The sequence below is a fragment of the Prevotella jejuni genome, assembly GCF_900187995.1.
Lineage (GTDB): Bacteria > Bacteroidota > Bacteroidia > Bacteroidales > Bacteroidaceae > Prevotella > Prevotella jejuni.
Genome location: NZ_FZNZ01000026.1, coordinates 1 through 55,418 on the forward strand (window position 1 = coordinate 1; position 55,418 = coordinate 55,418).

Sequence of the window (55,418 nt, forward strand, 5' to 3'; positions counted from 1 at the left end):
ATGAGCCTAATAGCGTAAAGCTGATAAGGCTAATTGGTCTAATAGTTTATGGCTGATATGGTTAATGGGCCTAATAGTGTAGGGCTGATAGGGCTAATGGGCCTAATAGTGTAGGGCTGATAGGGCTAATGGGCCTAATAGTGATAGGCTGATAAGGCTAATTAGCCTAATAGTGTATGGCTGATAAGGCTTATGGGCCTGGCCTAATGCGTAAGGCTAATAAGACTGATGGGCCTAATAGAACAGGGGCTGATGGGGCTGATGGGGCTAATAGTGTAAGGCTGATAAGGCTAATGGGCCTAATAGTGTAGGGCTTATTGGCCTAATAGCGTTGGGCTGATAAGGCTAATGGGCCTAATAGTTTAGGGCTGATAAGGCTGATGGGGCTAATAGTGTAAGGCTGATAAGACTAATGGGACTAATGTTGTAGGGCTGACAAGACTAATGGGACTAATGTTGTTGGGCTGATATAGCTAATGGGCCTAATAGCGTAAGGCTAATAAGGCTGATGGGTCTAATAGTGTAGGACTAATGAGACTAATGGCGTAAGACTATAAGGCTAATGAACCTTATACTGTAGGGCTGATAAAGCTAATGAGACTAATGGCGTTGGGCTGATTGGGCTAATAGGCCTAATAGAATAGGGCTGATATGGCTAATGGGCCTAATAGCGTAAGGCTAATAAGGCTAATGGGTCTAATAGTGTAGAGCCTAATAGCGTAAGGCTGATTTGGCTGATGGACCTTATACTGTAGGGATAATAGGGCTGATGGGCCTATAGTGTTATATACTAACAGAGTATAGTTTTCATGCATAATTATAAAATAATTTGCTTTATATTATATTTTTTAATAACTTTGTAATGGTAATTAATCTATTACAACTCACTTTAAATACTTGGCTTAATCCAGCAAATTATCTCTTTATGTTATATCCTTTAAACTAACTTAATATGATTAATTTATATCGTTTTTTTACTTTAATGGTAGTTTTGATAAGTAGTAGTTTAGCTACTTTTGCACAATCCAATAACGTTCTGCCAACTGATTTAGGTCAGTCTATTCCTGTATTAGTGCTGCGAGGTACGTTTAGTAGTGAATACCAAAATGGGACAGTGGACTTTTATAGCTCACAAGGTGTAACTCCTGTCAGTTACGAGGCTAAGATAAAGTGGCGAGGAGGAAGTACTAACACTGAAGGTAAACATAAACGTAATTATAAGATAAAGTTTAAGGAGAAACAGCAGTTCTTCGGTTTGAAAGCTGACAAGAATTGGATATTAGATGCTGGTCAACAAGACTTGTTTAGACTGCGTAACCGTATAGCTACTGAGTTATGGACTGACTTTGCGTGTAAGCCTTACTACACTGCAGACGGAGCCGAGGTCGTTACCGGTGTTAGAGGCCGAGTGGTAGAGGTCTTCCTAAATGACGAGTATGTCGGAATTTATAGCTTGACAGAAACGATGGACAATAAGACGTTAGGTCTAAAACAGTCGAAGAAAGGCATTATCCACGGTCAGTTATGGAAGACGAGTGGGCGTGGATTATCGATGATGTATAATACTCCTTCAGCATTTGATAACACTTCTTCAACTTGGGATAGCTTTGAGACAAAGTATCCAGATATTAAGGATGTTAATCCTACAGACTATTCACCCTTATGGAAGGCTATTAACTTTGTAGTGAATAGTAGTGATGAGGAGTTCAAAGATTCAGTTGCTTACTATTTTGATTTACCTGTTGTTGAGGACTATTATATCTATACTCAAACTTTATGTGCAGTTGATAATATTGGAAAGAATATGTACTGGGCAATATATGACAGTAAGGAATCACCAAAGATTACTTTTGCTGTTTGGGATTTAGACTTGACAGTTGGTAACTCCTATCTTAAAGTTTATGATGAGAAATATACGTTACCTAACCATATCATAAAAGGGTATTTCAATTTGATAAAGCGTTTGATAGCCACGAATGCAGGTAATTTCAATTCACAGGTGAGGGAGCGATACTGGTCAGCAAGAAAGGATGTTTTGTCGACAGACAGTCTGATTGCACGTTATAAAAGCTATTACCAGTTATTAAAGAAATGTGGAGCAGCTGAAAGAGAAACACAGCGATGGAGTGGGGACACGGATATATTAGAGCAAAAGATTGATTATGACAAAGAGATGGAGCATATTGCCAATTGGATTACTCGTCACATGAAAGTGCTTGATAGGCAATTGTTTAATGATCCTAATGCTATAAAGCCTTCCCGAGTAGCAGCAAAAGAGTCGGATGATGTCTATACGCTTCAAGGAATAAAGGTCGATCCCAATCATTTGGGTAGTGGAGTTTACATCAAAGGTCGTAAGAAAATATTTATAAAATAGTAGCTTTACAAAACCAATATATGCTTTTTTTGATTTAAGAAGACGCCCTTCTTGCTTCAAGAACATGCCCTTCTTGCCTATAGAAGACGCCCTTCTTGAACCATGAAAGGCGTCTTCTTCGGTGTTGCTTGTAACCTTCTGAATATGTGATGGTTGCGAGTAACAATTAGTATGTATGTCTTGTACTTTCTCCCCAACCTCCTATACGAATTTACGTAACGATTTTTCGTAATGTAACAGACGCTGATAGGCGTTCTACACTATAATTATTGATAGTGTAGATAAGCTTATTTGATATTCCAAATGAGAGTCATTTGGTCGTGTGATTTAGATTCTACGTTACGCTCAATATCGTCAGGAAGATTACAGAAGAAGTCGATACCAGTTTTCTCCTCGAGTTCTTTGATGCTAACAACATAAGGTTTAAGTGATGTTCCGCTATTGTTTTCGTGCTTAAACCAGAAACCGATAGCTTTGTATTGCCACTCTCCTTGTCCTTTCACTTTATATTTCATCAGAGCAGCAGAGAAGAAATAAGTAGGGACAATAAACTTATTTCTGATATAGGTAAATTGTCCTTGATTGTCAATCGTACCGCCGCGGCAAATGAACAGTGTATCCTTAGATCCACCAGTGGCAGTGATGTAGGTTCTCATCTTCCTCTCCATCACTTCCCAGATACCAGCATTAAAGCCATGAACCTGCGGTTGCATATTACTAAGGAAGAAAGTTTGGTCATTAGACTCTCGGCTGTTCACCCTGTCTTGAGAGGGACAAAGGTGTCCATGGTCATAGCCAGATCCATAATAGGGGTCGTCTGAGAAGAAAGCATTAGCGGTCCATAGAGGGTCCATAGGGTAGAGGTTAGGACTTTTTGGTGACTTTCTTTCTGTATTCTGTTGTGCATTACTTGCATAAATCTGATAGCACGTCCATCGATTCGACATCTTCTCTATGTCCCATTCAACGCTATAATTCACCTCTCCAGTCCTCAGTTTATGAGTGAGGACAGTACTGTGACCATCCTTTAATTTAGGGAACTCCAAGTGATGTGTCTCACTACGTAAGTCTTTAAGATTAGAGTTTATGTTATTGGTAATATCCACCGTTCCCCCTGTATTAGTAGAACTATCATCATCCTTACTACATGCAGTAAACAAGGCGAGCGAAAGGAGTGTAACTACCCATACGTTTCTTTTTCGTGTTATCTTATACATTCTTTTGTTTTTGGGTGGTTGATGTAAAAGTTTTAATGTTGTTAGCGCAGTCAGAACAGGGGGCAACGCAATGCATCCCACTATTCACTTTACTCCATTAAATAGTAGACAAAAAAAGTGTTTGTGCTTTGTTGAAAGCAAAAGTGCGAGCAAACGTATATGCAACTACGTTTGTTCGCACTTTGTATGTAATAATGTCGAAGGGTATTATCGATTACTTCTTCAACTTACCGTAACGGCTCATGAAGCGGTCAACACGACCTGCTGTATCGACAAGCTTGCTCTTACCGGTATAGAATGGGTGAGAGGTGCTTGAGATTTCGACTTTTACCACTGGGTAAGTTTCGCCTTCAAATTCTACTGTCTCTGAAGTCTTGCATGTAGACTTTGTAAGGAACATATCACCGTTGGACATATCCTTGAATACGACGGGGCGATAGTTTTCTGGATGAATACCTTGTTTCATTTTGTTTTTATCTAATTGTTAATAATGTGCTTACTATTGTCTCTCCATTAACTAAAACGGAGTTAGACACTTTATAGGGTGCAAAATTACGAATAATTCTGCACCCTGCCAAATATTTTAAGCTGTTTTTTATTTAACTTCTACGTTCTTGATCTCCCATGTGCCAGCTGCTGATATTCCATCACAAGTGTAGAGGAAACCTATGCGGACATTGCTTTGGCCAGCATACGCAGAAAGATTACAAGTTGGAGTAACGAACTTCCAGTCTTTAGCAGGATACGTAGAAACAGGGACATCATGCCAAGTTGTTCCGTCAGTTGATACTTGAACTTTGAAGTTGTCAGCTGCTGTTGTGAAGAAGTTTGCTGCAACTTGGAAGGTTAAGGTTGCTGATGTCTTTCCAACAAGACTAAACGCTGGTGACTCTAAGCGACTTTGTGCTGCATAATTGGTATTATTCTTATATGATGATGCCTTCATCTGTTTTCTACTGGCATCATGTTTCCAAACGAAAGAAAGGCCTGCTGGGAGCGTAATATTATTGATAGTAAAGTTATCCATACCAGTCTCAAACTTAGCAGTAAGACCAGTAGCAGCAGGCTGAGGAGTTGAAGCACCGCTGATAGAGATAATCTTATTGTTCTTATCAACCTCCATGATGACCTTGCCCTGCTTATTGGTGAAAGCCTTTAAGTTACCCTTAACAACTACCGTCTGACCAGCCTGAAGGTCGGTCTTAGCAGCGAAGTCAGCACCATTAAGACCCTTACCAGAGAATACCTGGAGCGTCTTGTCCGTACCATTATCAGAGATATAGTAAGTGATACTCTTATAGTTCTCGTTATAAGAAACCACCTCAGAGATGATACCCTTAACGTAAGCCTCACCCGTAGTAGTCTGGTTAGCTTGAATCTTCTGTACAGCTTCAGCAACAGACCATGCCGTAGCCTCAGTGTTCAAGTCGGCTGTTGGTGTTGGCTGAGTAGCCTTATTGCCATTAAGCGAGTAGATATAGTTACCCTGTGTGAACTCCTTCGTACCCTTGAAGTTTACAAGTTTACCATAGACAACAACCTTATCACCAGCGTTAAGTTTGTCATTTGCAGTAAACTTCTTATTACCGAGCGCATAACCACGATAGACAGTTAGCTGTCCGTTAGTCGTTCCGTCGTCAGAGATGAGGTAGGTAGCGTTACCATAGTTGGCAGCGTCAATCTCCTTAACGCTAACGATAGTACCAGAAACATATACCTCTTTATCAAGGTCCTGACCCGCCTCAATATACTTTAAGGCAGCAGCAACGTTGAATGGGTCAGCCTCAGTACCTGTTCCAACAGTAGGAGTGGTAGGCGTGTTAGTATTGTTATTGGTATCCTCATCAAAGGTAACACTGTATGGAGCAGGGACGTTCTCACAACTTGTAAAGGCCGTAGCAGTCATCGCCAGCGCCATGATTGAATAAATAAACTTTTTCATATTCTGTATTGTTATTTGTCTTGTTAATTAATTGAGATAATCTTACTGTTGCGTCCAACCTGTGGGTTTGAGGTTGGTTCGTAGTAATCTAAGGTGCCAAGGATGACCACCTTCTTTCCTACAGCAATCTGTGATGCGCTTGTGAACTTATCGCCATTCAAGAACAAGCCACGGAACACCTGCAACTGGTCAGTTGGTGTACCATCGTTAGACAGGTAGTAGCGAGCATTACCATACTGAGTTGACACCTCATCTATCTGTGAGATGATACCCTTGATATAGTAAGTGTTAGCATCCTTCTTATTCAACTTAGCGTATGCCAAGGCACGTGTGATGTCCAATGGGTTAGTCTGTGTACCATCACCCTTGCCAGGGAGTCCCTTAAATGGGTCGACCTTCTCAGCAGCCTTGATGTCATCAAGAGAGCGGATGATAATTTCCCACTGGTTATTAAAGCGTTTGAAGATACCAACGATATCAACCTTACCCGTTGGAACCTTGCTATTAGCGAATTTAGCAAAGTTACTGTTGTAAACGATAACCTTTCTGCCATCCTGCTCGTTTAGGGTCCAGCTAACGCTACCCGCACCACCGTTAGCATCAGCGAAAGTATCAGTAACCTTACTGCTGTTGCTACTCTTAAAGCTAACGTTACGGATGATACCCAACTTACCACCATCAGTATCGAGGTCCCAAGTGGTAGTGTTGGTACCAGAAGCAAACTCAGTAGGTTCGACCTTATTGCCAGAAGAGAGAATCTTATAGTGCTGGTCCCAAACAGCACGGCTTATACGACCAATGGTTGTAGCGCCAGCAGCATTCATAGAAGGAACGCCAATCTGTGCCTGCTTACCATAGTTACCAACGTAAAGGTCCTTTAGACTAACCAAGATCTCCGTACCGATAGGTAGTGCACCATGCAATCCCCCCTGTGCAACACTAACAATAATAGCACCAGTTGCGTCCTGCAAAGCCAATTCCTGATAGATGTTACCAGCAACGTCAGTACTTGTAACCACCGCCTTAATCTTTATGTCGTCCGTAACCTTAGCATAGCTGATGCCATTACGATAGTCAGTAGCTATATAGTTAGCAAACTTACTCTTCAGTTGAGCAATAGAGATGACATTCGTCTCAGCCAGTTCGTTGTTGCCGTAAGGAGCTGAACCAGTATCAGCAGGTTCAGCGTAGCTATCGCCCATACATGCTGCAAAGAGCACGCAGACAGCTGCCATCATTAAATATTTCAGTTTCTTCATAATCGTTTCCTGTCGTTAGTTTTAGAATTTATAAGCTACATTCAACATACCATTGATACCATTTACATAATATTTCTTAGGATTGCGGTAGAAGTCGTATGCACGAGTTGTAGCCGCACCAGTTGTCTTGTTGACGGTATAGTTACTACGGCTCTGTTCATAACCACCACTAACAATCTTCTGATTGTTCAGTAAGTTGGTAATCATCAAGTTGATTGACAGACTTCCATGACGGAGATAAAGACTCTTACCGATAGACGCATCGAGCATAAAGCCCCCATGTCCCTCACTCTGTGCGTAAGGAGTATAATTGCCATCAGCATCCATACCGCCAAGGGAGGTACCCATTGTGCGGAGAGTATTGCCGTAACTAAGGCTTGGAGCGTAGGAGAGGTAGATACGATCATAGTAGTTACCGCTCAAGTCAATGAACCATCCACCTTTGTGATAGCTAAGGATAGCGCTGTAGACACTTAGTGGTGTACTTGCTTCGCGCATCCCCTTATTGTAAACAACATCCTTGTTGTAGGTGCTCTTAGTAGAATTCAAGTAGATAACATCCGCATTGTTAGCATTCTTAGCCTCGCTCCAAGTACCGAGAGTCTTGAAGTTAAGGAAGCTTGTGAGCTTGAAGTCAAGTCCCAACTCAATACCATAATAATTCTTCTTCATGTTAGTCATGCTAACGTATGTGAAGGAGTTAGCATCATCGAAATAGAAGTTCTGCCACTCGGTCACGTGTGTCATGTGGTTGTAGTAGCCACTGAGGTTAGCACGGAGCCAACTACCAGAGTACTGATAGCTAAGTTCGCTTGAGAAAACACGCTCATTGTGGAGGTTAAGAACAAAGTCATTATTCATCTCAGGAGCAGCAAAAGCGGTGTTAGCATTGGGTGCACGGTGCTCATAACCCAGTCCGAGAGAGATAACATTGCCGCCACCAAGGGTAATATTAGCGTTAGACTTGAAACCACCTGTTAGGAAATCAGCATGCTTACTCTTGCCGTCAGAATTGTCAGCAAACATACCATTGCGCATGTGACCTACACGATACATGTTGTCATAGCCAACTTTAGCAGCGATCATATAGTGGAGCTTGCCAATCGTCTGTGCGTAGTTTGACCAGAGCTGACCACGACGTACGTTGATGTTATAGTCGTAACCGAATGTATCGCCCTCATATACAAGCTTTCCTAAGCCCAAAGTACTCATTGTGTTAAGGTCGTATTGTACACGTGGGTCGGATGTTGCGTAGGTTCCGACAGCGTAAGTATTGATGTTATGGAAACTCTTTGCGCCCAAGAGGTCTTCCATTGTCTGATAGTGACGAGCTAAGGTTTGACCGAGAGAGAGACCAACGTTAAGTACTTTATTCTTACCGATACGGTTTGTAAGGGTAGAAGAAAGCCGTGTTGTCATCGCATCAGTGTGCTTAGCCTGCAAGTAGTAAAGAGCGTCCTCGCCGTTAGCTGCCGCCTGTCGGTTAGCATAGTAAAGGCGATCCCACTGAATTTGTCGATTCTCCTTATTGCCCCACCAGTTGACAGCTGTCTGCCAATCAGAGAAAGCCTGTGCTGTACGGTAGCGTGTATCATTCTGATCCCATACATCATAGTAGCTACTTGGAAGGTTCTTCCAGTAGTCAGGCTGTGGGTTCTCGCTATTGTTATAGTTCAGTTTCGTACTCTTATACATAGAATACTGAGCAAAGAGACTTGTCGTCAACTTCATCTTCTTGTTGATATCCCAATCCCAAGTGAGGATAGCAGAAGGTGCGAAATCGTTTACAACACGGCTATTGCGCTTGTGACCATTCTGATAACCCCAGTATGGATTGTACTGATAATCATTGGCAAGCCAGTAAGCCTCGTCAGTACTTGCGCCCTGTGTAGAACGCTCAGTTGGGTTACCCCATGTAGACAAAGCTAAAGAATGACCATTGTTCCACTTCTTCTGAACACCGAAGTAGTAAGACAATGAGTTATAGAAAGTACCCTCAACGTAACCACGGTTAGCCCAACGATAAGCAACGCTGGCAGCAATAGCCCAGCCCTTAGCGTTGAATCCACTTGCATAGTTGTACATACCACGAAGGGTATAGTTACGGTTTGCAGCAGAAAGAGTGATACGATGACCACCTGCCATTGAACCAGCACGGAAATCATAGTTGTTAGTTCCAGCCAAGGCAGTCATTGAGAAGTTGTTATTCTCAAATGGAAGTGCATAGTCAACGTTACGTGTCTGTTGGTTAATACCACCAACCATAGAATAGCGGAACTGGCCACTTTCCATATCGTTCATAGGTGCTCCATTGATATAAACATCGTTATATTTCTGGTTCAGAGCACGGTAACGGAACCGCATGGGCGAATACAAGAAACCCACTTGTGAAGCATAGACGTTACTGTTTGAGTTGAGAATCGTTACATTTTCGTTCATGTCATTGTTCTCACCTAACTGCGCTTCAGTGAAGGTGAACGCCGATTCATCCATAGCGTTGGCCGTCTGCTCCTGCTGGCTCGTCTTTGTATCGGTATTCTGTGCGACCATCATAGACGAACTACATAGTGCTAAAACGGCAAGTTTCAGCTTTTTCTGCATAGTTGATTACATTAATAGGTGTTATACTATAGACTGCAAAGTAACGAAATAAATTTGGAAATAGAAAGTCTTTTTGATGAATTTTTCGAGAATTATGCGTAAATGTCGGATTAATTGCCGATATTTGCAAACCAAACGAGACTGTGTTCTGGGATTTGGTTACGAGCGTCATGTTGTCTATAGTTTGTAGGCAAGGTTAGACCCAATTATGCTCTTGTATCCGTTTTATTATTGAAATCCAGGTTGAAGGTAGTCTTCGTTCAGACACGCTGATAAAAACAACAACATAAAAGATAATGAGAAAGTTACTATTAGTTCTTTTCTGTACCGTGTTATTTGGTACATCGGCTTCTGCTCAGAAGAAGTTTTCTGTTTATGCTATAGGCTTTTATAATGTAGAAAACTTGTTTGATACAACACATGATGAGGGTAAAAATGACCACGATTTCACACCGACAGGAAGTTACCAGTGGAACGAGATGAAGTATAATCATAAGTTGCATAACATGGCATCAGTATTGGCAGAGATGGGTACAGATGTTCTTCCGAATGTTGGTTGTGCGGTTATAGGATTAGCAGAGGTTGAGAACGACCATGTAATGAGCGACCTCACATCCCAACCAGAGTTATCGGCACGTGGCTATAAGTATGTACATATCGAGGGACCCGACCATCGTGGCATCGATTGTGCACTGATTTATAATCCGAAGCTCTTCACTGTAAGAGACACAAAGTTAGTGCCTTACGTATATGATCTACCAAAGGATAGTACTCGTGCGACGCGTGGCTTCCTCACTGTAAGCGGTACATTGGCAGGCGAACACGTAACGATTGTAGTGTGCCATTTGCCAAGTCGTGGTGCAGGTTCTTACTATCGTGAGTTAGGAGGCAAGCAGGTAAAGGCATTGAAGGACTCCCTTCTTCGTGAAGACCCAAAGGTTAAGGTACTTGTGATGGGCGATATGAATGACGACCCAACGAACAAGAGTATACATGAGTGTCTATCTGCAAAGGGCGAAATCAGCGAGGTTGGTGCAGGTGACATGTACAACCCATGGTATAACATCCTTGTTAAGGAGGGTACAGGAACCTTGCAGTATCAGGGTAAGTGGAACCTTTTTGACCAGATAATCATGACTCCTAACTTATTAAATAAGGATGGTAAGAAAGACTTTTCAGAGTTGAAATACTGGAAGAACCAAATCTTCCGTCGTGATTATCTATTCCAAGAATCTGGTAAATACAAGGGTAATACCAAGCGAACCACGGCTGGTGGTGTGTGGCTTGACGGTTATTCAGACCACTTACCAGTTGTAACTTACTTTGTAAAGCAGCAGTAGAGGTTATTAGGCTTATTATGGCTAATTGCCCCAATAAGCCTTATTGATAATAGTAAGACAATGGAAATAGAGACACATCCCTTTGAGCCTTGGCTCCCATCGAACGCTAAGTTATTGCTTTTAGGAACTTTTCCACCAGCACCAAAACGGTGGTGTATGGAGTGGTATTACCCTAATTACACGAATGACATGTGGCGTATCTTTGGTCATATCTTCTTTGGTGATAAGCAGTACTTTGTGGACGAAGAGAATAAAACATATAAGCTCGACTTACTCAAGCCGTTCTTGAAAGAAAAGGGAATAGCCATCTTCGACACAGCCTTGCGTATCTATCGAACGACAGGTACGGCATCAGATAAAGACTTAGAAATAGTTGAGCGTGCTGACCTTGATGGCATGCTTCGTTCACTACCTGAGTGTAAGGCTGTGTTAGCTGCTGGTCAGTTGGCGACAACGGTTTTTACAGAACATTATGGTATTGATGCGCGAAAGATGAAGATGGGAGATCGCAGGGAGTTTAGCTTTGAGAATCGGACATTATACCTTTACCGTGAGCCAAGTAGTAGCCGTGCTTATCCGATGAAGGTGGAGAAGAAGGCTGAGTATTACGAAAGGATGTTTAGGGATTTGGGGATATTAGGCTAATAAGGGCAATGGGGCTTATATGTCTAATGGGCCTAATAGGGCTAATAACCCAATGGGGCTTATGGGGCTAATGGGCCTAATAGGGCTAATAACCCAATGGGGCTTATGGGGCTAATGGGCCTAATAGGGCTAATAACCCAATGGGGCTTGTATGGCTAATGGGCCTAATAGGGCTAATGACCCAATGGGCCTAATAAGGCTGATAGGGCCAATAAGGCTAATAATCCTAATAATTAAGAATAATAAAAATCAATCAAGATGAAGGATAAAATAACTATCATTGGCATAGCCGGTGGAACAGGTTCAGGAAAGACCACCGTAGTAAAGAAAATTGTAGAGAGTCTTCCTCCTCATTATGTGGCTGTTGTACCATTAGATTCATATTACAATGACACGACAGAACTTACCGATGAAGAGCGTAAGGCAATCAACTTCGACCACCCAGATGCCTTCGACTGGAAATTACTGATTAAGCAGGTCAATGAGCTTCGAGAGGGAAGAGCAGTCGAGCAGCCAACCTACAGTTATATTCTCAGCAACCGTTTACCAGAGACTATCCATGTAGAACCAAAGCCAGTGATTATCGTTGAGGGTATTATGGCCTTGAGTAACAGACGTCTACGAGAGATGATGGACCTCAAGATATTCGTTGACTGCGACCCAGACGAGCGTCTTATCCGTAATATTCAGCGTGACACAATCGACCGTGGTCGTACTGTTTCAATGGTAGTTGAGCGTTATTTAGAGGTGTTGAAGCCTATGCACGAGCAGTTTATAGAGCCAACAAAGCGTTATGCAGATATTATCATCCCGCAAGGAGGTGAGAATGTGAAGGGTATCAGTATCCTTTGTAAGTATATCGAAGGACTGATGCCAGAAGATAAAGGCGAGTAAATAGCAAGTCAGAGCTTGTTTTTTAGGGAGATATTGGGCTTATTAGGCTAATAAGGCTAATAAGGCCAATAACAAAAAAGATACAGCATTAAAGGGCAAACCCTTTGATGCTGTATCTTTATTATATAAGGTGTTAGATTTATCTAATTCTGTCAGCTGCTCTTACCAAGGCCTCATCAGCAAGGATAGCGTGGCGTGCAAGCCACAAGAGGACGAAAGCGACGAGTGGTAGACAGGCTGCGAACTCAATATGGAAAGTAAAGCCATTCATGGAAATCTGGCTGAACACGCCATAAACCACATACCATCCAATAATCATCAACATCGAGAAAGCACAGGCACGAGCCTGACGTTTACGATTATGATAGTCGAAGATAGCAAAGAGGTTGATAGGGCAAGTAACTAAGAGAATAGCAAACAAAGCCCACACACTAAAGTCTTTACCTCCATTCGCATTGCTTATCCATAGGTTCATCAACGTACTCTCTGTACCCATCCCTTTTGGTTCAAAGCTCCCCACAGGCAAGCACAGACAAGCAATAGATGCCAGCAATGCCAGAAACAAGAATATTGTTTGTTTCCTTTGTATCATAGTTTTTAATATTCTTCCTCGTTCAGAGCATCCTTAGAAGGGTCGCGCCAATAAACGTCACCATCCAAAAACTCCTCTGTAGCCAACAGTGTTGGCTTAGGCAGTTTCTCGTAATAACGGCTAATCTCAATCTGCTCACGGTTCTCGAAAACCTCGTCAAGAGAATCGTTATAAGAAGCAAACTCAGCAAGTTTCTTACTCAAGTCCTGCTTTATTTCAACCGAGATCTGGTTTGCTCTCTTTGCTATGATAGCAACACTTTCATAGATGTTACCAGTATCTTTCCACAACTCCTGAACATCTCGGGTTACCGTATTTGACGGTGCTTTTGACTTCTTGTAATCCATTCTAATTGTCTATATTTTATAAGTCTGTTATTCTTTAATCTTTTGTAATCTGCTTACACTTCTTGATATATTCCTCAGCTGTCTTGCGCTCCTTTGACTCTGGGTACTCATTGATAAATCCGTAGCACTCGTCTTCGGCATCTTGGAAACGTTGAACCTTCTTCTCCTCGACACTCATCTGCGCCAGTTCAAACTTGCTCTTCATAACGAGTATGGCGAATTTCTCACGTAAGTCGCTATAAGGATAGTCGTTCAGAGCGTTTTGTGCTGTGATGATGCAAGCCTCATAGTTGTTACCGCCACTGGTACAGTTACCAAAGTAAGAGCCAAGATTATAGTATAACTTTGCATTAAGATACTCCTTACGAACGAGCTTGTCTTGTAAGGCGAAGAGTCGCTGTTGGGCCGTTCCTTTCATTTTACCATTAGGGTAGATGTCCAAATACTCTTGGAAGGCAGCAATCGCAGCGATGGTAGGTGTCTGGTCAAGACGTGGCTCTGGTGTACCCTCGAAAAGACTTTGTCCGATGTAGAACGATGCCATCTCAGCATATTGTCCACGTGGATAGGTCTGGTAATACTTCTTAAATGTCTCAGAAGCAGCCTGATAGTCTTTCAGTCCATACTCCGCCATAGCCAGCATATAAAGACATTCTTGCGCATTATCCGTACCTTTTTCAACCATTACAAGGTCTTGCAAGAGAGGAACGGCAAAGCCATATTTCCCCTTTGCAAAGCATTCCTTTGCAAATTCGTATTTATAGGCATTGTTCGTAGTCTTATAGACTTTATTATATTCCTGAGCACAACTGGTCAGGAGTAAGGCAGCGCAAATGCCAACGAAAATTCTTTTCTTCATAATTTGACTTTGAACTGCAAAGTTACATATTATTCTATAAATACGCAAAGGAGGTATGCTTTTTTATCATAAAATCACTATTAATTGTATATTATCAGCGATTTTTTATATCTTTGCAAGCAAAGATTGATTCACTTGACGTGTAGGAAATGAACTTCAAACTAACATCGAAATATAAGCCGACAGGCGACCAACCAGAAGCAATAAAGGAACTAACAGACGGACTGGAGCGTGGCGATAAGAGCCAAGTGCTCTTGGGTGTGACGGGTTCGGGTAAGACCTTCACCGTTGCCAACGTCATTGCAAATGTCAATAAGCCAACACTTATCTTGTCGCATAACAAGACCTTGGCTGCACAGCTTTATGAGGAGATGAAAGGATTCTTCCCTGATAATGCTGTGGAGTATTATGTCTCTTATTATGACTACTATCAGCCTGAGGCTTATATGCCTGTGACAGACACCTACATAGAGAAGGACTTGGCTATTAATGACGAGATTGATAAGCTCAGACTGTCTGCCGTATCTTCTTTATTGTCAGGTCGTAAGGACGTGATCGTCGTGTCTTCCGTCTCATGTATCTATGGTATGGGAGCACCAGTAGCGATGAAAGAGAACGTCATCTCCGTTAAGAAGGGTCAAGTCATTGACCGTAATGATTTCTTACGTCGCTTGGTAGATGCACTCTACATGCGTAACGACATCGAACTACAGCGTGGTAACTTCCGTGTGAAGGGCGATACTGTCGACATAGCGATGGCTTATAACGACAATGTCCTGCGTATCACGTGGTGGGATGATGAGATTGACTCTATCGAGGAGGTGGATGCTGTCGACTTCCACCGCCTTGCCACCTTCGATGCCTACGAGGTCTACCCTGCCAATCTCTTTGTTACATCTAAGGAGCAGACCGAAGGGGCGATCCGTCAGATACAAGATGACTTAGTGAAACAGGTTGACTTCTTCAACGAGGTTGGCGACCATATCAAGGCACAACGTATCAAGGAACGAGTAGAGTATGACATTGAGATGATTAAGGAACTCGGTCATTGTTCGGGTATCGAGAACTATTCTCGCTATTTCGATGGGCGTGAGGCGGGTATGCGACCTTACTGTTTGCTCGACTTCTTCCCGCAGGATTACCTCATGGTGATTGATGAGAGCCATGTTAGCGTACCGCAGATTTCAGCGATGTATGGCGGCGACCGTGCGCGAAAGAAGAATCTTGTGGAATATGGTTTCCGTCTTCCTGCTGCCTTCGACAACCGTCCGTTGCGTTTTGAGGAGTTCCATAGCCTCATTCATCAGATTATCTATGTGTCAGCCACACCAGCCGACTTCGAGTTAGCTGAGTCTGAGGGCGTTGTCGTTGAACAGCTCATTCGTCCGACGGGACTGCTCGATCCGGAGATTGAGGTGCGTCCTTCTGAAAATCAGATAGACGACCTTATGAACGAAATCGTTATCCGTGCCGAGAAAGAAGAGCGTGTCCTCGTGACGACACTGACCAAGCGTATGGCCGAGGAGCTTACCGAATACCTGCTGAACCATGATATCCGAACGGCTTACATCCATAGTGATGTGGCCAGTTTGGACCGTATTAAGATTATCAACGACCTCCGTGCGGGTATTTATGATGTCCTTGTGGGTGTCAACCTACTACGTGAGGGATTAGACCTACCAGAGGTTTCCTTGGTGGCCATCCTTGATGCCGATAAAGAGGGATTTCTCCGTAGTCATAGAAGTCTGACGCAGACGGCCGGACGTGCAGCACGTAACGTACATGGAAAGGTGATTATGTATGCCGATACCATTACGGAGAGCATGCAGAAGACCATCGACGAGACCTTACGTAGGCGTACGAAACAGCTGAAATACAATGAAGAAAATCATATCACACCACAGCAAATCGTTAAGGCTATTAAGGGTACGCTGCCAGTGGGTGGTGAGACGAATGTCACCTCACAGACCGCTTCTATCAGTAAGAATATAGGACAAGCCTACGTCGAGCCTAATGATGATATCCTATATGCTGCCGACCCAATTGTTGCGAAGATGAGTAAGGCACAGTTGGAGAAGAGTATTGCCAACACAACTGCCCTTATGAAGCAGGCAGCAAAAGACCTCGACTTCCTCCAAGCAGCGCAGTATCGTGACGAGATTATCCGTCTACAAAAGGAGTTGGAAGCCAAGTAATGTATCGACTTTTACGTGATGTGTAGAGCGAAAAAATTTCTAAACGATTCTCTATTGTGTCTGAACGTGTCGTTGTCATGGGTAACTTCTTCCCCAACCTCTCCCTAACAGGGAACAGCGTAACCGCCGTGGTGCCCCCTATAAGATAGCGGATAAAAGAAGAAAGAACGGTGAATGTGTGTGTGGAAATTGTAAGGATATTTTGTTAATCACATTCCTCTCATTTCGAAGAGAGGCCAGAGATGGGGTAAGAAGACGCCCTTCTCCGTTTAAGAACATGCCCTTCTTGCATTAAGAAAACGCCCTTCTTGATGCAAGAAGGGCATGTTCTTAAATGCAGTTTGTAATGTATTGTCTTGCTGTGTGTTATGAGTTTGTTTCTATGCTGTATGCTTCTCCTATGTTGCGGGTGTTTGGTTTGGATCTATGTAATGATTTTTTACGATATTATTGACGTTCCTGAAGTATGAAGAGAGCATCGTGCTTGCCCCATGAATGACACTGAAAGAAATAGAGGATAGTTTTCCTTTCCCATAGAAAAACCAGCATTAAGACTCATGGAAAAGCGGATGAAGCCTATAAATCAATAGCAGAAAGCAATAAAAAAAAGATAAAAACTTATCGAAAGGTTCGATAAAGCAAACAATAATTTGTATCTTTGCTTGTTAAATTATCATTAGATAAAAGTTTGTGATTATGAAGAGAACGTTGATATTCCTATTTCTGTGTATCCCTTTGATGGCTTTGGCACAGACCACACTGACCCCAGAACAGAAGTTAGAGCAGGCACAGCGCCAGTTAGAAGAGGCTAAAGCTGCTTTGGAACAGGCTAAGGCTGATGCTGCAAAAGCCAAGGCTGAGGCTGAAGCCAAGGCCAAGAAAGAGGCTGAGGACAAGGCGAAAGCAAGCGAAGTGGAGAAGAAGATTGCTGAGATGAACGCTGAGGCTGAACGCTTGAGTCGTGAGGCTGCTGCACTGCGTGAGGCTGCTAATAAGGCACAGACGGGTACGAAGACTACTACGCCGAAGGCAAATACTGCCACAAACACGGTGGGTAATACGACGTCTGACGCATGGGTCGTTCCGACAACAGCTGCCACAGCGGCCGTGCGTACGAAGAATGTGGACACAGATAGCAAGGCTAACAAGGACATTTATCTACAGAAAGGACTCATACCAGAGGTCAACGGACAAGTGATGTGGACGGAGACAATAAGTGTGCCGGGCGCTACTGCTGACGAACTCTACGATAAGGCTTTTGCTTATCTGACGGCTTTGACGCAGGATAAAAACCAGTTAGAGGGTAGTAAGGTGGCCTTGGTTAATAAGGGAGAGCATAGCATTGTGGCCACAATACGTGAGAAGTTAATCTTCTCTTCTTCGTTCCTTTCACTCGACTTCACCCAGTTTAATTATGTCTTGCAGGCTACCTGCCATGACGGAGAGGCTACGCTGACGATGAACCGTCTGACTTATCGCTATGATGTTCAGGGTAATGTGTCTGACTTGTCAGCAGAGCAATGGATTACAGATAAGTATGCTGTGAACAAAAAACATACTCGTCTCTTACCTGTATCAGGTAAGTTTCGTCGTGCAACGGTCGACCGTAAGAACGCAATCTTTGATGGTTTTGCACAGGCTTTGAAGTAGTCTGTATGCAAGACATCACTTAATGAAATTAGAATACAGATAGAAAATGGAAATAGAAAACAGTACGGCACGACGTCCAGAACACCGACGTCGTAAAAAAGAAATCAACGACAGGTTCCTACCTATCCGTCAATGGCTTAACATCATCTTCATGGTTGGGGCCGTTGTGGGCGTGGCTGTCTATCTACTTGCCGATACAAACACACCCGGTATAATAATAATTCTTGCATCGATGGTCTTTAAGATGATCGAAAGCCTACTCCGTTTTATTCGTTAAATGAAGAGACTTACTTTCTTATTTGCGCTTTTTGTGCTCGTGGCTAACGCTGCCCTGGCACAGACTGATGATACCTCTATGCCGAATGATGACGGTACGTTTACGGCTGATGGCTATAGGAATAATCGTAAATTAGGGCGCTCTGACTCAATACAAAGTCAGCATAAAGAGATACCACGAGGGATGAAGGTGTGGACAATAGACGAACGTTTCGGCGACCGCAAGGCTGCTGTTCCTGACACGTTGTCGTATATGTTCATGAATGAAGGGCTGACCACTGGCTTGCGAGGGGAGTATAATGTATTGGGAAACCTTGGCTCTCCACTTCAGAACCGTATCTTTATTGATCGCGCTCTACCGTCAGAGTTCCTTTTCCTCGACCCGTATAGTATGTTTATTGTGCAACCTGGTGACTTCCAGTTCACCTCGACACTCTCGCCGATAACGGTTCTTACCTATAATACAGCGGGTAATCGTAACAACGGAGAAGACCGCTTTAAGGCTCTTTTCGCAGTGAATGCGGGTAAAGAATGGGGCTTTGGCTTCAAGTTCGACTACCTTTATGGACGCGGATATTATAGTAGTCAGAGTACTTCTCTCTTTAATTACTCTATGTGGGGGAGCTATTTAGGCGAACGCTATCAGGCTCACTTGCTCCTATCTCTTAATCATCAGAAGGTTGCTGAGAATGGGGGTATCACCAATGATGCCTATATCACGCATCCAGAGTCGTTCCGTGACAGTTATAGCGAAGAGGAGATACCAACCGTACTAAAACAGAATTGGAATAGAAACGACAATCAACACGTCTTCTTTAATCACCGTTATAGCCTCGGATTCTTCCGTAAGGTGCCAATGACAGCAGAGGAGATTAAGGCGAAGGAGTTTGCCCTTAAATCGCATAAAGCACAGGCTGTGGAGAAGGATAAAGAGAAGGCTCGACGACAGGCAAAGGCGAGAGGAGAGAAATTCGACGAAGAGGCATACGACAAAACGAAGCGTTCTGCTGGGCGTCCAGACGATGCTGTGATTGCTGGTGATGTACCACAGGCGAAGAAGGATACGACCACTGTGAGTGGTAGCGACCGTATGACGGTCAATTTGGAAGACTCTACACAGATGGCTAACCTTAAGAAGAAGGACGCTTTGGCTAAGGACTCTACACAGAAATGGATGAAGGATGAGTATGTGCCAGTGACGAGCTTCATCCATACCCTACGTTTTGATAACTATCGTCGTATCTATCAAGCCTACGACACTCCGACGGATTTCTATGCACAGAACTATTTTAACTATGGTAGTGCAGCGAATGATTCTATCTATGACACGACAAAGCACTGGGCATTGAAGAATACTTTTGCCCTCGCTCTACTTGAGGGTTTCAACAAGTGGGCCAAAGCTGGTCTGAAAGCCTTTGTTTCTTACGAGTTGCGTCATTACACACTTCCTTCTATGACAACGCCATCGGGTGCTACTGTCTCCCTATATAATGGTAAGCAGACATGGAACCAACACGACGTGTCTGTGGGTGGTCAGCTGTTGAAGACACAGGGTAAGACCTTCCATTATGACGTGAGTGCCGAGGCGTGGGTGGCAGGTAGTCGTGCCGGACAAGTACATGTGGATGGGCATGCCGACCTTGGTTTCCCACTCTTGGGAGATACTGTTCAGTTGGCTGCGACGGCTTTCTTCCATCGTTCTGCCCCTTCCTTCTATATGGGTCAGTACTTTGGTAAGCATTACATGTGGGATAATAACCTCGGTCAGGAGATACACTCTCGTCTTTTGGGTGAGTTCTCTCTGAAGAAGACGCGCACTAAGCTGCGTGTAGGTTATGATGTTCTCAAGAACTATACCTACTTTGGTATACAGAACGACCGTGTACAGAGTGGTGATAACTACCTTGTTCAGCATAACAATCTGAGCGTCCGTCAGTCGGGCAGTCCTATTAGTTTGCTGACAGTACAGCTCCAACAGGATTTCCGATTGGGTATCTTTAATTGGCAGAACGTGCTGACCTTGCAGAAATCAAGTAAGGAAGATATACTCCCTGTGCCGACCTTCAACGCTTATAGTAACCTCTTCATTCGATTTAGAATAGCACGTGTCTTGGATGTAGACCTTGGTGTCGATGGTCGTTACTTCACGAACTATTATGCTCCTGAATATATACCGGGCATAGGCAGCTTCGGCATACAAGAGACGGAGGCAAGTCGTACGAAGATTGGTAATTATCCGCTTCTTAATGCGTATGCGAACTTCCAACTCCAACACACTCGCTTCTTTATAATGTTTACACATGTGAACTGTGGGGATGGAGGAAGGTATTTCTATACACCTCACTATCCTCTCAATCAGCGATTGTTACAGTTCGGTATTAGCTGGAACTTCTTCAATTAATCATCAAGAGAATAAGGGATTAAGGTGATAACAGAGAACAATAACATTACAACCAACAGCCTTGCAGCATGGATACTGGCTGCGCGTCCGAAGACGCTCACCGGTGCTATGGTGCCTGTGATGATAGGTACGGCATGGGCTTGGAGGTTAGGTGGTGGGGAGGACTTTCGGGTCTTGCCTGCCGTACTTTGTTTTCTCTTTGCCTTTCTGATGCAAATAGACTCCAACTTCATCAATGACTACTTCGATTGCATAAAGGGTAACGACAATCGAACGACACGTTTAGGACCGAAGCGGGCTTGCTCGGAAGGGTGGATAACGCTCCCTGCGATGCGTCTGGGGCTTGTCATCACCTCCGTAATGGCTTGTCTTGTAGGACTCCCACTCATCTTCTTTGGTGGTTGGGAGATGATTGTCGTAGGAGGAGTGTGCGTCCTTTTCGCTTTTCTCTATACCACTTATTTCTCTTATTTAGGTTTAGGAGACGTACTGGTATTAGTCTTCTTTGGAATCATCCCAGTAGTCTTTACGACCTACGTCATCCTGCCCAATCATTCACAAGCTCTTTGTCTTCAAGTGATTATGTCGGGAGTAATATGTGGATGTGTGATAGATACCCTCCTTGTTGTCAATAACTATCGTGACAGAGAGAACGACAAACGTGACGGAAAGATAACGCTCATCGTGCGAATAGGTGAGGGAAGGGCAGAAAGGCTCTACTTAGCTTTAGGGCTTGTCGCTTACCTTCAGCTGCTTCTTCTTCTCTTTTCAGGGGAGAGCGGTAGTCTTCTCACCTTCTTATTCTTGTTCATTCTCTTCCTACCCTATAGTGTCTTGCATTACAAGACAGCCATGCGAATGAAGAAGATAAAGCGGGGCAAAGAGCTGAATACCATCTTGGCACAAACAGCCCGTAACATGCTGCTCTACGGAATAGCAACTGCAATAGCAATCGTTAGCATGTAAAATGTTCCCGCCAAGCCCCACCTGTTATTATCACAATTCCTTATCACCCAACATTCAACACCCCTCACCCACTCATCTCCATTCATCATCACCCAACATTCAACACCTATCACCCAATACCCAACACCCATCACCCAACAATGCAACAACCCAATCTCGAAATAATGACCTTTGTGGAACGTCAGATACTTCCACGATACAATGACTTCGGACGGAGTCATGGACTCGGACATGTACAACGTGTCATTAAGAGTTCGCTTGCTTTAGCTGCCGTGACGGGCGCCGACGTGAATATGGTCTATGTCATTGCGGCCTATCACGACCTTGGTATGGAGGGTCCACGGGCCATCCATCATCTCACAAGTGGTAAGATTCTCGTTGCCGACCAACGCCTTCGTAAATGGTTCTCTGCTGAACAGATAAAGATTATGAAGGAAGCTGTTGAGGACCATCGTGCCAGCAGTTCGCGGGTACCACGTAGTATCTATGGGAAGATTGTGGCTGAGGCTGATCGCGATCTCGAGCCAGAGGTGGTCTTCTCTCGTGCCATTCTCTTTGGAATAGAGAACTATCCAGAGAAGAACGATGACGAGATGTGGCTGCGTTTCCGTGATCACATGAAAGAGAAATATGGGCGAGCTGGTTACTTGAGGTTATGGATACCAGGTTCTCCGAATGCTAAGAACCTTGAGACGATACGTAAGACGATAGATGACGAAACGGCATTAAGAAAAGTATTCGACCGTATCTATCGACAGATACGAGAAGAAGATAAATGAAAGAAAAGAATAGAACAAAAGATATGACGAACGAAGCTTTAATGCGAAGGGCCATCGAACTCTCGGCCGATAGCGTACGTAATGGTGGCGGACCATTTGGGGCTGTTATTGCTCGAAGGGGTGAAATCATCGCAGAAGGTAGTAATGGTGTAACGATTCAGAATGATCCAACGGCACACGCAGAGGTATCTGCTATCCGTAAAGCCTGTCAGAAGCTGGGTACATTCGACCTCTCAGGCTGTGACATCTATACCTCTTGCGAACCTTGTCCTATGTGCTTGGGTGCTATCTATTGGTCGCACCTCGATAAGATTTACTATGCTAACGACAGAAAGGATGCTGCTAACATCGGATTTGATGATGATTTCATCTATCAAGAGATAGAGGTTGCACCGCAGTATCGCAAGAAACCATCTGAAATACTGCTGCGTAATGAGGCGATAAAGGTGTTTCAGCTGTGGGATGAGAAGCTGGATAAAACTGAATATTAGTGTCCCTAACCATAGAGTCAATGTCGCACACAGCTGTCGCATTGACTTTTTTCATATCGTTAGTACGGCGGTTAATTTGTTAAAAGGGTGATGATGAGAGGAAAGATAAGAATAACAAAGAACTTGGTTATCACGGTGTTTGTATCGACATTACTGATAGAGTTTGTCTTGTTGTTTATGCATGGATGTTATGATGGTGATGGTCTTCGTTTTAATCTACGGGAGCAGACTTTCTCTGTAGAGGAGGGCTGTGTCTGTGGAGGGGGCTTAAACTTTAGCAGTGAAGATGCTGCAGATAAGTTCTCTGTCATTTATAATAAGAATATACACGCCTTTTGGTATGATAGTTACAATCCATCTGTCCTTGATATCAATAATCTCCCCGCCTGTTGCCGTGTTGTTTTGCATGACGATACGTTGTTACTTCATCGTCTGCCATTGCTGCCAAATACAGCTTATAACGTCTATCGTATGTCTGGTTGTCGCAGGGTACGGACGTTAACCATTGTAACAGACCAACAGGGTAAGGTTGTTCATTATCGTAAGAATAATTTTTAAGCGAGATAGTATGCGGTCTAAGAAGAAGGTGTCTTTGATGAGAAGAGTTCTTCTTGTGTGTTCAGAGGGGTTGTGAAGGATTTGTGTTATAGGATAAAAAAGTGTATCAGATAGGTATGAGTAATAAAAGATTGTTTCGGAGTTTAATGTCGTTTCTCCTCCTCCTCATGGGGTTGGGACAGCCAGTGTATGGCCAATACACGTCAATTCAAGACACAGCACGGTGTCTGTCGGTGCGTGACTCTTCAGCAACGGAGGCTTTTGGGAAGAATACAGATAGGCAAGTTACCGCTTATTATTATGCTAATAAAGCAAGTCTCGTAGATAAATACTTTCGTAGGGGGATGTCGAGAATAAGCATACTGAATATTCCTAAGGGTAAACGACCTGCCCCAGAAAGTTATTTGAAACGCAGATATATCAGGCGACACCTAAAGTACTTTAAGGGTGGTGCATCTTGTATCGTTTCTAAAGCGATGTTAGAACGATACGATGGTGACTCTATCGGGAAAGCTGATAACAGTCAGTTTATTATGACAAAGGCTGAGATGGATAGCGTCTTGACAAAGAGTCATGGTGACTTATCACGTATTGAACATGAGTTGGGAATCCCTTCTGGGGCATGGAAGCATCGGGTGTTGGTAAGAATTGATATCCCTAAACCAAAGAAACTGAGGTTGAGAATGGCGTCGGGAAACGAGGTTGGGGCGAATGTACTATGGCTTCCGGGTGGTCTCTTACCTACTGGATATAAGGAGGCGGTGATAGATAGGATTCCAAAAGGGAAATATAAGGCTTCGTTGATAGTACTTACTGGGGAGGTAAATGACGGACTTGCTGTGCCGAATAAGAATGAACAGAAATAGTGAAAAGCTGGTGTAGAGGGTTTAAAGAGGGGATATGGTTATAGAGGAAGGGCTGTCGATGAGGCTATGAGGTGGCTAATGAAATAGTTGACATATATTCGGACATGAGTAGATCACGATTTTCAGATGTTCTTCTAAGAACTGTCTTGAGGTGACTTAGTATCATATAGCTTTGAGGAAGTTCCTTACTTATGGTTCTTCCGTTAAATGTGTAGATTGTTAATAGAGTGAGATTAATCCACATACATGGTAAGCTTACCTCCAATAAGATTGTTTTATAAGGGGGGGTAAACTATACGATAAATGTAATTAGGTGTGATGTCTATCTGTCGTCTATAACCTGCTTATTCCCTTATTAAATCATGTTTGTAAACTATTTTTGTACATCTCAAACCCAATACATGCTCTTTTGGCTTCTAAAAGACGCCCTTTTGGCTTGCAAAAGATGCTCTTTAAGACCCTTGCTAACGCCCTTTTGAAGTCCAATTAGGCACCTTTTACTTTACACTAGGTAACTAATTGATACTCTGTTGATTGTAAACCTGCTTCATGTGTGTATTTTTGCCGTTAGTTATAGGTGTTTTCCTTGAATTTATGTAATGATTTTTCAAACCCTTGCCTGCAGGTTTTCGAAGTCTTAAAACGAAAAGATTTTCAATGAAAGAGGATGAAAATAGGATAGATAGTTGACTGTCTCAGCTATATTTTAGTTTAGTGAGTAATTTTGGCTCTTACGTTAAAGCACTACGAAAAGCGTCCACACATTTAACGGAAGAACCTTACTTATTAGTAGAGAGAGACTATCGATGAAATGGTATCGTACTCGTAAGTTATCTTGTGAATATACGGGATGAAGGGAGGGTGGCCTGTAAGCAGAGGGAACTTGGGACTGGTTGCAGGATAATGGGCGGTCTGTTCTTTATTTGCTTGATACTGCTTTGAGTCGGATTTATATGGTTGAGAAGTTATGACCCTTGTTGTCTCCTTTGAAAACCATGTAGACCTATCCTCCAGAAAAGCCGTACGACGAGGACGGTTAGTAGGAGAGATAGTACGCCACCAATGATGTAGGCTGTTCTTCTTTGGTCCCAGTAGTAGGTGTTATTATCAATGAGGTGGATGGAAAAAGGACTTATTTGGCGTGTAAGACCTTGATAGGTAAGACTGTCAGTATGGGTCCCGTCCTGTAGATTAAATATAAAGTATCTACCGTCCGCCTTACCGATCACAGAGTCACCAATCACTTGTATGTGTGTAACGTCAGATATTAGTATCTCGTTGTAAAGGTCGCCTTTCTTGCATATACCTCCATTGTCGGGTGTATCAGTACTGCTCAGTTCGTAGTTATTCTTCAGTGGTGTGCTCCAGCTATCACCAATTCCTATATCCGTTCCAAGAATGATTGCGATGATAATCATTGCTACTAAGCTACTTGCAGCGTAGGTGAATAGAGCTACACCCGGCGTGAAGAAGGAGAGTATCATCCTCCTCTTCCTCTGTTCTTTACAAAGGAAATAAGTAAAGGGGAGCGTTAGCAAGCCTGATACTAAGGATAGTAGTAGGAAGATAACGGCCCAGAAAATAAGAACGAAAAGCATTCCCATATTTTATATTGATTAATTTAAAAGGAAGAGAGTGACGGTACTATCTACCTCCCTTTGATGTACTTAAAATGATGTTATCGCCTTTTCAAGTGATAGAGACATCACGCTTTATGGTGTTCATCTCCGTCTCTTGAAACAGTATTGGCTAACTCTATGATAAATGAGTACTCCTTACACGCTCTGTCTCTGTACATAGATAATACGTCTCTCCACCCAAAATAAAAGTTGCTGTCATTACTGTCATCCTATCTCATCACCTAACTTATTAGTTTACAGGGGGATTGTATGAAATGTTAAATGTGACAGCAAACAAAAATAAAACTTATCTTGTATAATATGTAATGATATAGAGTAAGAGGTTATCGCTCATATCCATCTGATTTATACGTCGTTTATTATTAGAAGCGAGAGTGTTAGCTTATCAGACCAATGAGGCCGACAAGGGTGGTGGAGTACTGGTTGACAACTAATCTTATTGATGTTCTACCAACTTCTCTTTGCACAATGCAAGCGCTTCCTCGGCTCTTCCATCTATTAGATAAGCAGGGAAAGCGTAGTTGGCATTGATAGTTTTTAGGTTGTATTCCATTGTCTTGCGTTTTATCCACGATGGTTCGCTTGCAAGAACCTCTGTTGGATTCTTCATTTGGATGGTTATCAACCTATTACCCTTAAAGCGTATCAAATCGAAGTCGGCTATTTCACGCCATAATATTTCCTTAGCTCCATAGATAGAAAGGCCGCTATCAGTAAACTCAATATCTTTCTTATGGGTTATGATAAGTCTTATCTTTCTATAAGTCATGTATAAAACACTTCCACCAAAGAAGGTGACGGAGAGTACACCAGTAACCTTTATCTTCCAAACAGGATAGGTTGTTGTGGAGGTATCCATGGTAAGGAGCCATATTCCTAAGATTGTAAATGCTATGCCACCTAAGTAAGCAAGGGTCTTCTTTGTCGTATTCATCTCTTTATTGTTTGATATTCTTCATACTTAATCCAATGCGTTTGCGACGCATATCGACCTCAACAACACGGACACGGACGTGCTGATGGAGACGAATAACCTGTGTGGGGTCGGAGACAAAACGGTCGGAGAGCTGGGAGATGTGTACAAGTCCGTCTTGATGAACACCGATGTCAACGAACGCACCAAAGTTGGTAATGTTCGTTACAATACCCGGTAGTTCCATTCCAACGATGAGATCATTGAGGGAATGGACGTTCTTATCAAACTCGAAGACTTCCACCTCGCCACGTGGGTCACGTCCTGGCTTCTCAAGTTCGGCTATGATATCACGTAGGGTAGCCTCTCCTAACTCCTCAGAAGGGGTGAGAGATAACTCGCTCAAACCCTCAGACAGAGAAGAATAGGTCTTCTTCGAACCCCCTGAAAAGGCGATCGTTGCAATCTCACTATTAGTTGATAAAGGCTTACTACTATTCTCTCTTTTATGCGAACCATTACCTGTAGTCTCCTTCGCTATCGGAGAGGAGGAACGAGGAGGGAGACTGCTTGGACTTAGAGGGGTAAGACCTTTATGGATGTATTGTTGGATATCAATCTGAGACAAGAGTGACTTATTACCGATCAGGTCCTTTATCGTACAGCCATGGTCCTTTGCCATCTGTTCAACAATGTGATAGCTTTCAGGATGAACAGCAGAGTTGTCGAGCGGGTTCTTGGCATTGGGGATGCGAAGGAAGCCTGCACATTGTTGGTAAGCAGTATTACCCAGACGCTTCACCTTCTTTAATTGGGTACGAGAAATGAAGGGACCGTGCTCATGACGATAGTCGATAATGTTCTGAGCAAGGGCCGGACCGAGTCCGCTAACGTAGGTAAGTAAGTGACGAGAAGCCGTATTGAGGTTGACTCCCACCTGATTGACACAACTCATCACCGTTTGGTCGAGTGAGTGCTTGAGCTTTGATTGGTCGACATCGTGCTGATATTGTCCGACACCGATACTCTTTGGATCGATCTTCACAAGCTCGGCAAGAGGGTCCATGAGCCTTCGTCCGATGGATATAGCACCACGTGTGGTAACATCTTCATCGGGGAACTCCTCACGTGCTACGGGTGAAGCAGAATAGATGGAAGCACCGTCTTCGCTGACTACATATCTTAATATATTCCCAAAGTCGTTCGTTGTGTCTTGGAGAATATTACTAATGAAAGTCTCTGACTCCCTACTTGCCGTACCATTACCAATGGCAATAGCCTCAATCTTATAGGTGTTTATCATCCTGTGTAGGGCTTCCGTGGCTTGTCTTACCAGGTTGCGTGGAGGATGCGGATAGATTATCTCGTGATGGAGAAGGGTACCCTGTTCGTCAAGGCAAGCTATCTTACAACCATTGGCGAAGCCGGGGTCGAGGGCAAGAACACGTTTCTGACCAAGTGGAGGAGACAGGAGAAGTTGACGGAGGTTCTCTGTAAAGACTTTAATAGCTTCTTCGTCGGCATGTTCCTTACTCAAGGCTGCGAACTCATTCTCCATACTTGGATTGATAAGACGCTTGAAAGAGTCCTCAATAGCTTGGCTGACAAGGGCCTGACAAAGACCATGTCCACGTACAAACTGCCGTGTTAGACGTGAGATGCATTCCTCCCCCTCAATCGTAATACTTACTCGTAGAATACCTTGAGACTCACCTCTACGCATGGCAAGTAGCCTATGGCTGTTGCATCGACGGAGTGGTTCAGAGAAATCGAAGTAGTCGGAGAACTTCTGTGCCTCGTCTGTATCCTTCATCTTCTTGATAACTTTTGATGAGATGATGGCCCCACGATGGTAAGCTGTGCGGACGGTATTACGTGCTTGCTGGTTCTCTGATACAATCTCGGCGATGATGTCTAAGGCCCCTTCTAACTCCTTCGAAAGGGTAAGAGAAGCCTCTCCTACCCCCTCCAAAAGGGTGGAAATATCTACATGCTCACGGGCGAATAAAGACCCTTTAGTCCCTTCTTGATATTCCTGCCAAGCACTTGCAAGCTTGTCTCTCTCCTTTTCGGATAAGCAGGAAAGAGCTGTTCTCCTCCCTACAGAAGGGTTGGAAGAGGCAGCCACGCTCATGATCTCTAATGCTAAAGGCTCCAATCCTTGTTCACGAGCAATCTGTGCTCGTGTGCGTCGTTTAGGTTTATAAGGTAGGTAGATATCCTCCAGTTCGGTAGCATCCATACAAGACTGAATCTTAGTCTCTAATGCTGTTGTGAGTTTCCCCTGCTCACGGATGGTCTTGAGGATAGTTTCCTTACGTTTACCGAGCTCTTTCAAACGGTCGTAAAGTTCGCTGATATCGGTTATCTGAACCTCATTGAGGTTTCCTGTACGTTCCTTTCTATAGCGAGAAATGAATGGGATTGTACAGCCTTCATTGAGTAGGATGAGAACTGCCAAGACACTTCTGTGAGGAAGGGAAAGTGATTGAGAGATAAAGGAAGCCTCCTTCAGATCTCCAGAAAGGGAAGGTGTCGTATTTGCTGACTGTTCGTTATTATTCATTGGTTCGGTCTTTTTGCCGTATGATGTTGGTCTATCCATTTATAGATGTTTTTTTGTTTGCATAGAGAGGAGAGATAATATCCCTCTAATCAGTGGAGAATGAGATAAATAGCGAACTACCTCTACAAGGTAGGCTATGCTTTTACTACTCATTTACCCTTGTCTATTCTATCTTTATAAGCACCTTTTACTTATCATCTCCCATTCCTTGTTTGTCATGCGTGAGTATCTTTTTCTCTACTTGTTTAGAATGGAACAGTTTATGCCAATACCTTATCTCCTTCTTTTAGAGGGTTTGGTAGAGGCTTTTCGGGTCTCAATAATGATGGTCGGACGCATCTCTTGTCGTGGATCCTTCCTATATGTAATAAGGTGTAGGGCGGAGATATCAGTAGACTTAATGCTCTTTGGCATTGCTTCTATTATGCTTTTGGGTGAGAGCATATACTCAATGATAGTCAACCGCTTATGTGGTTTCTTCGGTCTACCATCTATTATCCATTGTAGTTCAGCAAAGGAGTTGGTCCTAATGAAGACGATGTCTCTTGGAGTCTTACAGAAAGTAAGATTATTCCCTTGCTTTATCTGTTCTTCTGGTGAGAATATTTGTATGGACTCAATGGCATAGGGTGGAATGAGTCTGAGTCTGTTTGCCACAATTTCTTTGGCCGAATCCGAACGCATCTCATTGATAGTGACATGCAAGAGGGAGTCGGGTAGGGGTGTACCATCAATGACACAAAGGGCTTGCCCACGTGTGTTGAGGGTGACAAGCATTGTCAGTAGAATGCAAGTCAAGAGTCTTTTCAACTGTAGTTTCGTCATCATCTTTTGTTCACCAAACTTATTTATAGGCATAAAGCAAGATGGGTTTCTTACTTTTATCACAGATGGCTTCAATCTTCTTCAGCATAGCTGGGCTTGTAGTGAAGCATCCCCACGAAGCATTGGAGAGTGGGAGATAGGAGGTTAGGTGGTGCATAATCCCCACGTAACGAGAGCTATGAATGAGGATGTGTCTCCGTCGTGCATTATCGTTTGAACTATCAAGACCATCAAGGGCAAAGCATAGTCCAACATTAGCAGAATAACTTTTCTCAGCAATCTTGAAATGTCCAAGACTCGAACATTTACTTCCCTCCTTGTTTGAGAAGCGTGGTTTCCACGCACTGTTGCCTTCTCCTTTGCCGTGTGCACAGGGTCCTGTGTCGAGCACCGATAATGTCTTTAAGTCGATGATAGCCATTCTGTCCTCACCTGACGGGCGTGAGAAATCAACGAGGACACAGTAGTCTTCGTTAAACCCCTTGTCGTGACAGATTTCCCACACGTCTTTGAATTGGCTTTGGAATGAATAAGACTTTATCTTCCAATAGCCTTTTACGCCAAAGTTGAGCGTTAAGAAGAGGAGAAGGAATAAGATGAAAAGGCGGCCTCTCCTCCATCCTCTCCCTTGTAGAAAGGGGTGTGAACAGCGCGATATTCCCATCGTTTGGGCATCCTTTGACTTGTTTCTTGTCTTATCGTTTCCCATTACTTATCTAATAGATAGGGCTATCTCGATGTCCACTCCCCTCTCCTGTCGGAGAGAGGATGGGGCTGAGGCTGATAGCGATAGATGTTCTTTCTACATCCCTCTGGCCTTCAGAAGACCCTTTGTATCAGGTGCCTTTAGGCCAGTAAAGTCTGAGAAGATAGTCATAAGGTCACGAGTATTACCACGTGAGAGAACCTTCTGGCGGAAATCATCACCCACCTTACGAGTCAGTGCACCGTGTTCTGCAAAATAGTCAGCAATATTCACGGCCAATACCTCACTCCATAGGTAGCTATAATAACCTGCTGCATAACCTCCACCCCAGATGTGGTTGAAGTAAGAAGTTGAATAACGAGGAGGTATCTGAGCGTTTAGTAGACCAATCTCAGCCAACACTTTCTTCTCAAAAGCAGGTGCTTCTTCAGCTGTTGGAACCTCAGAAGGAGAGAGACAATGCCAAGCCATATCCAAGCAGGTTGCTGCAAGATTCTCACCCAATGCGTATGCCGAGAGGAAATTGAGCGATCCAAGCATCTTCTCACGCAATGCGTCAGGCATAGGCTCATTGGTTTTGTAATGGCGTGCATAGTGGTTGAACACCTCTGGAATACTTGCGAACGACTCATTAAACTGTGATGGCATCTCTACGAAGTCACGTGCTACGGCCGTACCGCTCAATGTGTTATACTTACAATGAGATAGCATACCATGCAGGGCATGTCCGAACTCGTGGAACATTGTCTGTGTCTCGTCCCAAGTAAGGAGTGTAGGTTGACCTTCTGGGGCCTTCGCATAGTTGCACACATTATATATTAATGGTTTCTGATTCCTATCTAAGCTCTGCTTGAGGAAGGCACTCATCCATGCACCACCGCGCTTTGTTGGACGGCGGAAGTAATCACAATAGAACAGAGCCAACTGCTTACCATCAGCATCAAGTACGTCGAATACCTTCATGTCCTTATGATAAGTCGGGATATCCTTACGTTCACGGAAGCTAAGACCATAGACACGATGGGCCGCATAGAAGATACCATTGACAAGAACAGAGTCAAGATTGAAATAAGGTTTCACGTCATCATCTGAGAAGTTGAACTGGTCCTTCTTCATCTTTGACGAATAATAGAAGCGGTCGTAGGGCTGGAGAGCAGTAAACGAGTTGACTGGTTGACTGGTAGACGAGTTATTTGCGTTAACTTGTTCACCTGTTAACTTGTCTACTTGTCCACTCGCTAACTTGTTCACTTGCGCCTTCATATACTCCTCAATCGCCTTTGTCTGCTCCTCAGCCTTTGGTTTATAAGCACCAATCATCTGGCGGAGAAAGGCATAGACATTATCCGTGTTCTTTGCCATAGTCTTCTCCAACGAGTATGAAGCATAGTTTTTATAGCCCATCAACTGCGCTTTCTCAGCACGAAGACGCGCTATCTTCACGATGATAGGGAAGGTGTTGTAAGCCCCTGTACCGTCTGTACGATGGATAGAAGCATTGTAGACACGCTCACGCAAGCTGCGGTTGTCAAGGCTTGCAAGGATAGGTTGCTGTGTGGTGTTCGTAATCACGATACAATAAGGTGCCTTACCGCCACGGCTCTCAGCATCTTTCTTGCACTGAGCAATATCTGCTTCGCTGAGACCAGACAGTTCCTTCACATCGTTGACCCATACTGTTGCCTCATTGGCTGCTTTCGGAAGCATATCACCAAAGTCCTGCTGAAGTTTTGCCAACTCCTTATTAATCTCTTGCATACGTGCCATCTTCTCCTTTGGGAGCAAGGCACCAGCATGAGTGAAGTCTTTATAGACTACTTCCAACAGCTTCTTATCCTCGCCTTTGAGCGTATTGTATTCGTGGTCATATACGTATTTAATACGTTGGAAGAACTTCTGATTAAACTTAACCTCGTTCTCAAACTCCGTCATTAAGGGTACTATGCTTCCTTGAGCCTTCTCTATTTCTCCTGTCTTATCGGCTGATACGAGTGCATAGAAGATGTTTGATATACGTTCCAAGTTCTTTCCACTCCGCTCGTAAGCTAAGATAGTATTGGTGAAAGTAGGCTTCTGCTTGTTGTCTGTAATCTTCTTTATTTCAGCTCTTTGCTCAGCAATAGCCAACTTGATGGCAGGCAGGTAGTCTGTACCCTTGATATGACTGAAATCAGGAGCGTTAAAAGGTAGTGTACTCTGTTTCATAAGCGAATTACTGACCGTCTGTGTCGTCTTCGGTCTTACGTTTTGTGCCTGACCTGTAAGTGCTGTGCAAGCAAGTCCTGCGGCCAGTACAACATTCTTGAGGTTCTGTTTCATGTTTTTAATTGTTGGGTATTGAATGTTGGGTAATGGGGGGGGATGGGTGGTAGGTGTTAAATGTTAGGTGTTGGTGTAATGCAATTCAACTTACTTCCATAGTAACTCCATGGTGGTAGGTGTTAAATGTTAGGTGTTGATGTCATCTATCATTTATCTCCATCTCCATCTCCCTTTATTCCGCAAACTTACATAAAAAAAACGAGAGTATCAAATAAATCGAATAAGAAGTTAAGGTTTCTTCTATCATAGAAAGAATGGGTGAGCAGAAGATACAGACGTGGTCAAGCGAAAAGTGCACACTTGCCTCTTTCAGAGTTGAGGGGAGTGTAATCACGGAGATACGTCTATGAGAATCTTAGAGAAGGTAGTGCACATCACGAGATAAGTATTAAAACAGCAGTAGGCAACAGGGAGGAAGAATGATAGACGGTATGATAATAAACGAAGGAATAGGTGGACTTGTAAATAGTTTTCAGTCGGCTTGAAACCAATACTTGCCCTTCAAGGATGAAGAAGAGGCCTAACTACGTTCAAGAACATGCCTTTCTTGCCTCTTAAAGACGCCCTTCTTGCCCCTTGAAGACGCCTTTCTTTGGTGGTGTATATAACTGATTGATTATGTGAAGGTTATATGCTCACTTTTATACGTGCTTTGCTCTCTCGTTCCCAACGCTTTACAAGGTTGTTTGTAATGATTTTTCAGTATGCTATAAACGACTTAGATGACTGTCAAAAACAGCGAGTATTGAATGGACAAAGGGTGGAATGAACAAGACTACGCATTACGCTCCTACCATGAATGTAAACTACATAATAGGATAAGCATAATCTTGCGTGGGATAATCGCAGTGTTCATGCACTTATTTCATTCTGAAACGAATAGGAGGTGAGACTGTTGACCCATCTCGGAATGAGTGTTCTGATATGATAAAGACTGTTTGAAACCTCATTCAAAAGGTGGGATAGTCGATGATTTGTAGCTTTCTATGTCCCTACAGTCAGTCTTAGTCGCCCATATACGTCCCCATAAAACAGAGGTTATCATACCTGTCAAGGATGTAATAAAGGAAAGGGTGGTCAGCTTTGAAGCTGAAAGAAGATGTATTATCATTTGCTGATAAATAAGCAATGTGCGTTACTTGAATGGCTTTTGCACTGATTCCGTCTTCATTAACATTCAGGCTTATCTGTTGGAAGACATCGTCGACAGCAAGAGGTTGCGCACTCATCCTACTGAAATCGGCTTCATGAGTGAAGAGACTACCCAGTCCCATGTCTCCATACAACTGCTTCAACGGGATATTCGAAGATGTAGAAAAGCAAGGAAACAGTATGTTTACATTGTCGTATGTCTTGGTGCTTTGCGCTATTTTACGTAGTTCTTTGACGGTTAACTTACGGATGACATCCTGCAAGTTAACCTTCTTTTGCGGTAGAATAGCATATAGGCTAAAACCGTTCTGTAGAGGCATAAGCAGCACCTGATAGTCCTTTGCGTTATAGCCTTGGTACATTTGCATCGTATCATCGTTCATCATCATCCGAACCTGGCGTGTTCTCCCATCTTCACAATGGAATGGCATGGACTTAGTAAGCTCCTTATAGAACGGTAAAGACCAAGCTGTCTTGAGCGTAACAGCATTGAAAAGTTGTGCAGCACGTGGTCCTGTGAGGTTGATGGGCAAGTTCGTAATGTCTCCTTTTGTTATCGTCTTACAGAGTTTGTTTGCTCTTTCTTTTCCCTTCGGAGTGTTGGCATTGTCGATAATATTGGTGAAATAATCATGTTCTAAGACCTCTTGAAAATCGGGTAAAAGCTTTGTTTGCCCATTCAGTATCAGGAAGTTGGCCGTAATCATGTATCCTGACGAATCGTTCTGTTCGTCAATTCCTCCCTTTCTCTGACCGATCAGCATCGTTCTACTTAGTGAGTTGATGTCCTCAAGGTCGTCAGCAGTATAGCCGAGAGCCTTTGAGATAACCGCTTGTGTCTTCCCATTCGCCCCATTGTTGAGCATATTCAGCGAATAGATGACGGCCATTGGTGAGAGAGCCACACTCTCCTTCCCCTTTTTGTTAGCAAGTAGTTGGAACAACTTAAGGCTGAACGCATTAGAAGAAGACACCAACCTCTCCTCTTCCTTAGATAGTTGATAGTCGGGATCGGCCTTCTTGGCTGCGTCCTCAAGGGTAGGTTGCAAACTTGTTGTAGCCTCCTTGACAGTTTGTTCAAGTTTCTGTAAAGCCTTCTTAGATTGTGTACAACAAACTAATAAGAGTAGGATGGGGAGGAATAGTAGTTTTTTGGCCATAGCGTTGCGTATGTTTAGATTTAGAAAAGACGACATCAAAGATACAAAAAGAATTGCATAAACATCTATAAAGACATACTTTTTCTATCAAAAAGTCTTTTTTTTAGCATTTCCAACCACATTGACACACATTTTTTATACTTTTGTAAACCGAATAGAAGACAATACATCTTATCCTAATAAAAATCATTCTTTACATGAGTAATTTACAACTATCGCCAATGAGAAAGACCATTGTGGGAGTTCAATTCCTCTTTGTAGCTTTCGGCGCAACGGTCCTCGTCCCTCTACTTGTGGGACTTGACCCGGCAACAGCGTTATTCACAGCAGGTTTAGGAACGTTTATCTTTCATTTTGTAACGAAAGGTAAGGTTCCTATTTTTTTAGGTTCTTCCTTCGCTTTCATCGCCCCTATTGTCTATGCCTCAGCCCATTGGGGTATGTCAGGGACCTTGGCAGGAATCGCTGGTGTGGCCCTTGTCTACTTTGTGATGTCTGCTTTGATTAAATGGCAGGGCAAGAAACTATTAGACAAGCTGTTCCCTCCAGTCGTGATAGGTCCTGTGATTATTCTGATAGGCCTTTCTTTATCTAAGTCAGCGGTTGATATGGCAAAGACAAATTGGATACTTGCCTTTATCTCCTTAGGTGTTGCCGTCGTCGTTCTATCTATGGGACGAGGCTTGATGAAGCTGGTTCCAGTAATTAGTGGTATCGTTGTAGGTTATTTAGTGGCTATGTATATGGGTGTGGTAGACTTTACTAACGTTAAAGCTGCGCCTTGGTTTGCATTACCTCCAGCATTAGCTCATTTCCATTTGCCGCAGTTCTCTTGGGAAGCCTTCCTCTATATGATACCTGTGGCGATAGCTCCAGTGATAGAGCACGTGGGAGATGTTTATGTGGTGAGTGCTGTTGCAGATAAAGACTTCACAGAGTCTCCAGGCTTACATCGTACGATGTTGGGTGATGGTTTGGCTTGTTTAGCAGCTTGTTTCCTTGGTGGTCCACCGGTGACAACCTATAGTGAGGTGACAGGAGCGATGAGTATTACGAAGGTGACCAACCCTCAGGTGATTCGTATAGCAGCCGCTACAGCTATCATCTTCTCGATAATCGGTAAGTTGAGTGCTCTCTTGCGGAGTATTCCCCCAGCTGTCTTAGGAGGTATCATGTTGTTGTTATTTGGTACGATAGCGTCAGTTGGTATTCAAAATCTTATCCAACATAAGGTAGATTTCAACCGTACACGTAACATTATCATCATATCTATCACCCTGACAATGGGTATTGGTGGGGCTGTACTGAACTATAAGAGTTTCTCAATCAGCGGTATCGGACTTTCAGCAGTTGTCGGTGTCATCTTAAATCTACTCTTGCCACCTGCAAAGGAGAAGAAGCCTGCAAAGAAAGAATAAGCTTATCAGTATATTAGTCAGATAAGCAGAATATACGAAACCTCCGACCTTTAGAGTGCTTTTCAGTCACTGTAAGGTCGGAGGTTGATTGTTTTTTATCAGTTGGAGAGCGAGTCTCTATACTGCTGTTTAATCTTTTCTTCGAGCTCCTCTAACGTTTGTTTGCTATTGAATAAACTCTTGATAAGGCGATAGCCTAACCATATCAAGATCATTCCTACAAGTGCAAGGAGATATTGAAGTACGATACTGTTTACGATAGTCTTTGTGTAGTTCTCGCAGATAACAAAGCCTGCAATGAAGATGACATAGTCTATCCAGCCTGAACCTTTATAGCTCTGAGCAATGTGTTGATACTCTTCGTTGTTGGCAAGAACCTCTTTGCGGTGTTCTGCCCAGTTCTTTTCAAATTCTTCGTTGGTCATGGGTTGGGTGTTGGGTTATGGGTGTTGAATGTTGGGTGATGATGAATAGTGATGTGAAAGGGTGGGGTGTTGGGTGTTGGGTGATGGGTGTTGAATGTTAGGTGATGATGAATAGTGATGTGAAAGGGTTGGGTGTTGGGTGTTGGGTGATGATGAATAGTGATATAATACTTATACTTTCATTAAATCGCTCATTATGGAGTCGCTGACATAGATGCCGTTGCGGGTGAGGTGGAGATGGCCGTTATCTTCCTTCAATAGGCCTTGCTGTAGTAAAGGAGTTGCAAGACGCATGAGGTAGGTGCGGTATTCTGCAGAGAGCGACGATAGGTTTATTCCTTCACAAGTGCGTAGAGCTGTCATTATCATATCGTTATAATGGGTGTCTGCATCAATCTCTTCTTCCTCACAAGGGCGTCTGTTTTCTTGTAGAGCAGCGATATATGCCTTGGTGTCTGCTATGTTCCAACTTCTTTTACCATTGCTGTATGAGTGGGCAGCAGCACCGATACCTATGTAAGGAACGTTGTGCCAGTAAGAACTATTGTGTTGGGAACGATAAGGACTATGCACTTTATGTATCGAATGATGGGTGTTGAGCTTAGCAAAGTTACTAATCTCGTATTGCTCATAACCGGCTTCGGATAACCGATCGATGAGTCTATCGTACATCTGACGATAAAGTTCATCGTCCATGTCCTTTACCTTTCCCGCTTGAAGGAGGCGGTAGAGGGGAGTTCCTTCCTCATACATAAGACTGTACGCAGAGATATGCTCGACATCTAAAGCAAGTAGTCGCTCTATATCTTCCTCCCATTCTTCAAGCGTCTCATTGGGGAACCCAAACATAAGGTCGACTGATATGTTCTTGATGTTGACGTCTCGTAGACGCTTGACAGCTGTCTCCACCTCGTCAGCTGTATGTCTACGGCGTAGGAAACGTAGGCGTTCATCGGAGAAGGTCTGTGCTCCCATTGAGATACGATTGATAGGTAGTGAACGCAAGCTCAGCGCAAATTCTTTCGTTACATCATCTGGGTTGCACTCCATAGTGACCTCAATAGGCGTGGTAGTAATACACCTGTTGCTCTCTGTATCCCATTCTAAACCAATGTGATATACCTTATCTATTGTTTGGAATATCTTCTGTAGGCTCTTAAAAGAGAGCTGTGAAGGAGTACCACCACCTAAGTAGATACTTGTCAAAGCTGTCGTTATCCCACCAGACATTGCATCGTCTTTCTCCGCACGCAGCTCCATCTCATGGCAGATAGCGTCCACATACTGTTCTTCAACAGAACGTCTTTCATCCTTCTTCTTTGCTGGTACGGTGGAATAGAACCCACAGTAAATGCAGCGACTGGCACAGAAAGGTATGTGAATGTATAATCCTAACATGATAGAGCGTGTATGTGTATATATTAATGTATGCCTTACAAGAAACAATGCAAATGTACTAATAAGTTTTAAAAGAACTTGTTTTTTTCGTAAGAAACTTTGGTGCTTTCATTGAAAATGCCTAACTTAGACCGCTGAATGGATGAGTTAAGACTTATCCCCTATAATCGAATAAATTATTACTAACAGCTTAAATCTATCAGATATGAGAGTATATCAGACAAACGAGATTAAGAACATTGCCTTAGTTGGTAGTGCGGGTAGCGGCAAGACAACCCTTGCCGAAAGTATGTTGTTCGAAGCTGGTGTCATTAAACGCCGTGGTTCAGTTGAAGCTAAGAATACAGTTAGCGATTACTTCCCTGTCGAACAGGAGTATGGATATTCTGTATTTCCAACGGTGTTCCATGTTGAATGGAACAATAAGAAGCTTAACATCATTGATTGTCCGGGTAGTGATGACTTCGTTGGAGGCGCTATTACTGCGCTTAACGTTACTGATGAGGCTGTTATCCTTATTAATGGCCAGTATGGACCAGAGGTTGGAACGCAGAACATCTTCCGCTATACTGAGAAGCTGAAGAAGCCTGTTATCTTCCTTATTAATCAGTTGGATTCTGACAAGTGCGACTTTGATAACCTCATCTCAAGCATGCGAGAGATTTATGGTTCTAAGTGTGTTCCAGTGCAGTATCCTATCGAGACGGGTCCAGGCTTTAATAGTTTGATAGACGTTCTACTGATGAAGAAGTACAGTTGGAAGCCTGAAGGAGGCGAGCCGATTGTTGAAGACATCCCTGCCGACCAGTTACCAAAGGCAATGGAACTACATAAAGCGCTCGTTGAAGCTGCTGCAGAGAATGACGAAGGATTGATGGAGAAGTTCTTTGAAGAGGAGACTCTGACAGAAGATGAGTTGCGTACTGGTATCCGTAAGGGCCTCGTAACGCGTTCTATCTTCCCTGTTTTCTGTGTTTGTGCAGGTAAGAGTATGGGTGTTCGCCGTCTGATGGAGTTCTTAGGAAATGTCGTTCCTTTCGTTGATGAGATGCCTAAGATTCATAATACACGTGGTGAGGAAGTAACGCCAGACAGCAATGGTCCGGAGTCACTCTACTTCTTTAAGACGGGTATGGAACCGCATATTGGTGAGGTAAGTTACTTTAAGGTGATGAGTGGTTGTGTAAAGTCTGGTGACGACCTGACCAACTCTGACCGTGGTTCTAAGGAACGTATGGGACAGCTTTACGCTTGTGCTGGTGCTAACCGTATTGCTGTCGACCAGCTTAATGCGGGTGATTTAGGTTGTACGGTTAAGTTGAAAGACGTGAAGACTGGTAACACCTTGAATGGTAAGGGTACCGACCAACGTTTCGATTTCATCAAATACCCTAACTCTAAGTACTCTCGTGCCGTTGAGGCTAAGAGCTCACAGGAGACTGAGAAGCTCATGGCGGCTTTATTAAAGATGCGTCAAGAAGACCCGACATGGGTTGTCGAGCAGAGCAAGGAGTTGAAGCAGACGATTGTTCATGGGCAGGGTGAGTTCCATCTCCGTACGCTTAAGTGGCGTTTAGAGAATAATGAGAAGCTACAAGTAGTGTTCAAAGAACCAAAGATACCATATCGTGAAACGATCACTAAGCAGGCTAAGGCTGAGTATCGCCACAAGAAACAGAGTGGTGGAGCAGGTCAGTTTGGTGAGGTGCACTTGATTGTTGAGCCATACGCAGAGGGTATGCCTGACCCAACAACTTATAAGTTTAATGGGCAGGAGTTCAAGATGAATATCAAAGGACGTGAGGAACGCGACCTCCCATGGGGCGGTAAACTTGTGTTCATCAACTCTGTTGTCGGTGGAGCTATTGATGGTCGTTTCATGCCAGCAATCCTGAAAGGAGTGATGGACTGCATGGAGCGTGGTCCTCTTACGGGTAGTTACGCACGTGATGTACGTGTGATTGTCTACGATGGTAAGATGCACCCAGTTGACTCTAACGAACTTTCATTCACCTTGGCAGCTCGTCATGCTTTCTCAGATGCCTTTAAGGCGGCTGGTCCAAAGATACTTGAACCTATCTATGACTTAGAGGTCTTTGTGCCAGGTGACTATATGGGCGATGTGATGAGTGACTTACAGGGACGCCGTGCGATGATTATGGGTATGGATTCTGAGGCTGGTTACCAGAAGCTACAGGCTAAGATTCCTTTGAAGGAACTTGCTAACTATAGTATTTCACTGAGTTCTCTCACTGGTGGTCGTGCAAGTTTCACAACCAAGTTCGCAAGCTATGAGCTTGTTCCTAACGACATTCAGCAGAAGTTGATAGCTGAACATGAAGCTGAAGTGAAGGAAGAAGAGGAATAAACATACCATTTTTTAGATTAATATAAGTGAAGAGGTTGATTCGATGGCTACGTGATGTGGTATCGAATTCAACCTCTTTTCTTTTTGTTTTTACGTAGTTGTTTCTTTAAGATTTCTCTGAATAACCACGTGAAAAAGGCCACTAAAAATAATGGAAATAATACAGCTTATTACAAGAAAAGTTTTATTTTAGTTTGCTGTCATATTTAACATTTGCCGTAACCGTACTGTGGACTAATGAGTTAGGCGGTCGGATTGCGTGACAGGAATGACAGGAAAATTATTTTCTCATAAATCCTCTCGCTTTTACTTAACCATAAATTGTATGGTTCAACCGATTTTATTATGATAGTTTCAGTCGTTTTTTATTGTCTTCAAAAGTGTTTCCAAACGCATGAATAGTTAGCCTCTCCTCCTTCTTCTCCCTCGTAGGGAGGAGAAAGGGGAAGGACTAACTGTATATGTGGGCCCAATCTATATTCAAAAATTTGTGCTTCTCCGTGAGAGAATGTGTTGTCCTCTCTATAAGAGAAAAAGTTTATCTCAGCTTTTCACTATTTTCCATGTGAGCTTTCAGCCATAATACCGCGCTCTGAAGGTATTAGTTGTATTGTGAAAAAGATTTTACATGCTATCGTACTAAACCTCCTCAAAAGAAGGGTGTAGCGTCTTCTAAAACTTGGTTTATAACCTACAAGAAATCAGAGCGTTACAGACTGAATAGAAGAAGACGCCCTTCTTGCGTCAAGAAGGGCGTCTTCTGCCAGTAAGAAGGGCATGTTCTCGAACGTAGAAGGGCCTCTTCTTGTCTCATCCTCGGCCTCTCTACAAACAGAGAGGGGAGTGATTACCGAAAAATCCGTACAATTTCTGTCTACAAGTTTAGCGTCCCGTCTTCTTTTGTCCACTGCCTCCTAAGGGTAGCCTCATCTTCTTCTCTCCTCTCTAAACGGTAAGGGGATAGGGGTGAGGCTACCTTCGTAAGGTGCAGAAAGTTCAGCTAATAAACTTTATCGACCAGTAAAATCGACTGTCTTCAGCTGTTTACTTATTAGGAACAGCAAACTTATCACCAGTCTGTTTAACCAGTTCACGCTTAAAGTAGTCGCTGTAACCTGGACGTTTTACGTGTTCGCCAAGTCCTGTAGAGGTACGGAGGAACTTACCATCCTTCTCTGGCTTGACTGCCATATCATTGAACTTCACAATCAGATGGATAGCTAATTGACGCCAACGTGCAATCATCTCGTTGCTCTTCTGAATAGAATAGTCATTGAGATACTTCACAGCAGCAGCCTTGTCGGTAGCATAGAGTGATTCAGCCTTAGCCTCTACGCCTTTTTGAGCAGCAAGGAAAGCATTGTCAAGTGAGTCGCGCACCTCCTTCAAAGCAGGGAAGAGCTGAGAGTAACGAGGGTAAACCATGTTGCTGACCCAGTTGCACACCCAGAAAGCATTCTTATCAGAGAATGTTACAGCGTCTGCTCCAGGGGTGTTAAAACACTCTGCACGCTCAGTGTTACTACAATAGATAGGTACGTAAGCAACCATGTTACCATCATCATTACCGAACCATAAGATACCACCAATCTCACGTGGCAGCCATGAGCGGAGCTGTGCGATGTAAGAGAAACCAGTCTGCTGGGTTGAGATAGGACGTTCGTTGAAGTATTGCTTGTCATCAACTACGTATTTCAATGGAGTAGGACGGTAAGGAGACTCCCAAATGCCCTGTGCTATATCATTATCAAGTGACAATGGAGTACCCTCATAATGGTCGCGCATACAAGCCTCCATCTTAGGTAAGTCTACCTTTTTATCAGGTGCAATCCAAAGTGGCATGTCCTCTGCGTTAGGGTCTTTACCCAAGGCCCAAGGCAACCAATGAGACATATCCTTAAAGTGATTGAAATAGCTCCAAACACGTGCATCACACCAGCGACGGCCTCCGAAGTCTGGTGCTGCATAGGTCATTTTCCAGTTGAAGTCCTTGTCTTTACCTTTGAACCAGCCCTTAGAACGAGCGAAGCTGATACAGTTCTTAGACTTGATAACCTCTGTGTTGTAAGTAGAGAACTGTCCGATGCGGCTTTGATTAGCATGAGCAGAAATCATACCGTCAGGGATGCGAACAGCAACCCATACCACCCGTTGTTCCTTTTCACCTCCACAACCCTGCATCTCAAGGAGCCATACCTCGTTAGGGTCGGCTATGGTAAAGGTCTCACCACCAGAGTTATAACCGTAAGTCTCTGCGAGTGATGTCATCACCTTAATAGCTTCTCGAGCAGTCTTACTACGTTGTAAGCCAAGATACATCAATGATCCATAATCGATAATACCATCCTTATCGACCATCTCTTCGCGTCCGCCGTAGGTTGTCTCGCCAATGCTTACTTGGTATTCATTGATGTTACCAATCACATTGTAGGTCACTGGCGCCTCTGGAATAGACCCGTGACGCTCATGTGTGTCGTAGTCAATAATCTCGCGACGGTCTCCCTTGGCATGAGTGCCAGCAGGATAATGACAAAGGTTAGTAAACATGCCGTAATCATCAGCGGTGTAAGTGACAAAGACAGAGCCATCTGTCGTTGCTCCCTTAGTAGCAATGAGGTTTGTACAGGCGTTAGCATACGTAATCATTGTAAGGAAGAATAGTGTTGCAAATGATTTCTTCATACTCTACAATTTAATTGTTAATACTTTATTTTAGTCAGATATTCGTTCTTATTGTTACGGTTGTCTGTTGCAATAAGGCGCAATGTGCGTTCTTTCCCAGTAGGACGTACAGGGGTGTCAGCGAGATCACAGAAGAGTATCTCTTTGTTCTTTCCAAACTGGAGTAGGATGAACTGTCCATCGAGATAAGCCTTATAACCCTGTAGACCGCTGCCCGTGTCGGTCACCTTAAAGGATAGATGGCGTGGGTTCAGACTCTGTTGTGTAATCGTTGGTGGCGTATCGTCGTAGGCAAGGAAGTAGGCACATCCTAACTCACGCATCCGTCCTGTAACCCAGCCCTTTGCGTATTTCCCACCGCAGAAGGATGCTGGTGCATCAGCGTTCAAGCTGTTACGCATCGCAACATAGAGTTTCTCCGGATTATGTACCGCACCGCTTGGTTTCAAACTTATCTGTGCATAGTTGAAAAGAGGATATGCCGCTTTAGCGAAACTATAAGCCTCGGAATGTGCATTGTATGTTCGCCCATGCAGTAGTTGTAGCCATCCATTCTTTGCAAGAAGGCCTTTCTTTATATTCAGTCGTACTCCGTCTGCGTTGAAGTGATTGTCTTTATCATAATAGAGTGGAGTTGCACCCTCTGGATGATAGGCTATTGGGATAGCTTCAGGTTCACCCCTTACAGTGAACTCCTTGACGGTTTGGTTGCCAAAGACATCCTTTAAGACGTAACGAAGGTGGTAGTCGCGTTGCTGATTGAAGTTGATAATACCCTTGTTAGCGTCAGCTCGTAGGATAGGGAGCGTATTACCAGGTTCGATATAAGATTTCATAAACCAAATCTTCGTCGACAGGAAATGGTCGTAATCACCCCATGAATTAACCATCCTGTGGCAGCTTGTAGGGATGTTGTTCACATCTGAAGAGAAAACCAGTCTACCATCACAATACAGCTGAGTGTATCTAATGCCATAGTTGTTATATACCGAATCCATGTGATCACTTGCTCTTACACCAAAGCCCACCTTTCCCCATGCTTGGAAATGTCCTTTGTCAAAGGTGAAGATACGTGAGTCTGGTGAGTGTTGGAAGACACCTTGTCCTGGTTGAGGATAGGTTTTGAATGAATAAACGGCTGGGGCTGTCTTGTCTTTAACGATGCCCTTTAAGAAAGTGAGTGGGTCGTAAAGGTTGCCATTGGCGGTCTTGTGCATCTCTAAATGGATGTGTGGACCTTGTGAAGAGCCTGTATTACCGCTAAGAGCAATGAACTGTCCCTTCTTGACAGGGAACTCTCCCGGTCGAAACTTCACATCGCAAGCAAATTGCTGGTGCTGGTATTGCCATTTGCGCACGGCCGCTTCAATTTGTGGGGCAAAGCGGTTGAGATGGACATAACAACTGGTATATCCATTAGGGTGGGTGACTAAGATCGCTCGCCCATATCCGTGTTTCTCGACAACAGCACCAGAGATATAGCCATCGGCAATGGCATAGACGCCAAGATTTACTTCTCTCTCGGTCTTAATATCAATTCCTCCGTGGAAATGATTGGGTCGTGGCTCCCCAAAGTTGCCCGCCAGTTGCACTGGGACATGCACTGGTGAACCGAAGGGGAGTATGGATAATAAAATATTCAATAACAGATTCATAGGCTATCAGATCCTTTCTTTTTATGTATGTATCTGTTGTTTGCTTCGAAACAACGGATAGAATCATTTCAGTAATTGGTCACCTTTGTAGGCCCTGTACTTTCCTTCATTATCAAGGCGTAGGATTATCGTCCCAGTTATCCATTCTGTCATAGCTTCTTCCTCGGAGAAAGGATAGGTCTGGACGACTATTCCGTCTTCAATAACCACTATTCCTTGTTCGATAGTACCTGTGGTTGTCTGAATGACGTTAGCTGCGATACGTCTTAAGGACTTTGGAGAGTCTGTCATAACTTGTCTGGCCTGTCCGGTATCCCTCGTTCTCTCCTTGCGTCTTCAGGTGTCCTCGTTGGTGGAGCAGGGGGATTGCTGGAGGCTGCCTCAGGGCTGACAGGTTCGCCACCGATGGTTCTGATAGGGTCAGACTGTTGTAGAGAATCCTTTGGCAGAGCCGACTCTTGCTGTTGAAGATGCATACGAACGAGTTGGATGTTATTGATTATAAGCATCTTGAACGTACTTGACGGCTGTTGTCCCTTTAGCATTAGGAAATAGCCACGTATGTTCTTTATCCGTAAAGAGTCGCTTGTGTCGATTGTCAGAGTGTTGCGAGAATCAGAAGTGATGTGTTGGTATTGTGTGATGATACTGTCATTTGTGTAAGTAACTACCATCATGATGATTGCATCACGCATCCCGTCTTGTATAATAAACTGTGAGTCGAAACTCATGAGTAGTCGATCGCCCTTATGAAAGGCTGTGTCTGCCTTGATTTCAAAGGTCTCACGGTCGACAGGAGCGTACGGAGAAAGTATCAACGAGCGTTTTCCACGCCAGATGTCAGTGGTGTCTCCCTTAGAAGTAATATTGCCGTATTGAGCCAACTCGCTCTCTGAAGCACCTTGGCTACGTGCTTCATTCTCCAATCGCTTTGTTAGGTCGACATAGATATCGTGTAGTTTCTCTGTATGTCGCATATAGTATTGAAGTGACCTATCGAACTTCTCTTCCGATACACCATATTTCTTCATTACTGCTAACTTATATGCTTTCTGCTTGACATCCGTATAACCTTCACGATTAACCATTGCCATGGATATATGATAATCGTAAAGCATATCCTCCATCTCCGATGGTTGGATATACTCTGAAGGGATAGTTGGCTTACAACTTACGACGAGGAGTGCAAGTAAAACTACACAGAGCGTGACGAAAGGACGGACCAAATATTTACTTCTCATTGTCTTTCTACTGATTATCAGCAATGTTTTCTTTGTCAGTAACCTTCTTCTCTGTTGCTGGCACCCATCCGTTGAAATCCTTTCGGAATGCAAGAATGATGATGAAGACGCCTACTGAGATGCAAGAGTCTGCAAAGTTGAATATAGGAGAGAAGAAGGTGAATGACTCTCCACCCCAAACTGGGAACCAATCTGGGAATGTTCCGTGGAAAAGAGGGAAATAGAACATATCAACTACCTTGCCCATTAATACCGGAGCATAGCCTTGTCCCCATGAGACAAGTGTGGCTGGTGTAGCCCCTTCTACGTAGTATGGGGTAGAAGCGGTGAATATCTGTCCATAGAAAAGAGAGTCAAAGATATTGCCTGCAGCACCTGCTGTAATCATTGATAACACAATGATATAGCCCATTCTTGCCCCTCGTTTGATACGATTCGATATATACCAGATAAGAAAACCTATCGCTACAATACGGAAGACACTTAGGAAGAGCTTGCTTCCTAACTCCATTCCCCATGCCATACCATTATTTTCGATGAATTGTATCTGAAACCAATCGAAGATATGGATAGAGTCACCTAAATTCATATTAAGCTTGACAACGACCTTAATAATCTGGTCTATTAATATTAATAGAATTATCAGTAAGGTCGCTATCAAGCTTTGTTTTTTCTGTTTACTACTCATTAGTGATTTTTATTTGCCATCTTAGAAGCTACGCTTAGTGTCGCATGTGGCACGATACGTAAGCGTTCTTTAGGGATAAGCTCTCCTGTGATACGGTCGATGCCGTACGTCTTATTGTTGATTCTTACAAGTGCTGCTTGGAGCGCTTGGATAAACTTTTGCTGACGTTGCGCCATCTGAACCAACTCTTCTTTGGTCTGATTAGAACTACCTTCCTCCAATGCCTTGTACGTAGGTGACGTATCATTAACATCGTTAGTATTCTTATTCATCAGAATCTTCATCGTCTCGTCGTAGTCAGACTTTGCAATCGCTAACTTGTCATTTACTATCGTTCGGAACTCCTCGAGTTCCTCATCGGAATAACGCTTCTTGGTTTCCATAAGGTAAAATTGAATTAGGTTATGAAAGTAATTATGATATATAGGAACTGTTGAAAGCCTGATAATAGGGACGTGCACATGACACGTCCGCTATTGTCTTGGGCTTATAGGTGAGTGGCTTACACACCCCAGTATTCTTATTAGTCTTTTCTTATTTCTATATGGAGGCTGAATTCGTCAAATTCAACATCTGTTCCATTGTTCTCTGCGAGTGTGATATCGTTGGCAAGAACCTGTGTCTTAATCAGTTCACCGAATGATGATACTGCTGCCTCAGCCTCTTTATTTGGCTCGATAACAACAGAGATGCGGTCAGTAATCTCAAGACCAGTCTCCTTACGGAGGTTCTGTATACGATTGATTAGCTCACGTGCCATTCCTTCACGACGTAGGTCTTCTGTCAGTTCAACCTCCAGCGCAACAGTCAAGTTACCCTCGTTACTTACCAGCCAGCCTGGGATATCCTCTGAGATGATTTCTACATCTGCAGCCTCAACCTTGATTGGCTGTCCTTCTAAGTCGAAATTGAACTCGCCAGTAGCCTCCAAAGCAGCAATCTCATCCTGTGAGAGCGCATCCATGCGAGCTGCTACTTGCTTCATCAACTTGCCGAACTTCTTACCCATAACACGGAAGTTGCACTTAACCTTTTTGACAAGGATGCCCTGACCCTCAACGAATGTGAGGTCTTTAACGTTCACCTCGTGCTTAATAAGGTCTGCTACAGCCTCGATGTGCTTCTTCTGTGTTGCATCGATAGCAGGGACCATAATCTGTGCCAACGGCTGACGTACCTTGATGTTGACCTTACGACGCAGCGCGAGAACCATTGATGTAATGCGTTGTGCCATGTCCATACGTGCTTCAAGGTCAGCATCAATAACAGACTCGTTGGCTACTGGCCAGCGATCCAGGTGTATGCTCTCCAATTTACCACCCAAGTCAGAGTAGAGCTGGTCGGCATAGAATGGAGCGAAAGGCGCCAACAGACGTGCAACAGTCATCAGACAAGTGTATAATGTGTCGTAAGCACTCTTCTTGTCAGCACTCATCTCCTTGCCCCAGAAGCGTTTACGGTTCAGGCGAACATACCAGTTACTGAGGTCGTTGTTTACGAATGAGTCGATAAGACGACCTGCACGTGTTGGGTCAAAGTTCTCTAACTCTGTTGTAACACCCTTTATGAGGGAGTTAAGCTTAGAGATAATCCAACGGTCAATCTCGGGTGCCTCGGCCTTTACAGACTCGCATGTTGTAGCATCATAGCCGTCAACATTTGCATAGAGAGCAAAGAAGCTATACGTATTATATAAGGTACCGAAGAACTTACGACGACACTCATCAACACCTTCTGGGTCGAACTTCAAGTTATCCCATGGTTCGCTGTTGGTCATCATATAGAAGCGTACAGGGTCGGCACCGTACTTGTCCATCATTTCGAATGGGTTTGTCACATTTCCCACATGCTTACTCATCTTGTTGCCCTTGGCATCAAGCACAAGACCCGTTGATATAACGTTCTTGAAAGCAACTGAGTCAAACACCATAGTAGCAATCGCATGGAGTGTGAAGAACCAACCACGAGTTTGGTCAACACCCTCATTAATGAAGTCTGCAGGGAAGAATGCTGGTGGAACAGCCACGCCCTCATAGCATGAGTGTACTAATTGGTCGCGATATTCAGCCTCAGTTTTACCCGTAGCCTTCAATCCTTCAGCATTAATCTCACCCTCAAATGGATAGTGAAGTTGAGCGTAAGGCATAGAGCCACTATCGAACCAAACATCAATAAGGTCTGATTCACGGTGCATTGGTTTACCTTCATCATTTACGAGGACAATGTCGTCAACGTAAGGACGGTGGAGGTCAATCTTATCATAGTTCTCTTGACTGAAGTCACCTACCACGAAGCCAGCCTCTTTCAATGGGTTTTTCGCCATGATACCAGCTGCAACAGATTTCTCAATCTCGTTGTATAATTCCTCAACAGAGCCTATACACTTCTCGCCACGGTTCTCATCACGCCATATAGGCAGTGGTGTTCCCCAGAAGCGTGAACGGCTGAGGTTCCAGTCATTCAGGTTCTCGAGCCAGTTTCCGAAGCGACCCGTACCAGTTGATTCAGGCTGCCAATGGATCGTCTTGTTCAACTCTACCATGCGTTCCTTCCTTGCTGTGTCCTTGATAAACCAGCTGTCAAGAGGGTAGTAGAGGATTGGCTTATCCGTACGCCAGCAATGAGGATAGTTGTGTACATGCTTTTGGATATTGAAGGCAGTACCATCCTGCTTCATCTCCATACAAAGGACAATGTTCAAGTCCTCGGCTTTCTCTGAAGCTTTCTTGTCCCATACACCATCAGGATTGAAGCGTGGATCGTATGAGTTCTTCACATAGTCGCCTGCATGATGACCGTATGCTTCAACGTTGACACAGGCTTTTACGAAGTTCTGGTCTAACTCGTCAATAGTATAGTACTTACCTTGGAGGTCGACCATTGGGCGTGTCTGGCCCTTCTTAGAAATCAAGTAGAGGGCAGGGATGTTCGCATCCTTTGCCACCTTAGCATCGTCAGCACCGAAGGTAGGAGCAATGTGTACGATACCAGTACCATCTTCTGTTGTGACGTAATCGCCAAGGATGATACGGAAAGCCTCGCTCTCCATCTCCACAAACTTGTCACGACCATCTTCACTGGCAAACACCTTCTCTGGGTGAGCAGCTGCGTAATCGTTCACAAACTTAGGCGCATAATCGCCCGTCTGTTCAACTGGCTTTACCCATGGCATGAGCTGTTGATAGTGCAGACCCTCAAGTTCTGTACCCATCAGACGGCCTACGATACGATAAGGAACGTACTTGTCGCCACGCTCGTAGGCTGGTAGTTCGCCACCATCAGTTATCTCTCCTTCTGATTTCAGATACGCTGCTACACGACTGGCAGCCATGATGAGCGTCAGTTTCTCTGCGTCGTATGGGTTATAAGTCTCGACAATGACGTATTCAATCTTTGGACCAACACAGAGCGCAACGTTTGATGGCAATGTCCATGGGGTGGTTGTCCATGCTACGAAGCATGGCTTGCCCCATGTCTCCTTTGGCAAGTTTGCCTTGTCAGCCAATGCCTTCCAATCCTCTGTAGGGATAGTAAACTGTGCCGTAACGGTAGTGTCCTTTACGTCACGATAGCAGCCAGGCTGATTTAGCTCATGGCTTGACAGACCAGTACCAGCACCCGGTGAGTAAGGTTGAATGGTATAACCCTTATATAATAACCCCTTGTTATAGAGTTGCTTAAGGAGCCACCATAGGGTCTCAATATACTTGTTGTCGTATGTAATATATGGGTGTTCCATATCAACGAAATAGCCCATCTGTTCCGTCAACTGCTGCCATTCAGCAGTGAACTTCATTACATTCTCACGACACTTATGATTATATTCCTCTGTTGAAATATACTTGTCAGATGCATGGTTGTCGATATCTTTCTTTGTGATACCCAACTCTTTTTCTACACCCAACTCTACAGGCAATCCATGAGTATCCCAGCCCGCCTTGCGGTGTACTTGGAAACCCTGCATGGTCTTATAACGGTTGAAAGTATCCTTAATTGAGCGTGCCAACACGTGGTGAATACCGGGATGACCATTCGCAGATGGTGGTCCCTCAAAGAAGATGAACTGTGGTTCGCCCTCACGTTCATCAATACTCTTGTGGAAGATATCTTTCTTCTCCCACTCTTTCAATACTTCCTGATTTGTGCTAACAAGGTCAAGTCCCTTGTGCTCGGCGAATTTCTTTGCCATACTATATAATTGTTTTGCTTATTTTCTAAATACATGCAAAGATACAAATAACAACTGAAACTACCAAACTTTTTATTATATGAAAGACTATCCATCCTCTTTCATGCAAAGTATTAGCTTGAATTACATTTCTTGTGTCCTAATGTGTCTATTGCTATACAAGGTGTGTTTTGTCGTTTTGGGGCGTATTATGTAATGATACTAATAATAGGTATGGCTCGCCATCTTTACCGTTTATATGTTTGCTAAGTCCTCACTGCGACCATGTTAGCCCTCTTTGAAATAATAGATTAATTCGATTAGGCGTAAGATAATATATTTTCTCTATTGCACTTCCTCGGGCGAGAACTTTATTGTTGGTCCTTAGCTAAGATACTGTTAACAAGGAGATAGACTCTGGTACCCACGGTCTGTGGCCATCTATCATCTGGTTTGATGTCCAGTTTGCTTGCTCTTGCGATTGCATTTTCAATATTGGGGAGTAGAGTTGCGGCCTCGTATTTCGATTCACGATAGCTTCCCATGAGCGAACGAAGTCTCTTCTTGGTCCAAGTGTCACCATTCCGGCTTGTCTTCTTGTTCTCTGACAGACCATTCCAGTCTTCTTCTGAATAGTGTTCCACATCCTCAAGGTGCAGAATTAGCCATAGTTCAAAACAAGGGTTACTGACACAGAAGTTAAAAAATCTGTTCTGAGAGCATTTCATAGCAACCTCAGATAGCATTTTCTCCGTCCACTTGTCTCTATCAACAACAGCCCATAACTGATCGTCTTCATCAATATCATATTCACTAACAAAGCCTTGTATCTGTCGATATACCTCTTCTGGACTGGATTCATTCGTACCTCTACGCAATACCTCTACATGTACACCAGAGGCATGCATAGAGGCTTTCATCTCTTCAAAGTAGATGTTTTCAGTATCTTTACCCTCTGCAGCAATGACTACCAGGCGGCCTGATTTGATACCTTCCTGACGCTCAAAACTCTTGCGTTTTCTCATTGTTTACCACTTTAGACTATTAATAGGTGCAAAGAAGGGGATAGCTCCATATCTACCTTGTAGGTATCCCTTACGAACATCCTCTCTTGGTTTATATTCTGCAAGGGAGGTGAAATGAGAGGCTCCAACAGCATCTTTCTCAACAAACCACACCTCGTCAGCACGAATCAAGTCTAAGTTTAGCAGGTTTGATTCGTGCGTAGAGAAGATGAGTTGGGTGTCTTTGTCAGCTGTGAGATGGCCGAAGTAATATTCAAGAATCTTCTGTGAAAGCATGGGGTGCATGCTTCTGTCAATCTCATCAATCAGATAGACTGTCTCATTCAGACGCAGGTCAATGAGCATAGGGATGAAGTCCATGATTCTTATAGACCCATCAGACTCCTCATTCATCTCAAATGCTATCTCTCTATTATCTTCACCTTTATGGATGGTATTCTGCTTATAGATAGACATAGTTCCGTCTTTTTCTGACTCAAAGAAATAGAAGGCTGAATTAGAGGGAGAGGCGACTACAATCCCTTTACCAGGTTCTGCTTCTGCAAGAATGTCTGTCACAAGTTCCTTGGGTAGCTCTAAGTTCTCCTTAGCCACCCTTACTCGTCGTATATCAACAATGCCTGTATTGAAATAGTCAAGGAGCGATTTTGTGGCAATAGCAAACTGTTTGTCTTTTTCCACACGGATAGACAGACCTTCAAACCTTGTCTTTGGGAAGATAATCTTTAGGTTTTCTTTCATCCAACGATAGGCCTCAGTGATGGCGTTAAGGCCTTTGCCATTTCGTTTGATATATTCTGAAAGAAAACTGTCATTCTTCGGAGTGCTCATGCTGATGAATTTCACAAGCTGTTTCTCTTCTTCACTCGCAGTGAAGGAACCAAAGGTAAACTCATTGCCATCAGCAGACACCTTACGTGTAAATACTTCCATGTCTGAACGACTGTTGGTTTCAAACAGCCACTCTTCGGCAATTCCCTTGACAGAGAACTCTACTCCGTAAGCATAATACTTCTTGCCAACCTTAAACTCCATCTCAACCTTTGAAGGTTTATTTCCCAATGTAGCAAGTTTGAAAGGTTCTATTTCATTCTTAGGGACGCCTTCCAGCGCAATCTTCTGTAGTATATCAACAGCCTTGATGATGTTACTCTTGCCCGAAGCGTTGGCCCCGTAGATGATACCCGCTTTGAGTACAGAGATGTCGTCACGCTTTTCTGCGCGGCAAACCTGTTCAGAGTGTTTATCACTTTTACCTGCAACGAAACTGATTTGAGTTTCTTCTTTGAATGAGAGTAGGTTCTCGACGGTTATTCTTAATATCATGTGATGACGTATTTGCACTTGTTTACGTTGCAAATATACGTAAAACACTTAACATATCCAAATATAATGTCGAATACTTACAATAATCTTGTAAATAACAGAGATTGTCTTCTTTGTGTAGTGTTACCGATTTTCTCTATCTTGTCGGATGCTTGTCTCGTTAGTTCGCAGTATTAGGATTTGTTTTCAAACGCTATGTACGAATGCTTTAAGGAGTAAGATGTAGGGTCCTTCCAATATATCGAATGATAAGGATATCCTACCATGCAATGCGATTACATATCTTATTATAAGTTGGGGTTTGAATTGTTTTGCTGTCATGTTCCGTGTCTTGTGTGACATAGCTGGTAGCTAATAAGTAAGGTGACTGTGCTCGATGGAGGTAATGAAAGGAAAGCTTGTTACTTGTGGCAGTCGTTGGGTTCTGTTCGTAGGATTGTCTTGTATGGGTAGGGATTATGGTCGTGTTTTGTAAAGAAAAATCATAGTTCCGTTTTTGAAGAGGCCTAATAAGGTTGTAGAAGATGCCTTTCTTGCATGGAGAAGACGCCCTTCTTGAGTGTAACTAAGGCCCTTCTTGAACCTTAATAGGCGTCTTCTTCGGTACAGTTTGTAATAGTTTGATTTCTTGATGGTTATGAGGATAGTTTGAGAGAGCCGTTTTGAGTTGGGAGGGATACGTGGGTGAGGTTTTTTGTAAGATAATTTCTAAATGGCTGATGTAGCTTGGTTTGAGAGTAAGAAACAAATAACGGACGCACTGATTGTGCGTCCGTAGGGGTTGACGGATGTGCCGACTGTGTCGGTCACGGTCGTAATTTCGTTAGTTGTATGCTTATTTTACTTGTGCGATAGTCCTATTGAAAGGCATCACACTATGGGCAATGTTCCTTTGAGAACATAGCAAAAAGCAGTGTTGAAAAAACTTTTGAGATGATGTCTCCTCGTCTGTTTTTGTATTATAAATAGGTGTGACGCTCTTCTCAGTACATTAGAGAGCTGTCGTCAGTCGCCTATTCTGGTTCTGTGCAGAGCGTTAGATAGGTGTATGTAACACATATCGAGGGAGCGACTTAGTTAAGTCCTTCCTCCTCGCTCATTGCTTTAAGGCAGTCAGGACAGATACCTTTATAATAAAGCTGTGTATCATCAATTCTGAATCCCTTGCCGATTTCGCCAGTATAACGTGGCATTTCCATTGCCTCAAAGTCGAATACTTTCTCGCAGTGTTTGCAGAAGAAGTGTGCATGTGGCTCTGTTACACCATCGTAGCAGACACGATGATCGTCAATAGTAATCATTGATGCCGCTCCATGTTCAGACAACATGCGTAGCGTATTATACACAGTTGTGCGACTAACAGTAGGGAGTTTCTTCTTTAAAGAAAGGACGCAGAGTCAACCAGCAAGTGCAAAATTACAAAACGTGTTTAAAGAACTCACACTTTGGAGTAGAAAAGTTTAATTTTTCTCTTGGTCTTTCGTT

The 55,418-nt window shown here is 43.6% G+C and carries 41 protein-coding genes and 1 pseudogene; 15 read left to right on the top strand and 27 right to left on the bottom strand.

Annotated features, from left to right (window positions below):
* The first annotated feature begins 952 nt into the window (after positions 1-952).
* On the top strand, positions 953-2,377 hold the full coding sequence (locus CHB62_RS10240; RefSeq protein ID WP_089366767.1) for a CotH kinase family protein: 1,425 nt from the start codon (positions 953-955) through the stop codon (positions 2,375-2,377).
* A 287-nt stretch (positions 2,378-2,664) separates the two neighbouring features.
* Here the strand turns inward: CHB62_RS10240 and CHB62_RS10245 are convergent, their stop codons facing one another.
* From CHB62_RS10245 to CHB62_RS10265, 5 genes are all read right to left on the bottom strand, one after another.
* Entirely contained in the window at positions 2,665-3,594 is a 930-nt protein-coding gene (locus tag CHB62_RS10245; RefSeq protein ID WP_089366768.1) for a DNA/RNA non-specific endonuclease, read from the bottom strand.
* A 214-nt stretch (positions 3,595-3,808) separates the two neighbouring features.
* Positions 3,809-4,060 carry a type B 50S ribosomal protein L31 gene (locus tag CHB62_RS10250; RefSeq protein WP_004361523.1) on the bottom strand — a complete coding sequence of 84 codons (252 nt, stop codon included), beginning with the start codon at positions 4,058-4,060 and terminating at the stop codon, positions 3,809-3,811.
* Between the two features lie 129 nt (positions 4,061-4,189).
* Positions 4,190-5,536, bottom strand: coding sequence for a choice-of-anchor J domain-containing protein (locus CHB62_RS10255; protein ID WP_089366769.1), 1,347 nt, complete (start codon positions 5,534-5,536; stop codon positions 4,190-4,192).
* Between the two features lie 23 nt (positions 5,537-5,559).
* The gene (locus CHB62_RS10260) at positions 5,560-6,795 is read right to left on the bottom strand and encodes a DUF5689 domain-containing protein (protein WP_089366770.1); all 1,236 of its coding nucleotides are present in this window, start codon (positions 6,793-6,795) and stop codon (positions 5,560-5,562) included.
* Positions 6,796-6,816: 21 nt separating this feature from the next.
* Positions 6,817-9,396, bottom strand: a complete 2,580-nt coding sequence (locus CHB62_RS10265; protein WP_089366771.1) for a porin family protein — start codon at positions 9,394-9,396, stop codon at positions 6,817-6,819.
* A gap of 296 nt (positions 9,397-9,692) precedes the next feature.
* On the opposite strand from CHB62_RS10265, the gene CHB62_RS10270 reads away from it, so the two are divergent.
* The 3 genes from CHB62_RS10270 (at position 9,693) to udk (ending at position 12,275) form a co-directional block, all read left to right on the top strand.
* Positions 9,693-10,736, top strand: a complete 1,044-nt coding sequence (locus tag CHB62_RS10270) for an endonuclease/exonuclease/phosphatase family protein (protein WP_089366772.1) — start codon at positions 9,693-9,695, stop codon at positions 10,734-10,736.
* Between the two features lie 60 nt (positions 10,737-10,796).
* Positions 10,797-11,381 (top strand): uracil-DNA glycosylase family protein, encoded by a 585-nt coding sequence (locus tag CHB62_RS10275; protein WP_009013168.1) that lies wholly within the window; start codon positions 10,797-10,799, stop codon positions 11,379-11,381.
* Positions 11,382-11,639: 258 nt separating this feature from the next.
* Positions 11,640-12,275 (top strand): uridine kinase, encoded by a 636-nt coding sequence (udk, locus tag CHB62_RS10280; protein ID WP_009013167.1) that lies wholly within the window; start codon positions 11,640-11,642, stop codon positions 12,273-12,275.
* Positions 12,276-12,414: 139 nt separating this feature from the next.
* Here udk and CHB62_RS10285 read toward each other — a convergent pair whose 3' ends face one another.
* From CHB62_RS10285 to CHB62_RS10295, 3 genes are read right to left on the bottom strand one after another with little or no spacing between them, the layout of a single operon-like run.
* Positions 12,415-12,867: a DUF4293 domain-containing protein gene (locus CHB62_RS10285; protein ID WP_009013166.1), complete on the bottom strand. Its 453-nt coding sequence runs from the start codon at positions 12,865-12,867 to the stop codon at positions 12,415-12,417.
* A gap of 5 nt (positions 12,868-12,872) precedes the next feature.
* The gene (locus CHB62_RS10290; protein WP_089366773.1) at positions 12,873-13,214 is read right to left on the bottom strand and encodes a DNA-directed RNA polymerase subunit omega; all 342 of its coding nucleotides are present in this window, start codon (positions 13,212-13,214) and stop codon (positions 12,873-12,875) included.
* A 34-nt stretch (positions 13,215-13,248) separates the two neighbouring features.
* Positions 13,249-14,073, bottom strand: coding sequence for an outer membrane protein assembly factor BamD (locus CHB62_RS10295; protein WP_042856469.1), 825 nt, complete (start codon positions 14,071-14,073; stop codon positions 13,249-13,251).
* A 149-nt stretch (positions 14,074-14,222) separates the two neighbouring features.
* Between CHB62_RS10295 and uvrB the strand changes: the two genes are divergently transcribed.
* The 9 genes from uvrB to CHB62_RS10340 all read left to right on the top strand — a co-directional run bounded on the left by uvrB (position 14,223) and on the right by CHB62_RS10340 (position 24,255).
* The gene (gene uvrB / locus CHB62_RS10300) at positions 14,223-16,268 is read left to right on the top strand and encodes an excinuclease ABC subunit UvrB (protein ID WP_089366774.1); all 2,046 of its coding nucleotides are present in this window, start codon (positions 14,223-14,225) and stop codon (positions 16,266-16,268) included.
* Positions 16,269-16,964: 696 nt separating this feature from the next.
* Complete coding sequence (locus CHB62_RS10305; protein WP_089366775.1) at positions 16,965-17,918, top strand: DUF4468 domain-containing protein; 954 nt, start codon at positions 16,965-16,967, stop codon at positions 17,916-17,918.
* Between the two features lie 46 nt (positions 17,919-17,964).
* Positions 17,965-18,195 carry a hypothetical protein gene (locus CHB62_RS10310; protein ID WP_089366776.1) on the top strand — a complete coding sequence of 77 codons (231 nt, stop codon included), beginning with the start codon at positions 17,965-17,967 and terminating at the stop codon, positions 18,193-18,195.
* On the top strand, positions 18,196-20,595 hold the full coding sequence (locus CHB62_RS10315; protein ID WP_089366777.1) for a putative porin: 2,400 nt from the start codon (positions 18,196-18,198) through the stop codon (positions 20,593-20,595).
* Positions 20,596-20,619: 24 nt separating this feature from the next.
* Positions 20,620-21,561: a 1,4-dihydroxy-2-naphthoate octaprenyltransferase gene (menA, locus tag CHB62_RS10320; protein ID WP_089366778.1), complete on the top strand. Its 942-nt coding sequence runs from the start codon at positions 20,620-20,622 to the stop codon at positions 21,559-21,561.
* A 140-nt stretch (positions 21,562-21,701) separates the two neighbouring features.
* Positions 21,702-22,340: an HD domain-containing protein gene (locus CHB62_RS10325; protein WP_089366779.1), complete on the top strand. Its 639-nt coding sequence runs from the start codon at positions 21,702-21,704 to the stop codon at positions 22,338-22,340.
* 23 nt (positions 22,341-22,363) lie between these two features.
* Positions 22,364-22,831, top strand: coding sequence for a nucleoside deaminase (locus CHB62_RS10330; RefSeq protein ID WP_089366798.1), 468 nt, complete (start codon positions 22,364-22,366; stop codon positions 22,829-22,831).
* A gap of 90 nt (positions 22,832-22,921) precedes the next feature.
* On the top strand, positions 22,922-23,389 hold the full coding sequence (locus CHB62_RS10335; protein ID WP_089366780.1) for a hypothetical protein: 468 nt from the start codon (positions 22,922-22,924) through the stop codon (positions 23,387-23,389).
* A gap of 116 nt (positions 23,390-23,505) precedes the next feature.
* Positions 23,506-24,255, top strand: a complete 750-nt coding sequence (locus CHB62_RS10340; RefSeq protein WP_089366781.1) for a hypothetical protein — start codon at positions 23,506-23,508, stop codon at positions 24,253-24,255.
* Between the two features lie 965 nt (positions 24,256-25,220).
* Here the strand turns inward: CHB62_RS10340 and CHB62_RS10345 are convergent.
* The 7 genes from CHB62_RS10345 to CHB62_RS10375 form a co-directional block, all read right to left on the bottom strand.
* Positions 25,221-25,859 (bottom strand): hypothetical protein, encoded by a 639-nt coding sequence (locus CHB62_RS10345; RefSeq protein WP_240616293.1) that lies wholly within the window; start codon positions 25,857-25,859, stop codon positions 25,221-25,223.
* A gap of 472 nt (positions 25,860-26,331) precedes the next feature.
* Complete coding sequence (locus tag CHB62_RS10350; RefSeq protein ID WP_089366783.1) at positions 26,332-26,829, bottom strand: STM3941 family protein; 498 nt, start codon at positions 26,827-26,829, stop codon at positions 26,332-26,334.
* A 4-nt stretch (positions 26,830-26,833) separates the two neighbouring features.
* Positions 26,834-29,413: a Tex family protein gene (locus CHB62_RS10355; RefSeq protein WP_089366784.1), complete on the bottom strand. Its 2,580-nt coding sequence runs from the start codon at positions 29,411-29,413 to the stop codon at positions 26,834-26,836.
* A 234-nt stretch (positions 29,414-29,647) separates the two neighbouring features.
* A complete protein-coding gene (locus tag CHB62_RS10360) occupies positions 29,648-30,232 on the bottom strand; it encodes a 50S ribosomal protein L19 (protein ID WP_089366785.1) in 585 nt (194 codons plus the stop codon).
* Positions 30,219-30,908, bottom strand: a complete 690-nt coding sequence (locus CHB62_RS10365; RefSeq protein ID WP_089366786.1) for a murein L,D-transpeptidase catalytic domain-containing protein — start codon at positions 30,906-30,908, stop codon at positions 30,219-30,221. Before CHB62_RS10365 ends, CHB62_RS10360 begins: the two co-directional genes overlap by 14 nt.
* Positions 30,909-31,001: 93 nt before the next feature.
* A complete protein-coding gene (locus CHB62_RS10370; protein WP_089366787.1) occupies positions 31,002-33,224 on the bottom strand; it encodes a M3 family metallopeptidase in 2,223 nt (740 codons plus the stop codon).
* Positions 33,225-34,231: 1,007 nt separating this feature from the next.
* On the bottom strand, positions 34,232-35,539 hold the full coding sequence (locus CHB62_RS10375; protein ID WP_089366788.1) for a serpin family protein: 1,308 nt from the start codon (positions 35,537-35,539) through the stop codon (positions 34,232-34,234).
* Positions 35,540-35,736: 197 nt separating this feature from the next.
* On the opposite strand from CHB62_RS10375, the gene CHB62_RS10380 reads away from it, so the two are divergent.
* Positions 35,737-36,957 carry a uracil-xanthine permease family protein gene (locus CHB62_RS10380; protein ID WP_089366789.1) on the top strand — a complete coding sequence of 407 codons (1,221 nt, stop codon included), beginning with the start codon at positions 35,737-35,739 and terminating at the stop codon, positions 36,955-36,957.
* Between the two features lie 98 nt (positions 36,958-37,055).
* On the opposite strand, the gene CHB62_RS10385 is transcribed toward CHB62_RS10380, so the two are convergent.
* Together CHB62_RS10385 and hemW are read right to left on the bottom strand one after the other, a co-directional pair.
* Positions 37,056-37,382, bottom strand: a complete 327-nt coding sequence (locus CHB62_RS10385; RefSeq protein ID WP_009013144.1) for a hypothetical protein — start codon at positions 37,380-37,382, stop codon at positions 37,056-37,058.
* 171 nt (positions 37,383-37,553) lie between these two features.
* On the bottom strand, positions 37,554-38,780 hold the full coding sequence (gene hemW, locus CHB62_RS10390) for a radical SAM family heme chaperone HemW (RefSeq protein WP_089366790.1): 1,227 nt from the start codon (positions 38,778-38,780) through the stop codon (positions 37,554-37,556).
* A gap of 205 nt (positions 38,781-38,985) precedes the next feature.
* Here hemW and fusA2 point away from each other — a divergent pair, with 205 nt between their 5' ends.
* A complete protein-coding gene (gene fusA2 / locus CHB62_RS10395) occupies positions 38,986-41,148 on the top strand; it encodes an elongation factor G2 (protein WP_089366791.1) in 2,163 nt (720 codons plus the stop codon).
* Positions 41,149-42,192: 1,044 nt separating this feature from the next.
* Here the strand turns inward: fusA2 and CHB62_RS10400 are convergent.
* The 10 genes and pseudogenes from CHB62_RS10400 to CHB62_RS10445 form a co-directional block, all read right to left on the bottom strand.
* On the bottom strand, positions 42,193-43,830 hold the full coding sequence (locus CHB62_RS10400) for a dipeptidase (protein WP_089366792.1): 1,638 nt from the start codon (positions 43,828-43,830) through the stop codon (positions 42,193-42,195).
* A gap of 17 nt (positions 43,831-43,847) precedes the next feature.
* Entirely contained in the window at positions 43,848-45,485 is a 1,638-nt protein-coding gene (locus CHB62_RS10405) for a M23 family metallopeptidase (RefSeq protein WP_089366793.1), read from the bottom strand.
* Between the two features lie 63 nt (positions 45,486-45,548).
* Entirely contained in the window at positions 45,549-45,776 is a 228-nt protein-coding gene (locus tag CHB62_RS10410) for a hypothetical protein (RefSeq protein WP_009013139.1), read from the bottom strand.
* Positions 45,773-46,726 carry a DUF4296 domain-containing protein gene (locus tag CHB62_RS10415; protein ID WP_089366794.1) on the bottom strand — a complete coding sequence of 318 codons (954 nt, stop codon included), beginning with the start codon at positions 46,724-46,726 and terminating at the stop codon, positions 45,773-45,775. Before CHB62_RS10415 ends, CHB62_RS10410 begins: the two co-directional genes overlap by 4 nt.
* A gap of 7 nt (positions 46,727-46,733) precedes the next feature.
* Complete coding sequence (locus CHB62_RS10420) at positions 46,734-47,414, bottom strand: lipoprotein signal peptidase (RefSeq protein ID WP_009013137.1); 681 nt, start codon at positions 47,412-47,414, stop codon at positions 46,734-46,736.
* Entirely contained in the window at positions 47,414-47,797 is a 384-nt protein-coding gene (locus CHB62_RS10425) for a TraR/DksA family transcriptional regulator (protein WP_009013136.1), read from the bottom strand. The genes CHB62_RS10420 and CHB62_RS10425 overlap by 1 nt, the downstream gene beginning before the upstream one ends.
* Before the next feature lie 140 nt (positions 47,798-47,937).
* Positions 47,938-51,603 (bottom strand): isoleucine--tRNA ligase, encoded by a 3,666-nt coding sequence (ileS, locus tag CHB62_RS10430; RefSeq protein WP_089366795.1) that lies wholly within the window; start codon positions 51,601-51,603, stop codon positions 47,938-47,940.
* 350 nt (positions 51,604-51,953) lie between these two features.
* Complete coding sequence (locus tag CHB62_RS10435) at positions 51,954-52,607, bottom strand: RloB family protein (RefSeq protein ID WP_089366796.1); 654 nt, start codon at positions 52,605-52,607, stop codon at positions 51,954-51,956.
* Between the two features lie 3 nt (positions 52,608-52,610).
* Positions 52,611-53,933 carry an AAA family ATPase gene (locus CHB62_RS10440; RefSeq protein WP_089366797.1) on the bottom strand — a complete coding sequence of 441 codons (1,323 nt, stop codon included), beginning with the start codon at positions 53,931-53,933 and terminating at the stop codon, positions 52,611-52,613.
* A 1,073-nt stretch (positions 53,934-55,006) separates the two neighbouring features.
* Positions 55,007-55,321 (bottom strand): annotated as a pseudogene (locus CHB62_RS10445) (Fur family transcriptional regulator); the annotation flags it as partial.
* Positions 55,322-55,418: the final 97 nt, after the last annotated feature.

Excerpts from the sequence above, each read along its gene's own strand:
- CHB62_RS10240 (WP_089366767.1), top strand. The coding sequence starts at position 953 with ATGATTAATTTATATCGTTTTTTTACTTTAATGGTAGTTTTGATAAGT.
- CHB62_RS10245 (WP_089366768.1), bottom strand. The coding sequence starts at position 3,594 with ATGTATAAGATAACACGAAAAAGAAACGTATGGGTAGTTACACTCCTT.
- CHB62_RS10250 (WP_004361523.1), bottom strand. The coding sequence starts at position 4,060 with ATGAAACAAGGTATTCATCCAGAAAACTATCGCCCCGTCGTATTCAAG.
- CHB62_RS10255 (WP_089366769.1), bottom strand. The coding sequence starts at position 5,536 with ATGAAAAAGTTTATTTATTCAATCATGGCGCTGGCGATGACTGCTACG.
- CHB62_RS10260 (WP_089366770.1), bottom strand. The coding sequence starts at position 6,795 with ATGAAGAAACTGAAATATTTAATGATGGCAGCTGTCTGCGTGCTCTTT.
- CHB62_RS10265 (WP_089366771.1), bottom strand. The coding sequence starts at position 9,396 with ATGCAGAAAAAGCTGAAACTTGCCGTTTTAGCACTATGTAGTTCGTCT.
- CHB62_RS10270 (WP_089366772.1), top strand. The coding sequence starts at position 9,693 with ATGAGAAAGTTACTATTAGTTCTTTTCTGTACCGTGTTATTTGGTACA.
- CHB62_RS10275 (WP_009013168.1), top strand. The coding sequence starts at position 10,797 with ATGGAAATAGAGACACATCCCTTTGAGCCTTGGCTCCCATCGAACGCT.
- udk (WP_009013167.1), top strand. The coding sequence starts at position 11,640 with ATGAAGGATAAAATAACTATCATTGGCATAGCCGGTGGAACAGGTTCA.
- CHB62_RS10285 (WP_009013166.1), bottom strand. The coding sequence starts at position 12,867 with ATGATACAAAGGAAACAAACAATATTCTTGTTTCTGGCATTGCTGGCA.
- CHB62_RS10290 (WP_089366773.1), bottom strand. The coding sequence starts at position 13,214 with ATGGATTACAAGAAGTCAAAAGCACCGTCAAATACGGTAACCCGAGAT.
- CHB62_RS10295 (WP_042856469.1), bottom strand. The coding sequence starts at position 14,073 with ATGAAGAAAAGAATTTTCGTTGGCATTTGCGCTGCCTTACTCCTGACC.
- uvrB (WP_089366774.1), top strand. The coding sequence starts at position 14,223 with ATGAACTTCAAACTAACATCGAAATATAAGCCGACAGGCGACCAACCA.
- CHB62_RS10305 (WP_089366775.1), top strand. The coding sequence starts at position 16,965 with ATGAAGAGAACGTTGATATTCCTATTTCTGTGTATCCCTTTGATGGCT.
- CHB62_RS10310 (WP_089366776.1), top strand. The coding sequence starts at position 17,965 with ATGGAAATAGAAAACAGTACGGCACGACGTCCAGAACACCGACGTCGT.
- CHB62_RS10315 (WP_089366777.1), top strand. The coding sequence starts at position 18,196 with ATGAAGAGACTTACTTTCTTATTTGCGCTTTTTGTGCTCGTGGCTAAC.
- CHB62_RS10325 (WP_089366779.1), top strand. The coding sequence starts at position 21,702 with ATGCAACAACCCAATCTCGAAATAATGACCTTTGTGGAACGTCAGATA.
- CHB62_RS10330 (WP_089366798.1), top strand. The coding sequence starts at position 22,364 with ATGACGAACGAAGCTTTAATGCGAAGGGCCATCGAACTCTCGGCCGAT.
- CHB62_RS10335 (WP_089366780.1), top strand. The coding sequence starts at position 22,922 with ATGATGAGAGGAAAGATAAGAATAACAAAGAACTTGGTTATCACGGTG.
- CHB62_RS10340 (WP_089366781.1), top strand. The coding sequence starts at position 23,506 with ATGAGTAATAAAAGATTGTTTCGGAGTTTAATGTCGTTTCTCCTCCTC.
- CHB62_RS10345 (WP_240616293.1), bottom strand. The coding sequence starts at position 25,859 with ATGGGAATGCTTTTCGTTCTTATTTTCTGGGCCGTTATCTTCCTACTA.
- CHB62_RS10350 (WP_089366783.1), bottom strand. The coding sequence starts at position 26,829 with ATGAATACGACAAAGAAGACCCTTGCTTACTTAGGTGGCATAGCATTT.
- CHB62_RS10355 (WP_089366784.1), bottom strand. The coding sequence starts at position 29,413 with ATGGATAGACCAACATCATACGGCAAAAAGACCGAACCAATGAATAAT.
- CHB62_RS10360 (WP_089366785.1), bottom strand. The coding sequence starts at position 30,232 with ATGCCTATAAATAAGTTTGGTGAACAAAAGATGATGACGAAACTACAG.
- CHB62_RS10365 (WP_089366786.1), bottom strand. The coding sequence starts at position 30,908 with ATGGGAAACGATAAGACAAGAAACAAGTCAAAGGATGCCCAAACGATG.
- CHB62_RS10370 (WP_089366787.1), bottom strand. The coding sequence starts at position 33,224 with ATGAAACAGAACCTCAAGAATGTTGTACTGGCCGCAGGACTTGCTTGC.
- CHB62_RS10375 (WP_089366788.1), bottom strand. The coding sequence starts at position 35,539 with ATGGCCAAAAAACTACTATTCCTCCCCATCCTACTCTTATTAGTTTGT.
- CHB62_RS10380 (WP_089366789.1), top strand. The coding sequence starts at position 35,737 with ATGAGTAATTTACAACTATCGCCAATGAGAAAGACCATTGTGGGAGTT.
- CHB62_RS10385 (WP_009013144.1), bottom strand. The coding sequence starts at position 37,382 with ATGACCAACGAAGAATTTGAAAAGAACTGGGCAGAACACCGCAAAGAG.
- hemW (WP_089366790.1), bottom strand. The coding sequence starts at position 38,780 with ATGTTAGGATTATACATTCACATACCTTTCTGTGCCAGTCGCTGCATT.
- fusA2 (WP_089366791.1), top strand. The coding sequence starts at position 38,986 with ATGAGAGTATATCAGACAAACGAGATTAAGAACATTGCCTTAGTTGGT.
- CHB62_RS10400 (WP_089366792.1), bottom strand. The coding sequence starts at position 43,830 with ATGAAGAAATCATTTGCAACACTATTCTTCCTTACAATGATTACGTAT.
- CHB62_RS10405 (WP_089366793.1), bottom strand. The coding sequence starts at position 45,485 with ATGAATCTGTTATTGAATATTTTATTATCCATACTCCCCTTCGGTTCA.
- CHB62_RS10410 (WP_009013139.1), bottom strand. The coding sequence starts at position 45,776 with ATGACAGACTCTCCAAAGTCCTTAAGACGTATCGCAGCTAACGTCATT.
- CHB62_RS10415 (WP_089366794.1), bottom strand. The coding sequence starts at position 46,726 with ATGAGAAGTAAATATTTGGTCCGTCCTTTCGTCACGCTCTGTGTAGTT.
- CHB62_RS10420 (WP_009013137.1), bottom strand. The coding sequence starts at position 47,414 with ATGAGTAGTAAACAGAAAAAACAAAGCTTGATAGCGACCTTACTGATA.
- CHB62_RS10425 (WP_009013136.1), bottom strand. The coding sequence starts at position 47,797 with ATGGAAACCAAGAAGCGTTATTCCGATGAGGAACTCGAGGAGTTCCGA.
- ileS (WP_089366795.1), bottom strand. The coding sequence starts at position 51,603 with ATGGCAAAGAAATTCGCCGAGCACAAGGGACTTGACCTTGTTAGCACA.
- CHB62_RS10435 (WP_089366796.1), bottom strand. The coding sequence starts at position 52,607 with ATGAGAAAACGCAAGAGTTTTGAGCGTCAGGAAGGTATCAAATCAGGC.
- CHB62_RS10440 (WP_089366797.1), bottom strand. The coding sequence starts at position 53,933 with ATGATATTAAGAATAACCGTCGAGAACCTACTCTCATTCAAAGAAGAA.